Raw genomic sequence first — 48,075 nt, 5'->3', positions numbered from 1 at the left:
TGCCATTCACTGTGACTTGGTGGACCAGATTGTCCCCTTCTGTCGCGCTCGCATTGCCAACGGTTAGGGTCGGTTTGTCACCGTCGGTATTGGCAGCTGGATTCTGTGGATCATCTGATTCATCTAAGATGGTGCCGGTGGCGCTATTTATACTAATAGTAGCAGGAGTGGGACTGTTCGTATTAATGACAACATCAAGCACTATACTTTCTGATTGCTCGTAAATAGTATCGTTGGCCACTGTGACATTGATGGCTGGTGCCGAACTCTGTCCTGCTGGTATTTTGACACTTGCTCCATTGGTTAGAAAATCTTGGATATCATTTGCATTACTCAGAAATACAGTAACACCATCGATGCCAACATAACTAATAGAAGTAATATCTGCTACTTCAATACTACTAGTATCGCTAAGTTTTACATCAACTAACGTGTCGAAGTTACTAATTTGATTTTGTGATATGGTAAAGACTAGTCCGTTGTCCACTCCTTCTATCGCTTGCTCATCAGTGGCGATAATCTTAACCACTGGTATATCACTACCTGTCGCTGGATCATTATCATAAATAACTGTATCTACTGTATCTTTACTAGAGTTAATATTAGCTCTACCAGCAGTCACACTCGTTATAGCAACTGTAAAACTCTCAACGCCTTCATAAACATCATCATTGACAATCGGCACACTAAAATCAATAGAGGTTTGCCCAGCCGGTATCGTGACTGTCTGTGTGATTGGCGCGCTATAGTCACCACCATCAGCAGATCCAGGTGTAATCGTGACTGTTACCGTGGTGTCCGTAGCACTCGCTCTATCAAGACTAACTGTATATACTGCAGTGTTCGCTTCGTTAGCAGCATTGGCCTCGCTCAAGCTCGTAACACCATTAAGACTGACAATAGGAGCAGGTTCAATAGGTTTATCGTCATCACCGCCTCCACTACTGAGACCCACTACCAAACCAGCCAAACCAAGACCGGCAGCTGCAGGTATCCACCAAGGTATCGCCGCTGCTATATATTCAGTTCCACCTAATGCCTGACCTTCAATATCTCCTGTCTCTAGCTGCGTGACATAATCGTAAGTCTCGCCAGTATCTGGAATATAATAATAGTATTCACCATCTTCAGCGATGCCAAGCAATGCGCTGTCTGCTTCGTCGTAGAAGCCTTCTATAATAAGATCACTCTCTTTGCCATCTTCTTCGAATGAGATGTGTAAATCATTTTTTAGACGTTTGGTAATAATATGATTGGGTGCACGACCGATTGCCGCATCATGAAACTCATAATTCACTTTATCCATAGCTTTAATAATGGTAGGTTTACCATCTTTGGTCACCACTTGTACTTGAGCTACAGTTTGAGTCGCATCGTTAGTTTTAACAATAATAGTATTCATATGCTTCTTTACCTTCGATTTTTTAATTCAAATAATATAGATTGATATATATTCATATTAGGCAGGTTTGGTTACCGCAGAGTAATACCATTATTAGTTACGTACGCGCTCTTCAACCACAGCCACAACGCGGCGATTAAGTTGACGACCGTCTACGGTATCATTGCTTGCTCGTGGTTGCGACTCTCCATAGCCAATAGCACTTATACGATCAGAAGCAATACCAAACTCAGTAATCAGTACTTCTTTCACTGCATTAACTCGGCGCTGCGATAAATCTTGGTTATAGTTATCTTTGCCTCGACTGTCGGTGTGTCCTTCAATGGTCACCACTGTATTTGGGTACTGTCTCATAAACTCTACTAATTCAGTGGCTTTTGAATAGTATTCTGGACGTACTACAGCTTTATCTGTTTCAAATAGTATCTCTAGATCAATTGTCATTTTTTCAGCAACAGGTGTACTTGAGGTTTCCGTAACGATAGGCAGGTTTACCACAGGTGCAACTACAGGTAGCGGACAGTTAGGAACAACACGACTAATTTGATGAGACTGATAGCGTTTTTTTGAGAGTAGCTGTGATGCACTATTAGCAGTTATCTGCTCTAAGGCACTTTGACCTTTTTCATTCATGTTTACGTGAAAAAAGTAGGTTTGACCACCTACTAAAGTATAATCTTCTGTATTTGCCAATAAATTATTGTCTTTGAAACCTGTTGCATGAGTACTCAACTTATTTATACCGACGCATGACTCAACAGCAGTATAATTGCCTTCATGCAGGCTAACTTGGAATCTATTATTTACTGAAATGTTGGCACTTGTTTGTTCAGAGTAACTATCATTTCCTCTAATAAAAACTAAACGCGTTTTATCCGATGCTACCTTATTACTTAATATGCTATTAATATCGGTATCAACTTGATTGTTCCATGCCACTTTACTGACATGACGACTATCTCCATCATTATCAATACTACTATTGCCAGTCATAGCGCAAGCCGTCATTCCAAACAAGAATATCGGTAAGGTAATAGTGCTAATAGTTTTTTTAAGTACACTTTCCATAGTTAGTTCCTAACTCATAGTTATCTAAATTATGTGACAATATTTACGTAAACTTTATGTTACCTATTTTTACGTATTTATACTAGGAAGAACAAACCATGTAATCGACCGTTCATCATATTATTTGATGTACATAAGTCAATTATTTACAAGACTATTATTTGATTTTTGAGCCCGAACTGTGATAAAAGTAGAAGAGTCACATTATTTAAATAAACAATAGTTTCTTATAAACCATTAGAAATTCCGGACTATTGGTATTCAAAAATTACAAAAATACATTTTATCTTATTATTATTTTTAATAAGTCTTATAGATTTTACTACTAGCATAAAGTTAAATGATTGACCAAAGCAAACGATAGTTATTGGGTAGACTCATGTCAGCTTTTATCAATCTGATTGATTAAACCATTCTAATTAGATGTAATATTTCAACATGACATACTCAGCCATTAAGCTTTTAAGATATAACATGCGCTATTTTAACGATGCCAAATGCTCGTTGCTTAAGAGATAAAACACTATGATAGGAGATTTTAAGTACGCTTAGGCGGCACTGAATACGTGCCAACTACGTGAGCCACGATATCATCAGAGCCTTCTGAATAAAGAGAGACCTCGCCTACTATCAATGTGCGTCCTACTTTCATCAAAGTACATTCGGCGATAATACGCGCATTTGCTGATGGCTTACGCAAGAAGTTGATGGTCAAACTCGTCGTCACCGTTAATGGGACAATACCGATTCTTCCGAGTATCGCCACATAGATAGCGACATCAGCAACGGCCATCATGACAGGTCCCGAAACTGTGCCACCGGGACGCAGCTCATTTACACCGATCTCATGCGATAAGGTCGCGCCATTTTCGTTGACCGCCTCGACGACACATTTGGTTTGGGGAAACTCCAATGCCATAAAGGCGCTGATTTCTTCTTTGGTTGCAGACATAACTCTTCCTTGAATTGAACTGTCCATGTTGATTCGTTTAATACATGTATACGATCATTGCTAGTTAGCAAAGTAGAAACTATTTTCGCCTATGCTACAGTGCTCTTTTAATACTCTAAACTACGTAACGACAATACATATATCAATGTATCACGGGCGTGCCTTCTGTACTAAAGGCAAATCCTTTATTGCTAAAGTTACCGATCATGACTGCTTCGATAACTGGTTTAACCGTTTCATCTATGCCTTCGACTTCGATAATAAAGTTGGCACCTGAGCCACCTTTGTTCTCTTCTTTTTCGACAATATAGTTGAGCGTGGCCATCGCTGGTAGCTCGATAGGCTTATCTAGATATGATTTAACCAATGCCCCATCTGTATCGTAATAATCAATTTTATTGATATACAGTGACTTTTTGAGCGTGGTATTACGTACACTCAGCGTGGCCGATAGCAGCACTTTGCGAGCGTCTCTATCGGTATAGATATCAGAATAAATCGGCACATAAAAGGTTTGCTTGTAACCAAACTGACTGTGATCCACGTCTGAGGTAATCACCAACTCTTTAATCGGGTCTTTTTGATGCTCGGACAGAAGAACGTTCGGGTCTTGTGCTGACTGATCACAACCTGACAGTACTGCCATTATAGCGATCAGTAGGACAGACATATTACGTATATTCATAATCATTTCCCTATACCTTCTGGCATTACTGCGATGACAAGCTGCTATTTTATTTTCACACCTTTATTTTTACACCCACACTACGTAAGAACTGGTTGATGTGTTTATTGGCACCATAAATAACCAATACATCTCGCTCTTGCAATACTTGCTCAGGCGTTGCCAAACCTTGAATGCTAGGCTTGCTCTGCGTACGGCCAAAGCTGTCTTCATAATACTCATAGCGCAACGTACTAAGCAATCGGATATTGAACTTTTGCTCTAACTGTAAGTCGTCGACAGTCTTACCAATCAGCACATTTGGAATCTTAATCTCTACCATGCTGAAGTTATCGCTCAATTCAAACGAATCAACAAAATAGCGTAGTGACAGACGCTTAGCCCAGCGATTGGCTGCTTCTTTTTCAGGGTGAATCAAATCATCCACGCCGATAGCTTGCAGGACTTTTTCATGTAGCGGATTGATACTACGGCTAATCAAACGTTTTGCTTTTAACGTTTTAAATAGCGCTGTTGCCATAACATTGGCACCTTGATCTTCGCCAATCGCCACAATAACAATATCGGTATCAACGATTGGTAATCCGCTAACCGTATACTCGTCCGTGGCATCCATACACAGCGTATGCGAAATCACTTCTTTATACGCTTCAACCCGTTGCATACTACTATCAATAGCAATCACTTCATGCCCTTGACTGGTCAATGCCGAGCCCAATGATGCACCAAAATTTCCTAGCCCTACGATGATGTACTTCATAACTTATACAACCTTTTTTAATATTTTTTGCTATTTATTAAGAACGACACAGTCTGTTTACGACGGTTTAATTAACTGTTTGCGACGAATTAGTTAATCGTAATCTCTTCCGTAGGATAGCGATAATTGCGTTGGCGCATATTTTTAAGCAGTGCAATAAAGATTGTCAGCATACTAACGCGGCCAACGAACATAATGACCGAAACCACTATTTTACTAAAATCTGATAAGTCTGCTGTCAGGTTTAAACTTAAGCCCACCGTGCTATACGCTGAGAAGCACTCAAACACCACTTTAATCAAATCAAGCTCTGGCTGATCATAGCTGATGAGCGTCACGCCCGTACCGATGACCAGTAGTGACAACCACATAATAGAAAATGCGCGGCGAACTGAAATCTCAGCAATCTCTCGTTTAAATACCTCTATCTTGGTCTGCCCACGAGCTAGGCTTAATGTATTCAATAGCGCAATCGCAAAGGTGCTGGTCTTGATACCCCCACCTGTCGAGTTTGGTGACGCACCAATCCACATCAAAAATATCGTCAGCATAACAGTCGGAAATGTAAGATCACCCATATCAATAACATTAAACCCCGCCGTACGCGGGGTAGCCGCCGTAAAGAACCCTGTCACTAGCTTACCGAGGAAGCTCGTGTGGTCAGCGAGCACATTATTGTATTCAAATATCATCACTCCAATCAGACCGACTAGCAGTAATGCACCTGTAGTAATCAAAGTAATGCGGCTATTGATATTAAGTAACCAAGGCTGATAAATATAGCGTTGGTCATGGCGATTTATCAGCCGCTGAGCACGATAACGTAAATACCTAAGCACATTGACCACGATGGTAAAACCCATACCACCAAAAATAAATGTCATCGCCAGAATCAGCTGTAGCGAATAATTAAAACGTAGCGAATCATCGTACAAGCCAGCACTAAAGGTAGAGAACCCAGCATTACAAAAAGCAGAAATCGCATGAAAGACTGAAAAGAATAGCTGCTCAGACCAGTCCATATTGGGTATGTCATAAATACTGATATAGATCAGCGCAGCCGCTACCGCCTCGACAGCAAACGTGACGTATAAGATAGACTTGAGTGTCGACACCACATCCCCCATACCGCGCATATAAGACATCTCGCTGATACTTGCTTGCGTCTCATAGCTGACACCGCCCTTAAAGAAATAACTAAAATAGGTCACAAAGGTCAAAATACCCAAGCCACCAATTTGTATCAGCCCCATGATGATGACTTGGCCAAAAGTCGTAAAATAGGTGGCAGTATCCACTACGATAAGCCCTGTTACGCAAACTGCACTGGTCGCCGTAAAGAGTGCATCAACAAAGGACAACGGTTGCGTCGTCGCATTGGGCATCATCAATAGCAATGCACCAACCAGCACTACGACTAAAAAGCTTAGAATAAAAAACTGCGCAGGATGTAGAAAGGTACGATTGAGATTGAAATTGTGATCGGAGAGTTCGCGGACAAAGGTGACGAACACAGCTATCTTTATCGCAACAAAACCATCAACGGCGGCGGACAATCCCGAGCGCACTAGGTCTGTGAAATGTGCGGTCAATAGAATGATAATCGCGATGCTGGTCAGTGTGTCAAAGACGGCGACTTTATTAAGCGTTAATGGCTTTTTGGTATAGATGTAACGCCCAGCGGTCACCATAAAACTGAGAAAAATAATGACCAAATAGAAAATATGGAATACTTGCTGGAGCCACGTTGGTAGTGTAAAACCACTATCTAACAAGGCAATCGCTACCCCGATGACACTAATGAGAATCGTAAAATTGTTTAATAATCGATAACGCGTGGCTGCATTCATAGCCTGAGTCCATGACAACAATAACCACGATACTTATACTCCTTTTTTGTCGTCTCCACAAAAAAGGAGTATAAGTTAATCGTAACCAATTATTGAGTCATAGCAGCTATTGATAAGCTAGATACTGATAACCAGAGCCAGATAAGAAGCGCCCATTAGGCAGTAACGGTTTTAATAACTCTATAGTTTAATGCTATCGTCTATACACATTTATGAAACTTCTTCTTTCACTCTTGCTATTTTTACGCCGCCCCATGTCACCAATGCTACGCCAATAGCAATTAAAGTCGCACCTGAAAATAAACCTTCTGGTGGACTCTCCCCTTGCAAAAAAATAGCGACGGGCACGCCGACAATGGCCCCTACCGCACCTAACAAACTTAATAGCACTGGCCCGCCTGTTTTTTGCAGCAGAAATAATAGTAAAAACTGACCAGCAAATACACAAGATTGAACAGCGATTAAACCTAATGGCAACAGCCCTTCTCGTGGTATATCGATAGAAAAACCAGACATCATACTGAATAAGCCTAGCAGGAGAGCCGCCGCGATCAGCATACCTGGAGCGAGTGCGCTAGGAGATGCCTTATCAGGCCAACGTAGTGTGCGATATATATTGCCAATGGCGAGTAAGACAGGGCCGCAAAGCGCTATTAATATCCAAAAAATACTGGCATCTGGTGCAGAGAATTTATGCACAGCCAATACCCCAGCCCCAACCAGTGCAGTAGCCACCCCAGAAGCACGGATGACATTGAATGTCTCTATGCGTAGGGCCAGTGCCCCGAGATAGGTAAGAAGTGGTGGTAGCGAGATAGTCAGCGCAACGAAACCTGCCCCGACATGAGGGATAGCAGAAAACAGCAGTAAATTGGACCCTGCAACGCTGACCAGTGCAGCGATAAAATAGTACTCAAAGCTACGCGTGCTAAACGGCAGTGACTCATGCCTTACTAGTACAACAATTGATAAAATAAAGGCCGCACCAGTGATGGACCAAAACAGAAAGGATAATGGCGTCAGACCTATGTCGCCTGCATATTTCGCCAAATTGGTTGAGATACCAGTGAGTGCACCGCCAGTCAACAAGCAAGCGAAAGGAATTAGCCATGTGTTTCTGTAGCGAGATATTTGCTGTTCCGTAGGCTCACTCATCAACGATCCTATAAGCTTTGTACCGCCTTGCTTGCAGCGTCAATAGCACCAGCGACATACCCAGGGAACGCCTCTGACCACTCACTACCGCAACCTGTTAGACAGTCCTGCCACTCGCCTGTCTTTGGTTTTGATGGCGGTGCTACAGCATGCTGCCCTGCGCCACTCGCATCGGCAGCTGTCGCGGTAAATACATCTTGAGACCAGTCTTTGATATATTCAGCCTTTGGTTTGTCTGCTTGTACACCAAATAGACGTACCATCTGCGCGCGGCAATGTGCTTTTAGCGCCATCTCTGAAACGCTTTGGCGTACTTGGGCTGGAACACCAAAGAAACCAAACAATGCCCCATCGCCCTCTAGCGTAGAGGCATCATGTATCTCAGTGAGCGGTCCTATCGCACTGCGCGCGGCACCCGAGAGACCAGTATTACGCCAAAATGGTGATTCATAAACAGCGACATATTTAGCATGGGGAGCCATCCAAGTGGCTGTCTCGCGCCACTGTTCACTTAAATCTTGCGGTAGTACTGGCTGAAATACTATCCGACCTTCTACCAATCGGGGCGGTAACGCAAGTAGCACATGCTGCGCACGGAACGTCGTCACATGTCCAGAAGTATCTTCGCTCTGTACTTCAATATATTGAGACGTCTTGTTCAACTGCCTTACGGTTTGACTGGTCATAATACAACTAGCATCTAGGCGAGCATATAGCGCATCAATCAAAGCAGCCATACCACCGACTAGCCGCACAGAAGGTGGTGCGCTTTTGTAACCCTGCATACGCACAGGTGGCTGGTTGGCAGCGCGCTCAACCATCATATCGCCTGCTTCGAACTGCGTAAAACGTGATAAATTCAACGACTCAACAAGTGTGCTTAACTGCGTCTGATAATCAGGCCAAAACCAAGAGGGTCCTAAATCAAACGCCGCGCTTGATTCTGCTTGATCGATAGCAGTACTGTTATTAGTAGTATGTACATCTGAATATTTAGCAACTGCAATGCGACCACCCAAGGTATCACGCGCCTCTAGCAGTCTATACGCTATGCCCTTTTGCTCTAATAAAAAGGCGGCATATAATCCACTCAGCCCACCACCAACGATTACCACAGGTATGTCTTGCATATCGGATTACCCTATTTATAGTCGGTTCAATATAACTTGGATACAAGGAAGCCGAGTGAAAGTATTACAAGTAGTAAGCTAGGCGAGACTGACACCGTACCCAATTTATAGAGGATTGACTATAAACCAAACTACTCTGCCAATAGCTTCGTAAGCATCTCATCAATCTCAACCTTGAACTCTTTGTCTTCTATTTTATTGGCTGTAACTTTGGCATTTTGCAGACTTTGGATAGCGGCTTCTTTTTCACCTGTCTCAAGCTGTAGCACCGCCATAGAAAAAGCAATTGATGACATATGATCTTTTGAGTTAATGGCAGTAGCCTTGGCCAGTGCTTTGTCATAAATCACCAGTGCTGCGTCCAAGTCTTCTGTGAAGTCAGCGAGCGTTTCCCATTGTTCTGGGTGGTCTTTATCAGTGCCTTCATTATCGGTACAAATGGCGTTTAGTTCAGCATACAACGAATCAAATTTTGCTTGATTGCCTCTGCGATCCGCTTCTAATAATTCTTCGGCTAAGGTGTAAATGGCTTTATATATTTTGGTATTAATCATTGCTTACAACCTTTTATTGACTTGGGGTATAGATTATTTGGTTAGGATTATAACGTAATTCTAGGGCGTTTCCTCATTTTAAAAATGGTGATAAAAATGAGATAAATTGCAGTCAAACAAGGAAAATAGCGCAGATAATATCGGGATATTAACCAGCTATTTAACGATGTTTGGCAAAATTTAGCCATTTTTAGCCCGTTTAGATATGATCAATTGAATTGAGGACACGCCCTAGCGGCTCAGATGATTGCCTTAAAAGAAGACACGATATTTATGTGGCTGTTATTAAGATTAATATGAACCTTGATAAGGTTGCTATTCATACTATAGTCGATTCAATTTAAAAGTAGTACAAGACAACCGAGTGCAGAGGTATATTTGATACTTCAAGCGAGGTTAACGCCGTAATACTTTTATAGTGGAATGACTATATTAGTGTTACAACTCTCGCCAGTGTAACCACAATCGCGTATCCAGCTCAAATTGATGATACTCAGGCTCCATATGGCAGCATAATTGATAAAAAGCTTTGTTATGCTCATGCTCTTTGAAATGAGCAAGCTCGTGCACCACTATCATGCGCAAAAACTCTGGCGGCGCATCCTTAAATAGACTGGCTACCGTGATGCTATTGTGCGATTTGAGCTTACTGCCCTGTACGCGCGATTGCGTCGTATGGATACCCAGTGCATGTTTTAAAACTTTTAATTTACTGCTATAACTGACATTTGATAGCTGACCAATCTTACGCATGTATTGGGTTTTTATCTCATTGATATACTGATAGAGCGCTTTGTCGCTTTGGATTTGATGCTGAGTCGGGTACTTTTTTTCCAGATACTCGCCCAACCTACCATCAGTTATAAGCTGAGCAGCTTGAGTTTGAATCTGTTCTGAGTAATGCGCTATGTACTTTAATTTGGTCACAAATGTATCCTTTGCTAATACGTTGCAGCGTATCAGTCAATCAATTTAATCTTAGGGAATTTTACCTTATATTTGCGGTGCTTGTTTGCCACTTATTTGGGATATATCTTCAACTTAAATGACAGTTATTTATAAATAGTTAGTCATAAAAAAACCCATAAGCTGCGTGCAACTTATGGGGATAGTTTTACTTAAAAAGTGTGTCTGATTAACGCTCTAAATGCAGATACTGCAAATGGCGCTCGTACTGATTTAAGATATCAACCAATACCTGCTCTTTTGAGTAGCCAACCAAGTCATACTCTTGCGATCCTTCACTTAGGAACACTTCCGCACGGTAGTAGTACTCTGCATGCTTGGTAGATGTGCTCAATGTAAAGTTAGGACGATGAGCTTTAATCAGATTGACTTCATAAATAAAGTCATCTTCATCGCCATGACCGACACGCAGTTTTAGACCGTCTACCTGACCACTATCTTGATCCATGCCTGCATCGATACCTTCACCGATACTAGCAAGGTTTTTAGTATCCAAAGAGGTTTTGAGACCACCTGCTTTAAACTCTTTTTCGACCTCAGACATCGCTGGCATCACGACCGTATGCAGGAATTTTTCAACCTGTGCATGTCCTGGGAAGCTCACAATACGTTGCAAGCGCGCTTTCCAGCTCTTCCCGCTGTCCAATACATTTGCTGTGCCGATTGTACTGGCTTTACGCTTGTTGCCTTCTTCTTTTAGCGACTTCCACATAGACATCATGTAAAGCACAAGAATGATAGAGAATGGCAAACCTGCAATGACAGAGACAGATTGCAATGAGGCAAAACCACCTGCAAATAGCAGTCCTAACGTAATAAGACCAGTAGCTGCTGCCCAAAACAGACGTAACCAAACAGGAGCATCGGTATCATTGGTCATACCTCTTGAACTCAAGTTCGCTAGTACTAACGCGCCCGAGTCAGCAGAAGTCACAAAGAAAATAAGACCAATAACCACACCAGCAAATGACAATACTTCGCTGTAAGGGAAGTACTCAAACAGCGCAAACATGCCCATTGCCGCATCATTGACCGCGATTTCGCCCAGCTCTGTTGCGCCATTGGCAACCAAATCTATCGCTGAATTACCAAAGATAGAGAACCATGCGAAGATAAAACCAAGCGGAATAAACATCACGCCAAATACAAACTCGCGTAACGTACGGCCACGACTAATACGTGCAATAAATAGCCCTACAAATGGTGCCCAAGCAACCCACCATGCCCAGAAAAATATCGTCCACCAAGATTTCCACTCGGCACCAGCAGCACCGTCATAAGCATAAACGTCAAAGGTTTTATAAATGATGGTTTGGAAATATTGACCGATATTTTGAGTAAAGGTATTTAATAGATACACCGTATTGCCCATTACCAATATGGCAAGCAACAACAGTATTGACGACAACATGTTGAATTCAGATAGACGACGAACGCCTTTTTCGACACCTGTCATCGCAGAGACAGCGGCGGCAGCGACAACACCTACGATGATGAGAGCCTGAACCGTTTTGCTAGATTCGATACCGAACACATGGGTCAAGCCAGCATTTGCCTGTAATACTCCAATACCTAAACTGGTCGCAATACCCATCAACGTACAGACAACGCCAAAGGTATCAATGCCATCGCCCAACCAGCCCTTGATTAAGCGTTCACCAAATATCGGTGTCAGCGGCGAGCGTAGTGCGAGTGGCATATTTTTGCGATAAGCAAAATAAGCTAACGCCATACCGATCAGCGCATAAATACCCCAACCGTGTAGTCCCCAGTGCAAAAAAGTCTGAGCAAGCGCTTCACGCATGGCCTCAGCACTAGCAGGCTCTAGGCCTGTATGCGGGGTCAAATAATGCATTAAAGGCTCAGAGGCACCAAAGAACAACAGGTCAATACCAATACCCGCTGAGAACAGCATGGCCGCCCACGCTAAAAACGGAAATTGTGCTTTTTCGTGATCTTGACCAAGCTTTATATCACCGTACTTAGAAAAACCAACAAACAACGCAAAGATACTATAAGCGGCAACCACCAACATGTAATACCAGCCAAACTTGTCTGATACCCAAGTCATGCTCGCGCTCAACAAGGTCTCACTATAATCTGGAAAAGCGATGGTCCAGATTATCAATAAAATAGAAATAATAGCTGAGCCCATAAACACCGTTTTGTTTAGGGTCAGAGGTTTCGTCACATCTTGTGATGGCGAACTGTACATAAAAGACCTCAATAAGTAAATTAAACAGGGTCCGATATTGCTTTGTCCGGCATCGTCTAATAGTAGACTGATGATCTATAACCGTATTACGTGGAACCAACCGCATGACGGACAAAGCAGTACCAATAAATAAAAAGCTAATAAAATTATAAACAAATTCAACCTGAACGGTATTCATTATTCTAATACGTTAGCGCTGATAGAAAAGGCCTCTACTTGGAAAGGCCTTTTGGTTAAAATTTTCTCATATCGTTATTTATTCAGTATCCTGTATGCAGGCTTATATTACAGCCTACACCGTCGAGAGATAATCACGCATTGGCTCTGAGCGCAGCGGTGCACCATTGGCCACATAATAATCTGCCGTTGAACGTGGCAACTGTACGCCTCTCATCTTGTCGACGATTTTTTCGGCAAGCATAATAGTCGTAGCATTGAGATTACCACTAATAATGTTTGGCATGATAGACGCATCGACGACTCGCAAGCCATCAATACCATGTACCAGACCTTCGCCGTTTACCACTGAATCATTACCTTCACCCATCGCACAAGTACAAGATGGATGATAAGCCGTCTCACTATGATTACGTACGTACTCATCTAATTGAGCATCGGTAACCAAATCATCGGTCGGTGCAATCGCGCGACCACGATAAGGATCAAGCGCTGGCTGATGCATGATCTCACGTGTGATACGCATTGCAGCACGGAACTCTTGCCAGTCTTGATCATGTGACATATAGTTAAACAAGATACTTGGATGCGCTTTCGGATCACGTGATTTTAGCTTGACGCGGCCACGGCTTGGTGAGCGCAGTGAGCCAACGTGTGCTTGGAAGCTGTGTGATTTTACAGCACTACGGCCATCGTAGCGTACAGCTAGTGGCAAGAAGTGATACTGAATATTTGGATGGGTAAACTTCTCATCGGTACGGATAAAACCGCCACCTTCGAATTGGTTAGACGCACCAAGACCTGTGCCATTGAATAACCATTCTGCCCCAATCGCAGGCTTATTCCACCATTTGTTGGCAGGCGCGATTGACACTGGCAGTTTGCATTCATACTGCATATACAGCTCTAGGTGGTCTTGCAAGTTATTACCGACACCTGGCAGATCCAGTATTTCAGTCACGCCAGCATCTTTTAACCACTGACCAGGACCGATACCTGAACGCTGCAGTAGTTGCGGTGAGGCAATCGCACCAGATGAGACAATCACTTCACGAGCGGCATGGAAGTTTTTGGTCTGGCCTTCGTGTTCGACTTTGACACCGACAGCGCGCTTGCCGTCGAATAAAATTACGTCAGTCAATGCACCTGTCAAAATCGTGATATTGCTACGCGGTTTGGCACGATCAAGATAGCCGCGAGCCGTTGATGCACGGCGACCATTAGGCGTCACAAAGCGATCCATCGGACCAAAACCTTCTTGCTGATAACCGTTTAGATCTTCGGTACGTGGATAACCCGCTTGTACGCCCGCTTCAATCATAGCTTGGAACAGTGGATTGACCCCTGGCTTTGAGGTAGTCATTTCAACAGGACCGCCCACGCCATGATAATCATTTTCGCCAGCGTCACGGTTTTCTAGCTTTTTGAAGTACGGCAAGCAATCCGAATACGTCCAGTCTGATAGACCTTTTATCTTAGACCAATCATCAAAATCTAGCGCATTACCACGGATGTAGCACATACCGTTAATCAATGATGAGCCACCTAGCCCTTTGCCGCGGCCACAGTCCATGACACGGTTATTCATATATGGCTCAGGATCTGTCTTATAACCCCAATTATAAGTCGTCCCTTGTAGCGGCATGGCAAGTGCAGCTGGCATTTGGGTACGGAAGTCAAAACGATAATCGGGACGACCTGCTTCTAATAGCAGTACTCTAATACTGGCATCTTCGGTCAGACGCGTAGCCAGCACATTTCCTGCTGAGCCTGCTCCAACAATAATATAGTCATACTCAGGTGTGGTTGATGTCATAACATACTCCATAATATTGAAAAAACATAAATCGTTTAGGGTCAGTAAGGTGTCCTAAAAAAGCTAAATTAAAGCTAATAAGCAACCTTACTGGCTTCGTTTTTCTCAATAAGATTGATTAAAAGACAGATTCAAACGCACCCAGCTCTACTTGGATAGATTTGGTCTGAGTATAGTGTTCGAGCGCTTCGATTCCGTTTTCGCGGCCGATACCAGAATGCTTATAGCCGCCTACTGGCATTTGTGCTGCCGACTCGCCCCATGTATTTAACCAGCAGATGCCAGCTTCGATCTGAGCGATGACTCGATGCGCGCGTTTTAGATCTGCAGTCACAACCCCAGCTGCTAAGCCATAATCGGTATTATTGGCACGGCGAATAACTTCTTCTTCGGTCTCGTAAGTCAATATCGACATCACTGGTCCAAAGATTTCTTCGCGTACGATAGTCATATCATCCGTGCAATCAGTGAATACTGTCGGTGCGACAAATGCGCCGCTGGCAAGCTCGTTTGTTGTAACGCGCTCGCCACCTGTTAGCAGACGCGCGCCGCTTTTTTTACCTTGCTCGATATAGCCAAGCACGCGCTCCATATGCGGGAAGCTAACTAGCGGACCCATATTGATGTTCTCATCCATCGGATCGCCCAGTCTAATACGCTCAACACGGGTTAAGATAGCTTGCTCAAACTTAGCTTGTAACGCTTTAGGGACAAATACGCGCGTACCGTTGGTACATACCTGACCAGTACTGTAGAAGTTGGCCATCATAGCGATGTCAGCAGCGGTATCGATATCTGCGTCATCAAATATGATCAAAGGTGATTTACCACCAAGCTCTAAAGTTACGTCTTTTAGAGATGAGCTTGCCGCGCTCGACATGACTTTTTTACCAGTTGGTACGCCACCCGTGAACGATACTTTTGCGATATCTGGGTGTTCGGTCAGCGCTTGACCTACTTCATAATTACCTTGTACGACGTTAAATACACCATCTGGCAATCCAGCTTCGGTCAATATCTCTGCCAGTTTCAATGCCGTCAATGGTGTCACTTCTGATGGCTTAAAAATCATCGCATTACCGGCAGCCAATGCTGGTGCTGCTTTCCACATCGCGATTTGAATAGGATAGTTCCACGCGCCAATACCTGCGACCACGCCAAGTGGCTCGCGGCGAGTATAGACAAAGCTAGTATCACGCAATGGAATCTGACGACCCTCAATCATCGGTGCCAGACCTGCATAGTATTCAACGACATCAGCACCAGTGACGATATCGACATACTTCGTCTCAGAGTAGGCTTTACCTGTGTCTTTGGTCTCAAGTAGTGCCAACACATCATTGCGCGTACGCAATATCTCAACAGCCTTTGATAAAATTCGGCCACGCTCGACCGCTGTCATCGCCGCCCAGACTTTTTGACCTTTATGTGCGGCTTTTACGGCCTCGTCAATCTGCTCATTGCTGGTTTGCTGAATCGTTGCCAACACTTCACCAGTGGCTGGATTGATATCCTCAAAAGTCGTCAGCGATTCATCAACCGCTAGATAGCGACCGTTGATATAAGCTGTTTGTACTTGGTCTAAATCGATAATATCTGTCAAATTATTAATATCAGTCATAAATTCTCCTTAGGACGATTGGCAAAAGTAGCTATATAAAAGTACTCAGGCCGAATAATGTCGTCGTTAGTTAAGTTTCGAAATTTAGTCTTTAAATAGTGAAATAAAAGTTATTTTATAAATCAGCATCGTTTTACAAATCAAAGTCTTGTTGCGTCATTTTTATCAAGCGATCGCGCAATGATTGTTTGTCTGCGATATCGATACCTGAAAAGTCTGAGAGCCAAATACCGTCAGCGACAAGGCGAACCATACATAATGTCTCGGTATTATCCGTTGCTGCATGTTTTTTGAGTTGCTCGTTCGCCCACTTAGCCCACAACTCACGCAGCTCACTATCACCTAGCATTAGCACATATAGGGTCGCTTGGTTATCGTACTCTTCCTGCCCTTGCTCGCCGAGACTGATGGTGGCGTCTATGTAAGCGCGGGTAAATGAACCGTACTTAACAGGATCGTTAGCCATTGCTGCGTTTACTTCTGCCTCAAACTTAGCCATTGCATCATTGAAGACTTCTAGCACGAGTGCGTTTTTGGTAGAAAAATGATGCATCACACCACCCTTTGTCACCCCAACCGCATCAGCGACCGCCTGAAAAGTCACTTTAGATAAGCCCTGCTCCAATGTGATACGTGCTGCCTGATCTAACAACGCACGACGAATAACTTCTGGCTGTTTTTTACGCTTATAAGCATTTTCCATATCAATGCACCACAGAATTAGACAATAAGTTCATCACAACAACACCGCCGACGATCATCGCGATACCAACCACTGCTGCTGTATCAAGGCTTTGCTTAAAGAACACCAAGCCAACAAGCGATGTCAGTACGATTCCGAGTCCGCCCCACAGCGCGTAGGCAACACCAAGTGGTATGGTCTTAAGGGTCTGCGCCAACAAATAAAATGAGATGACATAAAGCAAACCCATAATGAGCGTCGGCACCAAACGGGTGAACTGCTCTGACTTCATCAAAAAAGTAGTGCCGATCACTTCACAAATGATGGCAATGGCTAAGTAACCATAAGCAATAGTAGTAGGACTCATCTTTAGAACACCCGCCTTTGTTCAACGCATGCTATGAAAAAACATAGCAAAGAAACCACATGGTCGGTATTTTATAGAACTCTATTGCTAATGTGAAGGGTTGTCTTGCAACTTTATTGTGTCAAACGGTATCGAATCACCTTTATATTCAAAAATACAAAGCATTAAATCTAGTTTTACTTTGCCGAATTGACATCTGGTTCCATATTCTTATCGTTTGTCCATGTGCCATATAAAATTCTCTGAAAATAATTTTTATTTCTAAAGCACATTTTATTTTTAAAACACATTTGTCGTCATTTTCTACTACGTTCTGTCTTGAAATAGCCTATCTAATAAGGGATTGGCGTTAATTTTCAATAATTGCGATAATATTTATAATTAAACGCATAATAAGGTTGACAGCCTGTAGTGACTTGGCTAAAATGTGCCCCACATAACGCAAACAAGCTAATTAATTGCTTTAATATAAAGCGTCAATAACTTGCTGTTATGACCAACTATTCTCCAATAGCTCAGTTGGTAGAGCAACGGACTGTTAATCCGTGTGTCCCTGGTTCGAGCCCAGGTTGGAGAGCCATATACTAAAAACCTTCATCATAATTTGATGGAGGTTTTTTTATTGCTGCGTCCTTTATATTTACTTCTAATAATATTAGCACGGCTGTGGTGTTCTTTTAGACATTTTTGTTGTATGGTAAGATTAGTTTTGATTGGGTTCGTTTTTGTTTGAGTGCTTCGCTCTTACTCACTAAAAGTAATGGTTTATTATGATACCTGTACGTATAAAAAATAAGTTTTCTGATCATCCGCAAAAAATCATGCGCCCGATTAGTATTCGTTTGTCTGAAGAAATGATTGGTCTATTAGAAACGACGTCATCAGACTTAGGCTTTAAGCGCATTCAAGGGCTTATTCGTCTTTATATTCGTCAGGGCTTGGATCGTGACCATCAGGATTATACGCTTGCCCATGATGAAGTATTCATCGAAACGCTACGTAAGCGCGGCGTTAGCCAGCATATTATTGATGAAGCGATTGTAGTGACACATAATAACAACATCACTCATCCGCTATCTGAGTTGCAAGACAACGATTAAACAATTAATAGTATCGTTACTAATTAATAGTAACGCTGCTAGATAGTATTAAAATAAAAAGACCGAGTTTGCTAACGCGAGCTTGGTCTTTTTTATGGCTATTATAAAAGTTAAAGCATTACTGATTCTTCTCTAACTCCATTCTTTTTACGCCCTGCTTCCAGCTCATCTACAGTACATATGTTTTTAAGTACTCTGCGATATTTGCGGTTTTAGTTAGCCATAAATAAACACAACAGATGTTTAAACAAGGTATATTAAGAATATAGTCGCGATTATTTATAAGGTTTCAACATAATAAAGATCTGCAAGGAGGGGTACGATGACGGGCTTACATCAGCGTTTCAACAAAACTTTGTTTTCAACCATGACGGTAGCAATGCTAGTGATTGCGACTGGCTGCTCATCGCCGCAGACTGATCCAAGTAAAACAACCATACCGACAGATTCTGACCAATGGCAAAAAAAATTAGGGCAAACTTTTGAGCAATTGTCTGAGGCCGATCAACAAGTACTCAGCCGATATATGCTACGCATGAAATTGAGCGACGCTTATGAATCAGGAGCCATGCCGCGCACCACTATCAAACAAGCGCTGATACAACAGCGTGAATATGAACGTCTGCATCCAAACAACCCAACGGGTAAGAAAAGCCCTATCATCAAAGGTCAGGCGGCGGACGCTACTGCACAGATGTATCCTGTCGCCCTACTACCTGTGAAAACCAGTGATAGCGATAGCTTAAATCAAGTCAAAATGCAGTTTATGCTATCCAATCATGGTAAAGGCGCGATAAAAAGTTTTAAAGGGACGCTAACCATGAAGGATGCCAATCTGACAAAAGGTAAAAACTTTAATGTGCCTTTGACAACGTTTGATCCACCTATCGCAACAGAACAGTCTGGCAAGATCATTATTGAAAGCAGTATTGAGGATATCAATGTCATGCGCGCTATCAAAAATGCTAGTGGCATCACTATTGAGATTAATAAAGGCACGCTTACCTTAATAGATGATCAGACAATCGAATTTGAAAACTCACTGGTGAAGTAGCTGTATAACCTACTATTGAGGATCTTATAGAAGGTACTAATTAATACTTTTATCAATACCATAAAAAAAAGCCCCAATCATTGCTGATAGGGGCTTTTTCGAATTTGGCGGAGACGGAGAGATTCGAACTCTCGAAGGGCTATTAACCCTTGTCGGTTTTCAAGACCGGTGCATTCAACCGCTCTGCCACGTCTCCATTGGTGCATCATTATATAGATATCATTTTATAATGCAAGCCCCTAAACTAAAAAAATCCAATTAATTTTCGAATACTTGTAAATTGATGCATTATCGCTTGCTTGAGGCCAGATGTAAGCACATATCAAGCAACCTATTAGCATAGCCCCATTCATTATCGTACCATGCAAAAACCTTATATTGACCGCCTACTTGCATAAGCTGTTGCCCATCAATGATAAGCGACTCAGTCTGATGGATAAAGTCACTAGATACCAGTGGCTCATCGGTATAAGCCATGATGTCATGCAAATGCGCCTGACTGGCAGATTTAAGTACTTCTCGCACTGTCTCAACATCGACATCTGGCGTATCAAATACAAAGGTGACATCAATCGCAGCTACGTCGATAGTGGGCACCCGTATCGAATGTCCATTTATCTTGCCGACCATGGCTGGTAGCACTCGTTCTGTCGCAGCGATACTACTGGATGTCGTTGGGATAATGTTATAGCCAGAAGCGCGCGCCCGTCTTGGATCTCGATGTGCTTGATCGAGCACTGTCTGATCAGCAGTAACTGCATGAATCTCTGTCATCATGGCGGACTGCACACCGAACGCCTTATCTAGCGTATCAATCAACGGTACCAATGCCTGCGTGGTACAAGAAACACTAGAGATAATCGGTAGCTCAAGCGTGAGCGCATCGGTATTCACGCCCATCACGATACAGGCATCCACATCGTCAAATGGCGCGGCACCGATGATCACTTGTTGCGCGCCAGCATCGATATGTAGCGTCGCTTGCTCATACGAGCGAAAATGCCCAGTACATTCTAAAACCACATCGACACCCAGCGCCTGCCAAGGTAAATTTTTGGGATCAGGCTCTGATAGCATATTGATGCAGTAAGTCAGATTGTTTTTGGTCAGACAGAGCTCAGTCTTGCTCGTATCACCTGACTCACTCTCTACAATCTCAGCATTTACCCCTAAACGACTGAGGCGGCCATGAGTGCTATCAAACTTGAGTAAATGTAACAAGATATCCGCTGGCGCTAAATCATTAATTGCCACTACATGAATCGCACGGCCCAACACTTCAAAGCGCTCTAGCAAAGCACGAAGTACATTGCGCCCTATACGACCAAAGCCATTGATAGCGACTCTCAGTGGCTGTGTGTGCTCACCAGTAGTACGGAACGTCGCCGCTATCGGGTCAGAGGTCAATTGATAAGTAGCGCTCGAAAAATCAGGCATAACATCGGACATAAAGGGTATCGCTATAAATGGGGGTAAAAACTGAGCGTTATCACGTTGAGTGCGCTAATGATTGCTAAATACTAAGAAATAGCAAAGATAAAGCCTATAAAAATAAAGGTAATAAAGTTATAGGCTATAAAATTATAGGCAGCAAAACTACGGCGTGATAAAAATCAATGCGAGGCGAATGGTATTGTAGTCAATACTTTGCTTGAGATGATCATATATCGGACGCAGCTTGATGCTACCGTCATCATTAAAGTCATTTGGATTGTTAGCGACTTTAATAGCGATATAGGCATTACCTACGGCTGTCATTACCTCATCATCTGGACGCAGATGATCGCAGGCAAGGCTTGGATCTTGTGATTTTAGGTCAGCAATATGACGCATGATGGTCGACTGTGACAATTGACGGGCTTGTGATATCTCCGCAATGGTCAAACTCTCCTCTAACAACACTCTGGTCGCAAGTAGCGTACTGTCTGACTTATCAGAGACCTGATTGCCTAACTTCTGTTTTTTATCGATTTTAGCTTGCTGTTGTTCGCGGCGTTTCTTTTGTAGGGTGGCGTAAGCATCGATTACCGACTTGCTTAATGTCCCACCTGACTTCAGCACGAATTTTTCATGTGCCTGCTGCATGCTTTCTTCATCTAGCATCGCATAGTTGGCATCCGCTTCTTCAGACAATACCAAAAACCGCTTATCTGCGCCGCGAGCCAATGGATCGAGTTGCAAGCTCATATCGTTCATACCCAACAGCTGTAGACCTGATAGCGACTTGAGGCGTGACAATGCCACATAGCCTTGTCCCAGCTCAAAAGTACGCGACAAATCGATTTCAGCCGCATCGAGGGTCATGCCCTGCGATTTATGAATGGTAATCGCCCATGCCAGACAAAGCGGCACTTGTAAGTAACTTGCTAGCACGTCACCCGTCTCATCTTCGATAATCCACTCTTCAGGCTCAGCGATAACTTCTCGTCCTGAATTAAGCCGCACGACAGGCATTTTTTGGGTCGTTGGTTTCTTTGACTTTGGTTTTTCTTTGTCTTTTTTAGCAACGGACTTTTTACCTTTTGTCGTTTTTTCGCCAGCAGCATCCTCATCAACGTCATCGTTGCTATCATCTTCGATTAACGCGTCACTACTTTCCTTATCGTCTATTTTAACAGCGGCAAATCCTATCAACTCGCCCATCGTCCCGTTAGAGACACCAAGCTCAGCGTTGTTTTTGATAAACATGACCTTGGCGCCGACTTTAAGAATCAGCTCGTCCTGGGTACGCACGGTCTTTTTTAGCGTTTCAACCAGCTTACTATCGCCTGTCGCCGTCGCCTCAAAACGCATCATCTCGCCATCTAGAGACGCCAGTTCTTTGTCATTGATTTTATTGACGTTGAGGTTATGGGTATACAGACGGGTACGCTTGATATCGACGCTTTGGTCATACGTCGCTTCTAAAGCGGCAATCGCCTCAAAGGTTACTTCCTGACGGCGGATTTGGTTAAGAATATCGTCTAAGTCCAGACCACCATTGGCTGCATCGCTGACTTGACGATGCTGCTCAGACAAGTAGCAAATATGGAACTTGGCATCGAGCCACGCATCAGACATAAACGCAAATTTTTCACGATTCGTCTCACCTTTACTGCCAATCGGTGGTAACTGAAAAAAGTCTCCTGCGACTACGACCTGAATACCACCAAACGCTTTGTCATTTTTGCGAATATGCTTGAGCACTTGGCTAACCAAGTTAAGCTGTTTGGCATGTAGCATTGATATCTCGTCAATGACCAATACCGCAGTATCTTTCAATCTGTCTGCTAAAAACTGCTTGCGTGACAAGGTAGACAGATCTCGATCAGTGAGCTCATCTTTGATACCGATGCCTGACCAACTATGAATCGTCGTTCCGTTCATGTGCGTGGCAGCAATACCCGTACTGGCTGTCACCGCAACAGGGACGCGGCGAGCGCGTAAATAATCGATGTATTGATTGAGAGTATAAGTCTTACCTGAACCTGCTGAGCCGGTCAAAAAGACGTTTTGACCTGTTTTTAGGATATCAAGAGCAGAAGATTGACGCATAGATCCAAACCAACCAATATTATGAAGAAGAAATAATACAAAAAGAAAGCCGCCATGATTAACTTAATAACCATAGCAAGCCAAAGTAGATGCTCACAATTATAACAGCTGCATACCATTTGCGAACCATTTTAACCGACTCATATCACATAACTTAAAGTTATACGATACAAAATATATCATTATAAAAAGTCATTATCGTTCTGCTAAAAAGCTCAGTACGATAGGATAATAACTTGGTTAGGAAGACCAAGAATGTATTTTTAAATGGTCATACGTAAGTAACCATATTTTAAATAACCATAATACACAACAAGGAGTGGTTAATGTTATACGCTTATCCCAATACTGAAAACAGTCCCGTCCAATTCCGCGAAAAATATGATAACTTTATTAATGGTGAGTGGACCCCTCCTGTCGATGGCGAGTACTTTGACAACCCAAGTCCTATCGATGGTAAAACCATTTGCCAAGTCGCCCGTTCAAAAGAAGCAGATATCGAAAAAGCCCTAGATGCCGCGCATGCTGCCAAAGACGCTTGGGGCAAAACCAGCGTTGCTGAACGTGCCAACTTACTATTAAAAATCGCAGATAGCATGGAAGCTAACTTAGAAGCGATCGCTATTGCTGAATGCTACGAAAATGGTAAGCCTGTGCGCGAAACCTTAATGGCAGATATTCCACTAGCTATCGATCAATTCCGTTATTTCGCCAGTGCCATCCGCGCGCAAGAAGGCGGCATCAGCCAAATTGATGAAGACACCGTTGCTTACCATTTCCATGAGCCGCTAGGTGTTGTCGGGCAGATTATCCCATGGAACTTCCCTATTCTAATGGCAGTATGGAAAATCGCCCCTGCACTGGCTGCTGGTAACTGTATCGTTATGAAGCCTGCTGAGCAAACGCCTGCCTCTATACTATATATGTTAGAAGCGATCGGTATCGCTGACATCCTGCCTAAAGGCGTGTTAAACATCGTCAATGGCTTTGGTGTCGAAGCTGGTAAACCACTTGCCTCAAACCCTCGTATCAATAAAGTTGCCTTCACTGGTGAGACCACAACGGGTCGCCTCATCATGCAGTACGCCAGCGAAAACATCATTCCAGTCACACTAGAGCTTGGCGGCAAAAGCCCAAATATCTTCTTTGCTGATGTCATGGACGAAGATGATGACTTCTTGGACAAAGCGGTCGAAGGCCTAGTCATGTTTGCCCTAAACCAAGGTGAGGTCTGTACTTGCCCATCACGTGCACTCGTACACGAAAGCATCTATGACGAATTTATCAAACGCTGTATCGCTCGTGTTGAAGCCATCAAGATGGGCAATCCACTAGATACTGAGACCATGATTGGCGCGCAAGCCAGCTCAGATCAGTTAGAGAAGATTTTATCTTATCTTGATATTGGTAAAAAAGAAGGCGCAAAAGTCCTAGTCGGTGGCGATCAAGCCAAACACGATGGCGACTTAGCAGACGGCTATTATGTTAAGCCAACTATCTTTGAAGGCACCAACGATATGCGCGTGTTCCAAGAAGAAATCTTTGGACCTGTGCTCGCTGTTACTACCTTTAAAGACGACGAAGAAGCCATGCAAATTGCCAACGATACGCTATATGGTCTAGGCGCTGGCGTTTGGACTCGTAGTGTACATAAGGCCTATCGTTTCGGACGTGGTATTCAAGCTGGCCGCGTATGGACCAATTGCTACCACCTATATCCATCACATGCTGCATTCGGTGGCTATAAACAATCAGGTATCGGCCGCGAAAACCATCTGATGATGCTCGATCATTATCAGCAAACCAAAAACATGCTGGTTTCGTACAGCCCTAAAAAAATGGGTTTCTTCTAATCTAACCTGTGAACGCATGACAGTACTTAGAAAACAAATGCAATCTGTCGCAAGATAGGTTGCATTTTCACTTTAAGAAGTCGTAAAAAGCCATGTTTTGAATAATAGCTTTTCAGAACGATATGGTTTTTAGACACTGATAGCATAGGAGTTGAGTATGAAAATTACGGCAACAGAGTCTTGTAAAGAGCTAATTGAGCTATTGAAATCCAAGCACGGTGAGCTAATGTTTCATCAATCAGGCGGCTGCTGTGATGGTAGCTCGCCCATGTGCTATCCATTAGGAGAGTTCAAAGTGGGTGGTCAGGATGTGTTGGTTGGTGAACTTGCTGGCTGTCCATTTTATATGGGTAAGGCACAGTACAATTTATGGCAGCATACTGATCTCACTATTGATGTCGTCAATGGTCGCGGTGCGAGTTTTTCGTTAGAAATTCCTGAAGGCAAACGCTTTATCGTACGCTCAGAAATCTGTGCGATATAAGAACGTTTGACGCAAAACTAGGTAGCATCAATCTTAAATAATGTACCGAATATAACAGTCTTAGCGTGTCCTATAATATTGACGCAAACAGATACCGCAGAGTCATTTTTATTTTATTATTTCAGCAGAATAATAGTTACTGTAAAGCGTACCCTATTTTAATTAGCATGGATGCTATAAGGAATATAAAATGGAATTTGACACAACCTTTGACTATGTCATCGTCGGAGGAGGTTCGGCGGGTTGCGTGCTCGCTAGCCGTCTCACTGAAAACCCAGATATCAGTGTCTGTTTATTAGAGTACGGCGGTGATGGCAAAGATCTAGCAGTACGCGTACCTGCTGGACTAATTCTGATGGTTCCTGGCAAACCGCTTAAACTAAATAATTGGTGCTTTCACACCACCCCGCAAGAGCACCTTAATAACCGTAAAGGTTTTCAGCCGCGTGGACAATGTCTGGGCGGCTCATCAGCAATCAATGCCATGATCTATACGCGTGGTAGTAAGCTAGATTATGAGCGCTGGGTAGAGCAAGGCTGTACTGGCTGGGGATTTGACGATGTACTTCCCTACTTTATCAAAGCTGAAAATAACGTTCGTGGTAGCGATGAGCTACATGGTGATAGCGGGCCGCTGCATGTTAGCGACCTACTCAGTCCACGAGACATCTCCAAAGCATTCGTAGAAGCTGCGATTGCCAATGGCCTAGATCATAACACCGACTTTAATAGCGAAAAGCAAGACGGTACAGGGTTGTATCAAGTCACTCATTTCCATGGTGAAAAACAAGGCCAACGCTGCTCTGCCGCGGCTGCCTATCTGCATCCTGTACAAAACCGCTCCAACCTGACGGTTATCACTCATGCGCAGGCTAACCGCGTCATTATCGAAGACAATCAAGCGACAGGCGTCGTCTACGAAAAAGACGGTGTCGAACATACTGTCACGGCGCGTCATGAAGTCCTGTTATCAGGTGGCGCATTTGGTTCACCCAAAGTTCTGATGCTCTCAGGTATTGGTCCTGCAGAGCATTTGCAGTCTCATGGTATCGATGTGGTGGTAGATGCACCTGAAGTCGGTGGTAATTTGCAGGATCATTTAGACGTCGTCTTTGATTATGAGGTCAATACTACTGATGTCATCGGTATTGGCATGGCATCAATTTCGACATTGACCAAAAGCATTCGGCAGTGGAGAAAAGACGGTACAGGGCTGCTGTCTACCAACTATGCAGAGGCAGGTGCGTTCTTTAGCGTCGGTGACGATCCAAAGGAGTGGCCAAATACCCAGCTGCACTTTGTCATCTCGCGCGTGATAGAGCATGGCCGTGATCTCAGACGCGGATTTGCTGTCTCTTGTCACAGTTGCTACTTACGACCTGAAAGTCGAGGTACTGTTAGATTGGACTCAGCCGAACCTTCTGATGCTGTCTTGATCGATCCAAACTATCTGTCGCATCCAAAAGACATAGAGTATATGGTTGCCGGTGCCGAGCGTACTCGAGCCATCATGCAAGAGTCCACACTCGCTAAATACATTACTGAAGACTACCCTGCCCCTTACCTCGAAAAAGACGGCATGCTCGGCTATATCCGTAATAAGTCAGATACCATCTATCACCCAGTAGGCACTTGCCGCATGGGCTCAGATGACAGCTCTGTGGTTGATTTGGAATTAAAGGTACGAGGTGTGAGCGGATTGCGAGTCATCGACGCATCAGTGATGCCAACGCTTATTAGCGCCAATACCAATGCGCCAACTATTATGATTGCCGAAAAAATAGCCGATCTCATTAAAACAAATCATAGCCCTGTTTAGTGCTGCAATGGACAAACGGATTACAGCTGATTGCTTTAAAGAGACATAACTTTATTATTTCTAATTGTTTACACTTAGTAAAATTGTAAACAATTAGCAACTTAAGATCGTGTCTTTTTGCTATTTAAAACTAATGAACATAAGGCCATAGAATTTAGTATCTAATATCTTATTGATGCTAAATACGGTAAAACTGTGCATTTTTTATCAAAATTAGTCTATTTATTGCTTGCATTACCACAGATTAAGAGAGTATATTCGAACGACTTGTTTATATTTTTAGTTTCCATCTATATAATTTAAAGTTATGACAACCTTTAATATGTTTTATTTTGTATATAAGAAATATTACATAGATAGACACTTTAGAGGTCACTAAACGCTTTCTCATCGTATTCATGATCGAGTACGAACATATGGATACATGAGTACCTACCTACCATTACATAGGATGTAATAATGCAAAAATCACTCTTCAAACTTACAATGTTGGCGACGTTTGTCTTAGGTATCAGCGCCTGTAGTGGAGACAACAAAACTACGGATGATTCTGCTGCTAGCTCAGATGCCAAAGCCGCCAAAACATTGCTCTATTGCTCAGAAGGTAGCCCTGCTGGATTCGATCCAGCGCAATATACCTCAGGTACGGATTTTGATGCGAGTGCCTTCCCTATTTACAATGGCTTGGTAGAATTCAAAAGAGCAGAGACTGAGATTCAGCCAGGACTTGCTGAAAGCTGGGATATTAGCGAAGACGGCAAGACTTATACCTTTAATCTACGCAAAGGGGTTAAATTCGGTACAACTGATTACTTTACTCCGACTCGCGATTTCAACGCGGATGACATTGTCTTTACGCTAGAACGTATCACTGACCCAGACTTTGAATTTAACAAAGCTTATCCTGCTGAATTCCCATATTCAGTCGGTATGGGGCTACCTGATATTATCTCTAGTATCGAAAAGGTTGACGACTATACGGTAAAGATTACCCTTAGCGAAACCAATGCGCCGTTCCTACAGAACCTAGCGATGCCTTTTGCTTATATTGGTTCTGCTGAGTACGCAGATCAATTGCTAGCCTCTGGCAATGCTGCTGATATCAATACTAAGCCCGTCGGTACTGGACCTTTCGTCTTTACTTCTTATCAAAAAGACGCGCAAATTCGTTATACCAAAAACCCAGACTATTGGAATAAAGACGACATCTATATCGACAACCTAGTGTTTGTTATCACTAAAGACTCGGCAGTTCGTGCACAGAAAGTGCAAGCTGGCGAATGTCACGTGTCCGCTTATCCAAAACCTGCCGAAATCGAATCTGTCAAAAAGTCAGGTAAAGCCACCGTTCTCGATCAGCCTGGCTTCAACGTCGGCTATGTCGGTTATAACGTAGAAAAACCTCAACTGAGCGATCTTAAAGTGCGTCAAGCATTAGATATGGCGATCAATAAAGACGCTATTATCAACGCGGTTTATCAGAGCGAAGGCCTCAAAGCGACCAACCCAATGCCGCCAACGCAGTGGGGCTATGATGAGTCACTTAAAGACGCGCCTTACGATGTCGAAAAAGCAAAATCACTGATCAAAGAAGCTGGCGCGGATAACCTTTCTATCAATCTATGGTATATGCCAGTTCAGCGTCCATACAACCCAAATGCCAAGCTAATGGCTGAAATGCTACAAGCAGATTGGGCGAAGATTGGCGTCGATACCAAGCTTGTGACTTATGAGTGGGGCGAGTACCTAAAACGCGCTGCTAAAGGCGAGCCTGATGTCATTCTAGCCGGCTGGACTGGCGACAATGGTGATCCAGACAACTGGCTTGGTTCGTTACTGTCTTGTGACGCAGTCGGTGGTAACAACTACTCGCGCTGGTGTAATAAAGACTTCGACAATTTGGTGACCAATGCCCGTCAGATTAACAATCAAGATGAGCGTGTCAGTGAATATGAGCAAGCTCAGCAGATATTCAAAGAGCAGCTTCCTTGGACAACAATGGCACACTCGGTAGTGACCGTATTCACCGCACCAAACGTTGTCGATTATAAAATCAGCCCACTTGGCTCAATACGCTTTGATGGTGTAAAAGTTGAATAACCTTGACTGATTAACTCCGTTACAACATAAGCAATTTATTCATTTTATTCATTCATATAAGTGCGGCTGGGTCAGATACTCTGCTCCAGCCGCACTTATATGAACAATATGAACTAAGCGCTTTGTCACGGATCTCTTCATCATCGCTAATACTCTAATCATTGAACCACAACTATTGAGCAGCCCATGCTACTTTATATTCTGCGTCGTATTGCCATTTTAATACCCGTCTATCTTGGCCTAACGCTATCGACCTTTACTCTGATTCGTCTCGTACCTGGAGATGCGGTCGAGATTATGATGGGCGAGCGTATGGTCGATCCCGAACTACATGCCCGTGCCCTAGAAAGGCTAGGCTTAGACAAACCGCTCGTTGCCCAGTATTGGGATTATTTGACTGGCATCCTAACGGGTGATTTCGGTCAGTCCTTTCGTACTCGTACGCCCGTACTACAAGATTTTTTTGCCCACTTTGTTCCTACTTTAGAATTGGCGTTATGCGCTATTGTCATCGCTAGTGTCATTGGTGTCAGCTTAGGCATCTTTGCTGCCCTACGCCGTGGTACATGGATTGATTACACCCTCATGTCAGGCGCGTTGGCAGGATACTCTATGCCCATCTATTTATTGGGCCCCATCCTAACTGGTATCTTCGCTCACTATTTAGGTCTCTTGCCTGTTGCTGGAGTCATATCTGTCGCGCAGTTTCTAGATGTGCAACCGCTGTATGGCTCATGGTTACTCGGCTCACTAAGCTCGGGAGAGCCTGGCGCGTTTTGGAACGTGGTCAAACACTTTATCCTACCTTCTATTGCCTTATCGACCATTCCGTTAGCGATGATTGCGCGGATGACACGCTCTGCGATGCTAGAGGTATTGGATGAGGACTATGTGCGTACAGCGCGAGCCAAAGGCTTATCTCCGCGCCGAGTGATACTGGTTCATGTCATGCGTAACGCCTTGATTACTGTGGTTACAGTCGTTGGCTTGCAGATGGCAACATTGCTTGCAGGTGCCATTATTACCGAGACTATCTTTAGTTGGCCAGGCGTTGGTAATTGGCTACTCGATGGGTTTTTCACTCGTGACTACCCTATTGTACAAAACGGTATTTTATTGGTCGCCACCGCTCTGATTTTGGTTAGTTTATTTATTGATATTTTGTATGGTCTGATCAATCCACGTATTCGCCATACTTCTTAATTCAACATTGATAAATACTCACATTATAAATAGTGATGATTAGCGCTTACATGGTTATAAAGGTTTTTGGCAAATTTCTAATAATTGTTAGGAAATGAAGCCCAAACGAACCCAATGCGCTAGCCACTATAGGAAATGCTCATGAAGCCTTCTGTTCTCCCCTCTGATGTCAATCTGATGGCAGCCACACCGCCGTCATCTTGGCAGCTATTTTTATCGACGTTCTGCCGAAACAAAGGCGCCGTGATTGGTTTTATCGTACTGGCATTAATGGTACTTGTTGCCATACTTGCGCCTGCTATCGCGCCTCACGATCCTTACGAGCTGTTCACCGGTCAAGAGCAATTGCCGCCTGCCTTTTTAGATGGTGGCAATGCGATGTTTTGGCTAGGCACTGATGATGCAGGCCGAGATACGCTATCTCGGGTGATGTATGGTGCGCGTTATTCACTATTTATCGGTCTAAGCGCCACGACGCTGGCGATGTTGGTTGGTATTTCGTTAGGGCTGAGTGCTGCGTTTTGGCCAAAAGTCTGGGGCAAGGCCGTCATGCTGGTCAATGACATCTTGATGTCCTATCCGAGCTTGCTATTGGCCATCATCATTGCTGCTATCTTAGGGCCTTCTATGACCAATACGATTATTACCATCGCTTTGGTCTGTACGCCGCCCTTTATTCGTTTGACTCGTGCCACTGCAATGGTAGAGCTACAACGTGAGTACTTTATCGCTTCACAAGTGATGGGTGCTGGCGTGCTCAGATTGTTGTTTATCACCATTTTGCCCAACTGTATGGCACCGCTTATCGTACAGGCAACGATGATTTTCTCGTCTGCTATTTTAGAAGCAGGTGCGATTGGTTTCTTGGGCTTTGGCGTACAGCCACCAGATGCCGAATGGGGTGCGATGCTAGGTACGGCGCGTCAATATATTCAAAGTAATGTTTGGCTAGCAATCTGGCCGGGTGTCGCTATTTTCTTGGCTGCACTATCGATCAACCTGACTGGTGATGGCTTACGCGATGCGCTAGATCCTAAATTAAAGCAGGTGACCTAAGATGACTGAACCATTAATTAATACGCCTATCACTCATACGTCTATGAATGGCGCATCAACAAAAGACTCTCCGTTATTGCTAGATATCGAAAACCTGTCGGTTACTTTTGGACAAGGGGTGCGTGCCTTTCGCGCAGTCGACGATGTGTCTTTAAAGATAACCCAAGGTGAAGTCATCGCTGTCGTCGGCGAATCTGGCTCAGGTAAATCGGTCACTATGATGGCGCTGATGGGTCTATTACCACCTTCTGCGACCGTTCGTGCACAGCGAGTGGTATTTGATAATAAAGATATGCTCAGTATGTCAGCCAAAGAGAAACGCGGCATCATTGGCAAAGACATCTCTATGATTTTTCAGAATGCGATGTCTTGCCTAAATCCAAGCTTCACCGTTGAGATGCAGCTAGGTGAAGTACTACGCAAACACCTTGGTTTACGAGGTGCAGCGGTACAAACACGCATCTTAGAACTGCTAGAGTTGGTTGAGATGCCCGATGCCAAAAACAGACTTAAGGTATATCCGCATCAGCTATCAGGCGGTATGAGTCAACGGGTTATGATTGCGATGGCGATTGCTTGTGAGCCAAAACTACTGATCGCTGATGAACCGACTACGGCTCTGGATGTCACAGTACAAGCGCAGATCATGGATTTACTCAGCCGATTACAACGCGAAAAACAAATGGCCATGGTATTAATTACCCACGATTTGGGTCTGGTTGCGCAAAACTCGCGCGATGTCGCGGTCATGTATGCTGGACAAGTGGTCGAAACCAGTACCGTGCCAGAGATTTTCCAAAAGCCTGCTCACCCTTATACTGAAGCATTGCTACAAGCCATCCCTGAATTGGCTATCGGTCAAGATAGGCTAAACAGTTTACCAGGGGTCGTGCCAAGTCAATATGACCGGCCAGCTGGTTGCTTATTGTCTCCGCGTTGTCCGTATAAAGAGCCTGCTTGCGAAATACCACCACCTATTTTAGATACGCCCAATGGCAAGGTGCGCTGTATTGATTCTGATATTACCTCTCGCCCCTCTCACGCTGATACTTTGGAGTCACAAGTATGAGTAATAAAGTGGTCCTAAAAGCAGACAATCTACACAAGCACTACCCAGTATCACAAGGTCTGGGCAAAGCAAAAGCGTACGTGAAAGCGCTCAATGGCGTCTCATTCGAGCTTGAAGCTGGCAAGACACTGGCAGTCGTTGGTGAGTCAGGCTGCGGTAAATCCACCCTTGCCCGCCAGTTGACACTGATCGAAGCGCCTACACATGGTGAGCTATTTATCAATGATGAAGGCACCACTGGCTATAGTAGAAAAGCGCTAAAAGAGTTGCGTACCGAAATTCAAATGGTCTTTCAAAATCCTTATGGTAGCTTAAATCCGCGTCATACCATTGGCTATCAATTGACAGAACCGTTGGATATCCATACCAAACTGTCTAAAGAAGAAAAGCGCGACAAAATTAACGAGATGATGAAACATGTCGGTCTACGTCCCGAACACGCTGGTCGTTATCCACATATGTTTTCGGGTGGACAGCGCCAACGTATTGCCCTCGCCCGCGCGATGATGCTCAACCCTAAAATTGTCGTCGCTGATGAACCGACTTCTGCACTCGATGTATCAATCCAAGCGCAAGTCTTAAATCTATTTATGGATTTGCAGGATGAATATCGTACTGCTTACGTTTTTATCTCGCACAATCTATCGGTCGTACGCCACGTCGCTGATGATGTGATGGTCATGTATTTAGGTCAAGCTGTTGAGCACGGGCCGAAAGAAGCGATTTATAATGCGCCAAAACATCCGTATACCATCGCACTATTGGCTGCTGCCCCAACGGTAAATGGCCATAAAAACGATTTGACCCTACAAGGTGAGCTACCAAGCCCGCTTAATCCACCAAGCGGCTGCGCCCTGCACAAACGCTGTCCCTATGCAAAACCACAATGCAGCGAAGTAGAGCCGCAACTGCGAGAGTGGGACGGTCGATTGGTTGCTTGTTTACGTTTAGAAGAGATATATGGTTAAGGTGACTAAGGTTAAAATGATTAAGGTTAAGATGATTAACGACTAATCAATATTCACTACACCGCGACACTTAGGAGATTTGCTACAACCAAAAAAGGTCTGACCTTGATTTATGCCTTTTTTTGCCACGCGCTTGATCATCTCGCCATGAAATTTTAGACAGGTAGATATTTTATCTCTTTTATCTTATTAAATTGATAAGTGATTTTATCCTTAAACCTGACACCAATAATAATAAAATTATTGTTCCAAAAATATTATGTATTTTTCCGATAATTTATCTAAGAGTATTTGCTATGTCGTTTAAATTAAATATCAACCAACTTAGCGAAAAACTAGAAATTGAACCTTCGAAAATTTTTCGTAACTTAAAACGTAGTTCTACTTACGCCTATCCTCGGGACGTACAAGATCAAGTTTGGTCAGACTGGTTTACTAAAAAAGATAAAAAAAACCTAGTTATCAAAATGAATACAGGCTCTGGTAAGACTGTAGTTGGATTAATGATTCTTCAGAGTAGTCTGAATGAACTAAAAGGTCCTGCACTGTACGTATGCCCTAACAATCAATTAGCCTCTCAAGTGATGGAAACTGCTAGTGAATTAAATTTAAGTGTTACAGATGATGTGAAGTCTTTTGAATTTCAAAACTCGAAGTCAATCGGTGTTATTACGATACAAAAGTTAGTTAATGGAATGTCAGTCTTTGGTATCAATACACAAAAAATTAGTATTGGTTCATTAATAGTTGATGATGCACATGCTTGTTTAGATATCATTGAAGATCAATTTACTCTTGAGATTCCAAGAGATTCTGATTGTGGACAAGAGCTTTGGGAACTATTTTCAGAGGATTTAAAGAGACAGTATGAAACAAAATATATTGAACTAGAGGCATTTGATCCTCACGAGTTTGCTTTAATTCCATATTGGGATTGGCAAAGTAGGCTAGAAAAAACTTATAGCTTGTTGAGAGACAGCAAAGATGAGAGTTTTTTAAAATTTAAATGGGGACTAGTAAAGCAATACCTCAAATACTGTAGCTGTGTTTGTACACATAAATCATTCGAGATATCGCCATTTCAAATACCTATCGACGTGATAAATACATTAAGGAATACAGATAGAATAATTTTTATGACTGCCACCATGGCTGATGACTCAATACTTTTTAGCCACTTCAATGTAGAAGATTATTCAAAAGACAATGTAATACAGCCTAAGAACTGTAATGATATAGGCGAAAGACTGATTTTGATACCTAAAGCCATCGATCCTAACGTTGATGAAGACAGTATAAGAAAGTTTTGCAAAGAAAAGTCAGAGTCAATTAATGTTGTTGTTATTGTACCCTCCTATGAAAAAGCTAAACTATGGGCCGATTATTCTGATTTAATCCTAGACAGTGAGAATATAGATGACGGCGTTGAAAGCTTAAAGAACGGGCATATTGGACTTGCTATTTTAGTTAATCGTTATGACGGAATAGACCTGCCCGATGAAGCTTGTAGATTATTAGTAATTGATGGTGTACCACCAATTACTAGATATATTGATAAAGTCGAAAATGACTATCTAGGTGCATATTCTTCATCTAGATTAATTCAGAAAATAGAGCAAGGTATGGGAAGAGGAGTACGTTCTAATCTTGATTATTGCGCTGTAATCCTAATGGACTCTAGCCTTACGGACATAATATACAATAGTAATGCTACCGAGAGCTTCTCTCCAGCTACAAAAGCACAATACGAACTATCTGCTAACGTTACAGAACAAATTAAAGAACAAAATTCTAGCTATGAAGATGCAATTGGTATGTGCTTAAATCGTGAAGATAACTGGGTAGAGATAAGTAAGTCCATATTAAATGACATTACAAGCTTAAATAAAGAACCATCTAGTAAAGCTAAAGCTTTACGTAATATTTATAATAGAAGTATTAGTGGGACTAATATCGAGCTTGCTGTGTCTGAGTTTCAAGCTCTTATTAATAAAACAGAAAGCATAAAAGAGAGAGGTTATCTTAAACAAATTTTATCTACATACCTTAACGTTTTGAACCCTACCGAATCACAAGAAATTCAATTGTCTGCAAAGAACTCAAACAATTTGCTACTACGTCCATTACAAGGTATCAGCTACTCCAAAGTACAGTTGAAAGACACTAACCAGTCTAAAAGATGTATTGAATATCTTAGAAAATATATGGAAGATACTAATGGGCTTGTTTTTTTCTATGACAGCTTAGTAAAAAACCTTGAACTTAACCCAAAAACTTCAGCAAAATCGTTTGAAAAAGCATTAGCTGAAATTGTATTACTCATCGGTTTCAGTAGCGATCGCCCTGATGCAACTACAAACAAGGGGCCAGATGTATTATTCAATATATATCCAAATGTCTATTTGATAATAGAATGTAAAAACCAAGCAGAGAATGAGAAAGTCACTAAAAACTACTGTGGCCAATTACTAAACTCTACTCAGTGGTTTATCGATACTTACAAGCCTACTGAAAATGAGATCTCTTACACACCTATCATTATTCATCCGAGTAAGATTTTTGACTATCATGCCTCTCCAATGAGCATTTTCAGAGTAATAACGGATATTGAACTCAACAAGCTGAAAAATAACATTTATATGTTTATTCAAGAGATAATATCTAGCCCTGAGATACTTACAAGTTTTGAAAAAGTAAATCGAAGCTTGAAAAACTTCAAGCTACTTCATTCTGATTTTGTCACGGAATATACATGTAGCTATACTACCAGTGAGAAGAGTTCATCATCTAGCTCTTAACTTAGGGCTATATTACTTTTCTAGACTTTACAATTCAAACCGTTATTAATAGCAGCAAAAATATAATGTTGCCGCTAAGCTCTAACAATAGGTTTATCCTGCTGACGATAATGGTGATACAAGTACAAACGAACGGTAGAGTTAGCTCCAAATTGACCTAGAGCTAAAAATTAAACCATAAAAAAAAGCCACTAGATTTCTCTAGTGGCTCTTTTTTTAAACACTAACTCAGTCAGGTTAATTACACCAGACTATTTACCGCTTCAACCACAGCGTCAGTCGTGATACCAAACTCTTTGTATAACTGATCTGCAGGCGCAGATTCGCCATAAGTGGTCATACCGATGACTTTGCCATCTAGACCAACGAACTTATACCAGTAATCTACATGCGCCGCTTCTACTGCGACGCGAGCACGGATATTGGCAGGCAATACGGCTTCACGATAGATAGCATCTTGCTCAACGAAAATTTCAGCACATGGCATAGATACCACACGGACGCCAACACCATTTGCGCTCAACGCCTCATACGCTTCCATCGCTAGGCCAACTTCTGAACCAGTGGCGATGATGATGGCTTGTAGCTCGCCTTGTTCTTTTGCCAGTACATAGCCGCCTTTGGTAATGTTGTCTACTTGCTCGCTATCACGCGCTTGATGTGGCAAGCTCTGACGGCTAAAGATCAATGCTGATGGGTTATTTTCTGATTTGATTGCTTCTACCCACGCGCTGGCAGATTCAGTCGCATCACACGGGCGCCATGTACGTAGGTTTGGCGTGGTACGTAGGCTAGTCAATTGCTCAACTGGCTGATGCGTAGGGCCATCTTCACCCAGACCGATAGAGTCATGCGTATACACATGGATGACGCGCTGCTTCATCAATGCGCCCATGCGTACTGCATTACGTGCGTATTCCATAAACATTAGGAACGTCGCTACGTAAGGAATAAAGCCGCCATGCAATGCGATACCATTGGCAATCGCAGTCATACCAAACTCACGTACGCCGTAATAGATGTAGTTGCCGTCAGCATCTTTTTCGATGCCTTTAGCGCCTTTAAATAGCGTGAGGTTTGAGCCTGCTAGGTCGGCTGAACCACCCAATAGTTCTGGCAATAATGGCTGCAAGCTGTTGATAGCATTTTGGCTGGCTTTACGACTAGCGACATCCCCACCCGCTTCTTGAGTTTGCTGAATATAGGCTTGCGCTTGGCTAGCAAAGTCAGCAGGCAACTCGCCATTTAGACGACGTGATAGTTCTGCTGCAAGCTCTGGATAGGCTTTTTTGTATGCTTCAAAGTCCGCATCCCAGTTCTTTTGCTGGACGTCGCCTTTGGCTTTAGCATCCCATGCTTCATAGATTTCGTCGTCTAATTCAAATGGGGCATGCTTCCAAGACAGCGCATCACGAGTCAAGGCGATTTCATCATCACCTAACGGGGCACCATGACTGGCAGCTAGACCTTGCTTGTTCGGGCTACCAGCACCGATCGTGGTTTTGCAGATGATTAGACTTGGCTTAGTAGTCTCTGCAATCGCTTGCTCCGTTGCTCGCGTGATTGCGTCAGTATCATGACCGTCAACTTTGATCACTTGCCAGCCGTATGACTCAAAGCGCGCTTCGGTATCGTCAGTGAACCAACCTTCGACATTACCGTCGATAGAGATACCGTTATCATCATAGAAGAATACCAATTTGCCAAGCGCCAACGTGCCAGCCAATGAGCAAACTTCATGACTAATACCTTCCATCAAGCAGCCATCGCCCAAGAACGCATAGGTATGATGATCGACGACGTTATGACCGTCACGGTTGAACTGTGCGGCTAGCGTCTTTTCTGCAATAGCAAAACCAACGGCATTAGCAATGCCTTGTCCTAGTGGACCAGTCGTCGTTTCTACACCAGGCGTATAACCAAGTTCAGGATGTCCTGGGGTTTTTGAATGCAGCTGACGGAAACCTTTAAGGTCATCAACGCTCACATCGTAACCTGATAAATGTAGCAATGAATAAATAAGCATCGAGCCATGACCGTTTGACAGTACAAAGCGATCACGGTTGTGCCAATTAGGATCAGCTGGATTGTGCTTCAAAAATTTGCGCCACAAAACTTCGGCAATATCAGCCATACCCATTGGCGCACCCGGATGTCCAGAGTTGGCTTTTTGAACCGCGTCAAACGACAGTACACGGATGGCATTGGCTAGTTTACGTTCGTTAATTGGGGTGGGCATAGCGTGTCCTAAGATTGAAGGAAAGTTTATTGGATTAAAAAAGGTTGTTGAACTGAATTTGCTTAGATATCTAAATAGGTGGCTCATTATAAACTAAGTAGCAACAATTTTCCCTGTTACTCCTAGTCCATAACTTGATCGGGTCACATAATAAAAAATCAATTGATCATTAACGACTTCAATATAATGCTTCTCAAATTCTTGATAGCAAACATGCTCAAGCCATTTTTCCTCTAAATAATCTGCCATTTGCTGATAGCTTACGTTATTTGCAAATTTGCAGCGTAACGTAAGCATGCAATTCGTCTCATCATGGCGTTCTTGATAAAGAAAATCACAACCAACATTATTTTCCATACAACAGAAAGATACATTGGCATCTATTTCAAATCCTAACAAATCGTCGCCTATACTTTGGCCATAGATGAGAAATTGTGAGTAATTTAGCTCATCAATTATAGACAAAGTATTTATGATGTCATTACTCTCAGATTTCAATGCGCTCAGCACCGCCCATAAACGGACGTAATACTTCTGGAATCGTGATGCTGCCATCAGCGTTTTGGTGATTTTCCATCACTGCTAATAGCGTACGACCAACCGCTAGACCTGAACCGTTTAAAGTATGAGCCAAGCTGGTTTGCTTGCCATCTTTGACACGCGTACCCATACGGCGCGCTTGGAAATCACCACAGTTAGAGCAGCTAGAGATTTCACGATAGGTATCTTGGCTTGGCAACCATACTTCGATGTCATAGGTTTTTTGTGCGGCAAAACCCATATCGCCAGTACATAGCTGCACTGTACGGTATGGCAACTCAAGCTGCTGCAAGATATATTCAGCCTGCCCTGTCATTGCCTCAAGCAAGTCATCAGATTGCTCAGCGGTGCCAACATTGACCATTTCCACTTTCTCAAACTGATGCTGACGAATCAAGCCGCGAGTATCACGACCGTGTGAGCCTGCCTCACTGCGGAAACATGGCGTATGCGCCGTGAATTTTAGCGGTAGCTCTTTAATATCCAAACGCTCGCCGCGTACCAAGTTGGTCATTGGTACTTCAGCGGTTGGGATCAAATAAAAATCCATCTCATCGTTATTAGTGTGATTGCTCAATTTAAACAAATCATCTTCAAACTTAGGCAACTGACCCGTACCTTTTAAGCTATCGCTATTAACGATATAAGGCACATAGGTCTCAAGATAGCCGTACTTCATAGTATGTGTATTCAACATAAATTGAATCAACGCGCGATGCAGTTGCGCCAATTGCCCTTTGAGCACGTTAAAACGGCTACCAGTCAATTTGGTCGCTGCCTCAAAGTCCAGCATACCAAGCGTCTCACCGATATGTGTATGATCTTGAATTTCAAAGTCAAACGTACGCGGCGTGCCCCATTTGCGCACTTCTACGTTATCGTCCTCTGACGTACCGACTGGTACATCTGCCGCTGGAATATTCGGAATTTGCAAGGCTGCTTGAGTGATACGCTCTTGTAGCGTACGTAGCTCGTCTTCCGCAGCTTTAATTTCACCGCTAACGCTTTGCATCTCAGCCAATAGCTCACTGGCATCTTCGCCTGATTTTTTTAGGGCACCTACTTGCTTTGCACCAGCATTACGGCGCGATTGCAACTCTTCGGTTTTGACTTGTAGAGACTTACGCTCGTTTTCAATCGTTTGCCAGAACTCCATATCAAGCTCATAACCACGGGTGGCTAGCTGCTGTTGTAGGTCGCTTAAATCGCCGCGTAAGAGTTTCGGATCAATCATAGTAGTTGCCTGTAACACTAAAGGTGAGTAAAAGGTTTAAAAGTATTATTAATAAGGTAATTGCCTAGCGTATCGCTATCACGGTCTTTGTGATAACTGGCTATGACGTTATGTTTTATATCAACATATCTTGTAGTCGCTATAATACCAAGACACGGCAGATTTGACCATGTTTTGGATATCTTTGGCTACTTTTCCCTGTTTTTGGCTGACTCTCACTAGGTTTTGTTCATTATGCTAATCGCTTATCACAAGTTATTCTGATTCTAATTTTCACTTTTGCTGTCGTCTAGTCTAAATAAGCTGAGTATAGAGCGTGAACTACGTCATTAATATGGCATCTATCCGTGAACAGTCTTGCTTATATGTTTCATTTAGGAGTACTTTTCGGTAAGATAAGCGCATACCTTTATTCACTTCTAGCCAAGTACAGCATCGCTGCTTCGCTTTGGCAGTTTTAATCCAACGCTTTTAATATAAGTATTTGAGAAACCTTTATGGCCCTGTACCCCTACACGCTCCAACCTGTCGCCTTAAACCTAACTGAGGCTGAATTTCACCAAGCACAGTATGAACTGTTTGCCAGTGCCAGCCCTTCTTTTGGTTTATCAAGCTTTAAGACCAAAGAGTGGATCATCATGGCCGTGATTGTGGTACTCGCTATTGCAGGGCTTATCTTTGTAACAGGCTATTCAACCATTATATTTTGGTTAATGCTGGTTGGTGTGGTGATTTATCTATTGGCACGTACTTTAGGTTTTAAATGGTACGTAAAGAGAGAGTTTGACAAACAAGTGGCCGACCAAGAGATGCCAGATGAAATGCGCCAGATGAAGTTAGGTGTGCAAAAGCATGGTCTAGTCATGGCGATGCCAAGCAACCAGCCTGATATGATGAAAAACTCGCAAATGCGCGGTATGCAAATGCGTGCAGGCGCGACTCAGCAAGCAGTTATTCCTTGGACCTCTATCAAGAGCTGGGATGAGACTGACGACTATATCTTTATGATGTTTGAGCTAAAAGGTCAGCAAGGTAGCCAAATCGTACCAAAACGCTTGCAAGCACAGAAGTTTCCTATCGATACGATACGTCAACATTTACAAGAAGTGGTTCCCGTTAAAGGCTTAAACCCTGAAAACTTGCAGCCACCAGCGTAAATGTAATGAGGTCTCTCTATTGTTTAGAAAAACAGTAGAGAGACTTAGCTTTATTTTTATAAAACCAATCGTAAAATTGTATTTATTAAATTTAACTTATTAATAATAGTTTGCTATTATTATAAGCATCAAAGGGAGCAATAGAGTCTATATTGATAGGTATAGATGAAATCCAAAGTATTTTTCGCTGTATTTTAATTTATTAGAGTCTTTATTCTTCTTTATTTATTATCATATAACTACACTCACACTATAAGGACAATACTATGAGTAATTCTAATAATGCTACTAACCAGATCGGTCTAGAAAAAGCAGACATGAGCGAAGTCATCGCCAAATTAAACAATCTACTATCAACATATCACGTGTTTTATTTAAACGTACGTGGCTATCATTGGAACGTAAAAGGTGAGCATTTCTTTACTTTGCATCCGCAATTTGAAGAACTGTATACGTCACTACAACTCCAAATTGATGAAATCGCTGAGCGCATTTTAACGTTGGGTGGTACACCACTTCACGCTTACAGCGATTTTACGCAGCATACTAGCATCAGTGAAGACAAAAACGTAAAAGATGGCACAAGCTGTGTCAAGGGTGTGGTCACTGGCTTACAAGCGTTAATTGCAGAACAACGTCAAGTATCAGCCCTAGCAGAAGAGAGCGAAGACCAAGGTTCAGCTGACTTAGTAGATGCTTACGTACAAGAGCAAGAAAAACTGGTATGGATGTATAACGCGTTTTTGGGTTAATAGGCGTTAGTTTCTACTCGGCTTAACCTTACTAACTCTAATGATTATCAAACTCCAAATAATAAAAAAGCACCTAATTAGGTGCTTTTTTATTGTCCATCTTTTATAGAATATTGATTTATTTTTCGATCCATTGACGCATTTTTTCGCGTTCAGCAGGTGTGGCTTGTAGCCATACTTGCATAAACGTATCTAACGTACTAGTAGAAGTGTTTACGCTAGTAGTTTGCTTAACAGTAGTCGTGCCAGTGTTGACGTTGCTAGTAGAATTTACTACTGGTTGATCTAAAGAGGCAATAGCACGTTGATTCTGTAGTTCTGCATCACCTGCACCGCCGAATACGCCGCCTAGCGCTTTACCAAGGCCTGAAAATAGACCACCTTGGTTACCGGCCATACTTTGCTGGCTAGCAATGACCGTATTGTTTTGTTGCACAGCGAGCGTAGGCTGCTTGGCATATTCTCTAGCAGCTTCATAATCTTCTGGTTGATTAGGCATAGTCAAACGATATGTTTGATTGTCGGCCAATTGTGCCGTCACACTGACATTACCTGAACGCAAATAATCATGCTCATCACGACGCAAGTTATATAAACGGTCATACTTAGCAGTAATAGCATGTTGTCCAGGCTGTAACGTAAATGTTTTCTGCAGCGGCTGAAAAGCGCTCTGCTGAATTTCCTGTCCATTAATAGCGGTTACTTTGATATGGTCATCAACCTGTAGGGTCACTGCTGCCTGTGACAACATAGAGACCGAGGCAGCCCCTGCCAACAACGTACCTATCGTTAATTTTTTTAGCAAAGAAGCATTCGGTTTCATAAGTTATTCCATTAATAGTAAAAGCGAGTTGGACAAAATATTTGTATTCTTACGGTTATTCATTTTTTGCTGCTAAAAGTCTTACTGCTAAGAGTCTTGCTGCTAAAAATCAAGTGGCATCGTATGTTGGTCTTGATCAGGCGTGTCGTTATCCACTTGCGTCTCTTGAGCGATATCCGCCAGCTCCGCGGCTAGCGTCTGCTCATCGATGGTACGCAGAGCATCACTTATGACTGCTTTTGAGATATTACTGCGACCAAGGTTAGAAAACATTGGTTGAATATAATTAAGTACTTCCATCATCGCACCGATACGATGCGGTCCATCAGTTAGTAAGTGATCAATAATTCGATCGTCAAACTGCCATCCGCGCCGACGCAAAATAGACTGTAATAATGCTTGTCTGTCTGCCAAATCATGACCAGTAGGCACTTTAAAGGTCGGTGCCTGTGCCAGACGCGTCATTAAATCTCTTAACTGGAATGGTAAGTCATCGGCTGGTTTATTAGCGGCAAACAATAACTGGCGTTGCCCTTCTCGGCTACGATTGATCAGGTGAAATAAAGCTTCTTGCCACTGGCTGCTCTGCTCAAGCACTTCCAAATCATCAATAGCGATAAGATCAAAGTTTTCTAACGATGATAGTACGTGAACATCTGTATGAATCAACTCATTAAGGGACAAACAGATAGCCGATTTATCCATTTCGATAAATGACTCGCAAATAGCAGACAGCAAATGGGACTTACCTGTAGCAGGGCTACCAAACAGATATAGTTGACCGATCAGGCCGACATGTAACTGCCGTACTGCATCAATAATCGACATCCAACCGGGACCGGCAAAGTCGCTGAGACTTGCATCATGCTTAATGTCCAGATTGAGACTTAGCTGTGCTTCTGCCATGAATCATCAACTCGTGTTGCGTAGTGCAATGAAAAAATATAATAAAAAAGATAGGTTGCTTTGAGCTGTATTCATTACTATTAATACTAGTCGATACAGCTGTAAGTAATGGCCCTATAGCCTTTGCAAAAATCGGTCAGTCACTTTGTCGAAAACAACGTTAGCAAAACTGGTACCAAAACGGTTGATACTATCAACACTGCGCCTATATATAACATATTTACAAAATGACTGACAAGTCTTTTACCCATTAAGCCTTATCAATCATTGCGTTCCTATCCTAATATTACATATCAATCTTTATCTAGCATGTTCAATAATAAGATAATTATCTTTTTTCAAACAATGCCAGTTGTTTACGACCTTTATAAAAGTCAGTGGTTCGATAATAGCTGTATACATGGCGGAACAGGACGTTTAAGACAGCGGATACTGGTAAGGCGATCAACATACCAACAAAACCTAATAGACTGGCACCTGCCAATACAGCAAATATGACCCACAATGGCGATAGACCAATCTTATCACCTAACAGCAATGGTTGTAGAATATAACCTTCTGCAGCTTGTCCAATCAAGAACGCACCTACGACCAATGACAAATACGTCCAGTCCAATCCGAATTGAAATAGGCAGGCGATAATAGCCGCGATAAAACCAATACCAAATCCTAAATACGGCACAAAACTGGCAATGCCTGCTACCATACCAATGATAAGCCCAAGCTCTAATCCAATGAGCTGTAACTGTACAGCATAAATAGCGCCTAGCAATACCATCACTAGTAATTGCCCTTTGATAAATGCCATCAATGCCAGATCACACTCTTTAGCTATTTCAGTCACTTTTTGGCAGTAAGCACCTGGTATCGCCATTTTCCAGTTATGCAAACGCTGGTCCCAATTAAATAGAAAATAAAAGGTCAAAATAGGCACCAATACAATGAGACCTGCATTATTGATGAAGTTCATACTTGAGGTCAGTATTTGGCTCATCATGGTGCTAGCATCAGCGAACTTATAATTCGTTTGCATATAATCGACGAGAGTATCGGAAAACTCTTTGGACTCTAATTGGGGCAATTTGATACGAGTATTACTATTGAACCACTCTCGTACGACTTGATTGTACCAATTAAATATCTTTGGCAAATAATCCCACGCCGCTTGCAGCTGATGCCACAATGTCGGTACCAACCACCACAATAATAACGCCATCCCCAGTGTAATCGTCGAGTAGACGATAATAATCGCGACCCAGCGCTTGATGTATTTTGATAAGCGCTTGACTAGAGGATTAAATAGGTAAGCCAACATAAAGGCAAAAACGAAGGGTACGATGACGGGCATCATCAAATACAAGAGAAATACAGCCACAACTAATGCCACGACAATAAATAAACGCCGAAAAAAAGGATCTATTGGTTGGTTCATCATGGCAAATAATCCTATAGTTGGACAGGTTTAAAAAAGTGACAGGTTTGAAAAAGTGACAGAGAGTCAGTCAGTGATAGCGATTTCTAAATGATATAACTATAGCCATCACGATGTGTCACTAGGCGAATTGCTTTTTTCTCATTAGTTTTAGCTAGCTAAACTGAGACGTATCAAAGTCCCTAAAAAGCCTGATTCTTAATAAATTTATGTTTCTTAGTTTTTATTCTATCAATCACATTTGAACTTGTATTAAGGCCATTATTGACAATAAATTTAGCGTTCTATTATCGCAGAGTACAACAAAAAATCAGTCATTTTTTGTTTCTTAACGGCTTATTTGCCACTTAATGCAAATCTTAGTCAAATATTGGCAAGTTGCTTTGCGAGTACGGTCTGTTTTTGGGTATAATGCGCGCACTGTCTTTAAACTTTACTTTTGAACTTTATAACGCTGATTTTTGCGTGCTCAATTACTTTACCTTCTAATCCCAATTATCTATCCCCAACTGTGAGATGACTATGAGTGACAAGCCTTCTTTAAGCTACAAAGATGCCGGTGTTGATATCGATGCAGGCGATGCTTTGGTTCAGCGAATCAAGTCCGTTGCAAAAGCCACTACTCGTCCTGAAGTCGTGGGTGGACTTGGCGGTTTTGGTGCGTTATGCCGTATCCCAACAGGTTATACTTCACCATTATTGGTTTCTGGCACTGATGGCGTCGGCACCAAACTAAAATTGGCGCTACAGCTGAACCGTCATGACACGATTGGTATTGATTTGGTCGCGATGTGCGTCAATGATCTATTGGTTTGCGGCGCAGAGCCATTATTCTTCTTAGACTATTATGCAACTGGTAAGCTGGATGTTGATGTAGCGGCGACTGTCGTGACTGGTATTGGTGATGGTTGTAAACTAGCTAACTGTGCGCTCATCGGTGGCGAAACTGCTGAAATGCCAGGCATGTATCAAGATGATGATTACGATCTAGCTGGATTCTGTGTAGGCGTGGTTGAAGAAGCAGAAGTCGTCACTGGTGAAAATGTTGCAGAAGGCGATGTACTGATTGCACTTGCCTCAAGTGGCGCGCACTCAAACGGCTACTCACTGGTTCGTAAAGTCATCGAAGTGAGCGGTGTGGATGTTACAAGTAGCGACGAGCAACTAGACGGTCAGCCTATTCAAGACGCTCTAATGGCTCCTACCCGTATCTATGTAAAAGCAATCAAAGCATTACAAGATACACTTGGTAGCTCAGCCTTACATGCGATGTCACACATCACAGGTGGTGGTCTAACGGATAACTTGCCACGTGTACTACCTGATAATCTAGCGGCTAGCATCGATACCAATAGCTGGCAGTTCTCAGAGCTATTCACTTGGCTACAGACCCAAGGTAATATCGCGCAGAGTGAAATGTACCGTACCTTTAACTGCGGCGTTGGTTTTGTCATCGTTATGCCAAAAGACAAAGCAGATGCTGCTATCCAGACCTTGACTGATGCAGGCGAGACAGCTTGGCAAATAGGTGAAATGATCAAACGCAGCACTGATGACCAGGCGGATGCAGTGGTGTACCGTTAATGTCGATTGATAACGCAAGCCAGCCTATCAAACCATTGCGTATTGCTGTTCTAGTCTCAGGAAGTGGTAGCAACCTGCAAGTGTTAATCAATGCAATGCAAGCAGGTGCGCTACCAATTGAAATCGTTGGTGTCATTAGTAACCGTGAAGATGCTTATGCATTGACACGTGCTAAAGATGCCAATATTCCAGTTGCGGTATTGTCACACGTTGCTAATGGTAAACGTATGGGTATCAAGACGTTTGAAACCCACGCCAACGAGCAGCTAATAGCATGGCAACCTGACTTAATCGTCTTGGCTGGGTTTATGCGTGTATTAAGTGGCTCATTTATCGATAATGTACCAGCGCCTATGATTAACCTTCACCCTTCTCTACTTCCGGTTTATAAGGGTTTAGATACTCATAAACGCGTCATACAAGCGGGTGAACGTCGTCACGGTTGTAGTATTCATAAAGTCACAGCGGAGCTTGATGCAGGTCAGGTATTGACTCAAGCCGTATTGAATGTCGATATCAACGACACTGCAGAGAGCTTACAGTCACGGATTCAGAAGCTTGAACATCAGCTGCTACCTTGGACGATTTTACTACTAGCACAAAATGTATTATCACTTGAAGTAAATAATACATCATCGCAAATGGAAACTTATTTACCTAAGTTGCCTTTGCAATTGCTGATAGACGGATAAAAATCTCAGCTTATTAAGCTGATTTTAATACCACTTTATATAGCGCAATAAAAAGCCCAGCTACTCATTACGAGCAACTGGGCTTTTTTATTTGATAACTATTTGTTATTTACTATCATTTAAAGTCGTAAATAGTTATCTATTTAGCTAATTTGTCTAATTAGTTCATTTTTAGAATACATGAACCGCTTTGATGTTGACAAACTCTTTGATACCAAAACCGCCATGCTCACGGCCATAGCCTGAGTTTTTCACGCCACCAAATGGCAGTGCAGGAT

Annotated in this window: 39 protein-coding genes and 2 tRNA genes (1 of these 41 cut by a window edge); 16 read left to right on the top strand and 25 right to left on the bottom strand. The window is 42.9% G+C overall.

Going from position 1 to position 48,075, the window contains the following annotated elements:
• From JMX96_RS10210 to JMX96_RS10140, 15 genes are all read right to left on the bottom strand, one after another.
• On the bottom strand, positions 1–1,402 hold a 1,402-nt coding region (locus tag JMX96_RS10210), incomplete at its 3' end, for a Calx-beta domain-containing protein (RefSeq protein ID WP_201568897.1).
• 93 nt (positions 1,403–1,495) lie between these two features.
• Positions 1,496–2,470: an OmpA family protein gene (locus JMX96_RS10205; RefSeq protein ID WP_201568896.1), complete on the bottom strand. Its 975-nt coding sequence runs from the start codon at positions 2,468–2,470 to the stop codon at positions 1,496–1,498.
• A 538-nt stretch (positions 2,471–3,008) separates the two neighbouring features.
• On the bottom strand, positions 3,009–3,422 hold the full coding sequence (locus JMX96_RS10200; RefSeq protein ID WP_201568895.1) for a PaaI family thioesterase: 414 nt from the start codon (positions 3,420–3,422) through the stop codon (positions 3,009–3,011).
• 142 nt (positions 3,423–3,564) lie between these two features.
• Positions 3,565–4,107 carry a DUF3124 domain-containing protein gene (locus JMX96_RS10195; protein ID WP_201568894.1) on the bottom strand — a complete coding sequence of 181 codons (543 nt, stop codon included), beginning with the start codon at positions 4,105–4,107 and terminating at the stop codon, positions 3,565–3,567.
• A gap of 55 nt (positions 4,108–4,162) precedes the next feature.
• Positions 4,163–4,867 carry a potassium channel family protein gene (locus JMX96_RS10190; RefSeq protein WP_201568893.1) on the bottom strand — a complete coding sequence of 235 codons (705 nt, stop codon included), beginning with the start codon at positions 4,865–4,867 and terminating at the stop codon, positions 4,163–4,165.
• An 89-nt stretch (positions 4,868–4,956) separates the two neighbouring features.
• Entirely contained in the window at positions 4,957–6,717 is a 1,761-nt protein-coding gene (locus tag JMX96_RS10185; protein WP_201568892.1) for a TrkH family potassium uptake protein, read from the bottom strand.
• A 210-nt stretch (positions 6,718–6,927) separates the two neighbouring features.
• Complete coding sequence (locus JMX96_RS10180; RefSeq protein ID WP_201568891.1) at positions 6,928–7,872, bottom strand: DMT family transporter; 945 nt, start codon at positions 7,870–7,872, stop codon at positions 6,928–6,930.
• Positions 7,873–7,880: 8 nt separating this feature from the next.
• On the bottom strand, positions 7,881–9,002 hold the full coding sequence (locus JMX96_RS10175) for a flavin monoamine oxidase family protein (protein WP_201568890.1): 1,122 nt from the start codon (positions 9,000–9,002) through the stop codon (positions 7,881–7,883).
• A gap of 131 nt (positions 9,003–9,133) precedes the next feature.
• Positions 9,134–9,556 (bottom strand): tetratricopeptide repeat protein, encoded by a 423-nt coding sequence (locus JMX96_RS10170; protein WP_201568889.1) that lies wholly within the window; start codon positions 9,554–9,556, stop codon positions 9,134–9,136.
• 438 nt (positions 9,557–9,994) lie between these two features.
• Positions 9,995–10,483: a M48 family metallopeptidase gene (locus tag JMX96_RS10165; protein ID WP_201568888.1), complete on the bottom strand. Its 489-nt coding sequence runs from the start codon at positions 10,481–10,483 to the stop codon at positions 9,995–9,997.
• 208 nt (positions 10,484–10,691) lie between these two features.
• Positions 10,692–12,737, bottom strand: a complete 2,046-nt coding sequence (betT, locus tag JMX96_RS10160) for a choline BCCT transporter BetT (RefSeq protein WP_201568887.1) — start codon at positions 12,735–12,737, stop codon at positions 10,692–10,694.
• 292 nt (positions 12,738–13,029) lie between these two features.
• On the bottom strand, positions 13,030–14,730 hold the full coding sequence (gene betA, locus JMX96_RS10155; RefSeq protein ID WP_201568886.1) for a choline dehydrogenase: 1,701 nt from the start codon (positions 14,728–14,730) through the stop codon (positions 13,030–13,032).
• A gap of 118 nt (positions 14,731–14,848) precedes the next feature.
• Positions 14,849–16,351 carry a betaine-aldehyde dehydrogenase gene (gene betB, locus JMX96_RS10150; protein ID WP_201568885.1) on the bottom strand — a complete coding sequence of 501 codons (1,503 nt, stop codon included), beginning with the start codon at positions 16,349–16,351 and terminating at the stop codon, positions 14,849–14,851.
• Positions 16,352–16,484: 133 nt separating this feature from the next.
• Positions 16,485–17,054 (bottom strand): TetR/AcrR family transcriptional regulator, encoded by a 570-nt coding sequence (locus JMX96_RS10145; protein WP_227677014.1) that lies wholly within the window; start codon positions 17,052–17,054, stop codon positions 16,485–16,487.
• 1 nt (position 17,055) lies between these two features.
• Positions 17,056–17,400: a DMT family transporter gene (locus tag JMX96_RS10140; RefSeq protein WP_201568884.1), complete on the bottom strand. Its 345-nt coding sequence runs from the start codon at positions 17,398–17,400 to the stop codon at positions 17,056–17,058.
• 504 nt (positions 17,401–17,904) lie between these two features.
• On the opposite strand from JMX96_RS10140, the gene JMX96_RS10135 reads away from it, so the two are divergent.
• The 3 genes from JMX96_RS10135 to JMX96_RS10125 all read left to right on the top strand — a co-directional run bounded on the left by JMX96_RS10135 (position 17,905) and on the right by JMX96_RS10125 (position 19,554).
• Positions 17,905–17,980 (top strand) — tRNA-Asn (locus tag JMX96_RS10135).
• A 190-nt stretch (positions 17,981–18,170) separates the two neighbouring features.
• A complete protein-coding gene (locus JMX96_RS10130; RefSeq protein WP_057761113.1) occupies positions 18,171–18,500 on the top strand; it encodes a hypothetical protein in 330 nt (109 codons plus the stop codon).
• A gap of 322 nt (positions 18,501–18,822) precedes the next feature.
• Complete coding sequence (locus JMX96_RS10125; RefSeq protein ID WP_201568883.1) at positions 18,823–19,554, top strand: hypothetical protein; 732 nt, start codon at positions 18,823–18,825, stop codon at positions 19,552–19,554.
• A 105-nt stretch (positions 19,555–19,659) separates the two neighbouring features.
• Here JMX96_RS10125 and JMX96_RS10120 read toward each other — a convergent pair.
• From JMX96_RS10120 to JMX96_RS10110, 3 genes are all read right to left on the bottom strand, one after another.
• Positions 19,660–19,750: transfer RNA gene (locus tag JMX96_RS10120), tRNA-Ser, on the bottom strand.
• A gap of 92 nt (positions 19,751–19,842) precedes the next feature.
• The gene (locus tag JMX96_RS10115; protein WP_101206329.1) at positions 19,843–20,991 is read right to left on the bottom strand and encodes a type I glyceraldehyde-3-phosphate dehydrogenase; all 1,149 of its coding nucleotides are present in this window, start codon (positions 20,989–20,991) and stop codon (positions 19,843–19,845) included.
• Between the two features lie 159 nt (positions 20,992–21,150).
• Complete coding sequence (locus JMX96_RS10110) at positions 21,151–23,088, bottom strand: AAA family ATPase (RefSeq protein ID WP_201568882.1); 1,938 nt, start codon at positions 23,086–23,088, stop codon at positions 21,151–21,153.
• Positions 23,089–23,414: 326 nt separating this feature from the next.
• On the opposite strand from JMX96_RS10110, the gene JMX96_RS10105 reads away from it, so the two are divergent.
• From JMX96_RS10105 to JMX96_RS10065, 9 genes are all read left to right on the top strand, one after another.
• Complete coding sequence (locus tag JMX96_RS10105; RefSeq protein ID WP_114700459.1) at positions 23,415–24,941, top strand: aldehyde dehydrogenase family protein; 1,527 nt, start codon at positions 23,415–23,417, stop codon at positions 24,939–24,941.
• 157 nt (positions 24,942–25,098) lie between these two features.
• Entirely contained in the window at positions 25,099–25,425 is a 327-nt protein-coding gene (locus tag JMX96_RS10100; RefSeq protein WP_201568881.1) for a DUF779 domain-containing protein, read from the top strand.
• Positions 25,426–25,615: 190 nt separating this feature from the next.
• A complete protein-coding gene (locus tag JMX96_RS10095) occupies positions 25,616–27,244 on the top strand; it encodes a GMC family oxidoreductase (protein WP_201568880.1) in 1,629 nt (542 codons plus the stop codon).
• A gap of 459 nt (positions 27,245–27,703) precedes the next feature.
• Positions 27,704–29,344, top strand: coding sequence for an ABC transporter substrate-binding protein (locus tag JMX96_RS10090; protein ID WP_201568879.1), 1,641 nt, complete (start codon positions 27,704–27,706; stop codon positions 29,342–29,344).
• Between the two features lie 186 nt (positions 29,345–29,530).
• The gene (locus tag JMX96_RS10085) at positions 29,531–30,547 is read left to right on the top strand and encodes an ABC transporter permease (RefSeq protein ID WP_057761126.1); all 1,017 of its coding nucleotides are present in this window, start codon (positions 29,531–29,533) and stop codon (positions 30,545–30,547) included.
• 141 nt (positions 30,548–30,688) lie between these two features.
• Complete coding sequence (locus tag JMX96_RS10080; protein ID WP_057761128.1) at positions 30,689–31,603, top strand: ABC transporter permease; 915 nt, start codon at positions 30,689–30,691, stop codon at positions 31,601–31,603.
• 1 nt (position 31,604) lies between these two features.
• Complete coding sequence (locus JMX96_RS10075; protein WP_201568878.1) at positions 31,605–32,672, top strand: ABC transporter ATP-binding protein; 1,068 nt, start codon at positions 31,605–31,607, stop codon at positions 32,670–32,672.
• Complete coding sequence (locus JMX96_RS10070) at positions 32,669–33,640, top strand: peptide ABC transporter ATP-binding protein (protein WP_201568877.1); 972 nt, start codon at positions 32,669–32,671, stop codon at positions 33,638–33,640. Before JMX96_RS10075 ends, JMX96_RS10070 begins: the two co-directional genes overlap by 4 nt.
• Positions 33,641–33,936: 296 nt before the next feature.
• Positions 33,937–36,438: a DEAD/DEAH box helicase family protein gene (locus JMX96_RS10065; protein WP_201568876.1), complete on the top strand. Its 2,502-nt coding sequence runs from the start codon at positions 33,937–33,939 to the stop codon at positions 36,436–36,438.
• 241 nt (positions 36,439–36,679) lie between these two features.
• Here JMX96_RS10065 and tkt read toward each other — a convergent pair whose 3' ends face one another.
• From tkt to serS, 3 genes are all read right to left on the bottom strand, one after another.
• The gene (gene tkt / locus JMX96_RS10060; protein ID WP_201568875.1) at positions 36,680–38,677 is read right to left on the bottom strand and encodes a transketolase; all 1,998 of its coding nucleotides are present in this window, start codon (positions 38,675–38,677) and stop codon (positions 36,680–36,682) included.
• 93 nt (positions 38,678–38,770) lie between these two features.
• The gene (locus JMX96_RS10055) at positions 38,771–39,076 is read right to left on the bottom strand and encodes a hypothetical protein (RefSeq protein WP_201568874.1); all 306 of its coding nucleotides are present in this window, start codon (positions 39,074–39,076) and stop codon (positions 38,771–38,773) included.
• A gap of 88 nt (positions 39,077–39,164) precedes the next feature.
• Positions 39,165–40,451, bottom strand: coding sequence for a serine--tRNA ligase (gene serS, locus JMX96_RS10050; protein ID WP_201568873.1), 1,287 nt, complete (start codon positions 40,449–40,451; stop codon positions 39,165–39,167).
• 497 nt (positions 40,452–40,948) lie between these two features.
• Here serS and JMX96_RS10045 point away from each other — a divergent pair, with 497 nt between their 5' ends.
• Both JMX96_RS10045 and JMX96_RS10040 read left to right on the top strand, forming a co-directional pair.
• Positions 40,949–41,608, top strand: coding sequence for a YcxB family protein (locus tag JMX96_RS10045; protein WP_201568872.1), 660 nt, complete (start codon positions 40,949–40,951; stop codon positions 41,606–41,608).
• Positions 41,609–41,874: 266 nt separating this feature from the next.
• Positions 41,875–42,360, top strand: coding sequence for a Dps family protein (locus JMX96_RS10040; RefSeq protein ID WP_160022561.1), 486 nt, complete (start codon positions 41,875–41,877; stop codon positions 42,358–42,360).
• A 118-nt stretch (positions 42,361–42,478) separates the two neighbouring features.
• Here the strand turns inward: JMX96_RS10040 and JMX96_RS10035 are convergent, their stop codons facing one another.
• The 3 genes from JMX96_RS10035 to JMX96_RS10025 all read right to left on the bottom strand — a co-directional run bounded on the left by JMX96_RS10035 (position 42,479) and on the right by JMX96_RS10025 (position 45,524).
• Positions 42,479–43,183, bottom strand: coding sequence for a DUF2057 family protein (locus JMX96_RS10035; RefSeq protein WP_201568871.1), 705 nt, complete (start codon positions 43,181–43,183; stop codon positions 42,479–42,481).
• Positions 43,184–43,285: 102 nt separating this feature from the next.
• Complete coding sequence (gene hda / locus JMX96_RS10030) at positions 43,286–44,089, bottom strand: DnaA regulatory inactivator Hda (protein WP_102093670.1); 804 nt, start codon at positions 44,087–44,089, stop codon at positions 43,286–43,288.
• Positions 44,090–44,417: 328 nt separating this feature from the next.
• A complete protein-coding gene (locus tag JMX96_RS10025) occupies positions 44,418–45,524 on the bottom strand; it encodes an AI-2E family transporter (RefSeq protein ID WP_201568870.1) in 1,107 nt (368 codons plus the stop codon).
• Positions 45,525–46,043: 519 nt separating this feature from the next.
• Here JMX96_RS10025 and purM point away from each other — a divergent pair.
• Together purM and purN are read left to right on the top strand one after the other, a co-directional pair.
• Positions 46,044–47,105, top strand: coding sequence for a phosphoribosylformylglycinamidine cyclo-ligase (purM, locus tag JMX96_RS10020; protein WP_201568869.1), 1,062 nt, complete (start codon positions 46,044–46,046; stop codon positions 47,103–47,105).
• Positions 47,105–47,797 (top strand): phosphoribosylglycinamide formyltransferase, encoded by a 693-nt coding sequence (gene purN, locus JMX96_RS10015; RefSeq protein WP_201568868.1) that lies wholly within the window; start codon positions 47,105–47,107, stop codon positions 47,795–47,797. Before purM ends, purN begins: the two co-directional genes overlap by 1 nt.
• Positions 47,798–47,968: 171 nt before the next feature.
• On the opposite strand, the gene JMX96_RS10010 is transcribed toward purN, so the two are convergent.
• Positions 47,969–48,075, bottom strand: partial view of an NAD-dependent succinate-semialdehyde dehydrogenase gene (locus JMX96_RS10010; RefSeq protein WP_201568867.1) — the end only. It continues 1,267 nt past the right edge of the window; 107 of the gene's 1,374 nt are visible here — the last part of the coding sequence; the start codon falls outside the window, past its right edge — the gene reads right to left on this strand; its stop codon occupies positions 47,969–47,971.

Source organism: Psychrobacter sp. JCM 18900 (assembly GCF_904846625.1).
Taxonomy (GTDB): Bacteria; Pseudomonadota; Gammaproteobacteria; order Pseudomonadales; family Moraxellaceae; genus Psychrobacter.
The sequence above is the reverse complement of the archived record's forward strand: the minus strand, read 5'-3'. Positions and strand labels throughout refer to the sequence as shown.

Excerpts from the sequence above, each read along its gene's own strand:
- JMX96_RS10205 (WP_201568896.1), bottom strand. The coding sequence starts at position 2,470 with ATGGAAAGTGTACTTAAAAAAACTATTAGCACTATTACCTTACCGATA.
- JMX96_RS10200 (WP_201568895.1), bottom strand. The coding sequence starts at position 3,422 with ATGTCTGCAACCAAAGAAGAAATCAGCGCCTTTATGGCATTGGAGTTT.
- JMX96_RS10195 (WP_201568894.1), bottom strand. The coding sequence starts at position 4,107 with ATGAATATACGTAATATGTCTGTCCTACTGATCGCTATAATGGCAGTA.
- JMX96_RS10190 (WP_201568893.1), bottom strand. The coding sequence starts at position 4,867 with ATGAAGTACATCATCGTAGGGCTAGGAAATTTTGGTGCATCATTGGGC.
- JMX96_RS10185 (WP_201568892.1), bottom strand. The coding sequence starts at position 6,717 with ATGAATGCAGCCACGCGTTATCGATTATTAAACAATTTTACGATTCTC.
- JMX96_RS10180 (WP_201568891.1), bottom strand. The coding sequence starts at position 7,872 with ATGAGTGAGCCTACGGAACAGCAAATATCTCGCTACAGAAACACATGG.
- JMX96_RS10175 (WP_201568890.1), bottom strand. The coding sequence starts at position 9,002 with ATGCAAGACATACCTGTGGTAATCGTTGGTGGTGGGCTGAGTGGATTA.
- JMX96_RS10170 (WP_201568889.1), bottom strand. The coding sequence starts at position 9,556 with ATGATTAATACCAAAATATATAAAGCCATTTACACCTTAGCCGAAGAA.
- betT (WP_201568887.1), bottom strand. The coding sequence starts at position 12,737 with ATGTACAGTTCGCCATCACAAGATGTGACGAAACCTCTGACCCTAAAC.
- betA (WP_201568886.1), bottom strand. The coding sequence starts at position 14,730 with ATGACATCAACCACACCTGAGTATGACTATATTATTGTTGGAGCAGGC.
- betB (WP_201568885.1), bottom strand. The coding sequence starts at position 16,351 with ATGACTGATATTAATAATTTGACAGATATTATCGATTTAGACCAAGTA.
- JMX96_RS10145 (WP_227677014.1), bottom strand. The coding sequence starts at position 17,054 with ATGGAAAATGCTTATAAGCGTAAAAAACAGCCAGAAGTTATTCGTCGT.
- JMX96_RS10140 (WP_201568884.1), bottom strand. The coding sequence starts at position 17,400 with ATGAGTCCTACTACTATTGCTTATGGTTACTTAGCCATTGCCATCATT.
- JMX96_RS10130 (WP_057761113.1), top strand. The coding sequence starts at position 18,171 with ATGATACCTGTACGTATAAAAAATAAGTTTTCTGATCATCCGCAAAAA.
- JMX96_RS10125 (WP_201568883.1), top strand. The coding sequence starts at position 18,823 with ATGACGGGCTTACATCAGCGTTTCAACAAAACTTTGTTTTCAACCATG.
- JMX96_RS10115 (WP_101206329.1), bottom strand. The coding sequence starts at position 20,991 with ATGCCTGATTTTTCGAGCGCTACTTATCAATTGACCTCTGACCCGATA.
- JMX96_RS10110 (WP_201568882.1), bottom strand. The coding sequence starts at position 23,088 with ATGCGTCAATCTTCTGCTCTTGATATCCTAAAAACAGGTCAAAACGTC.
- JMX96_RS10105 (WP_114700459.1), top strand. The coding sequence starts at position 23,415 with ATGTTATACGCTTATCCCAATACTGAAAACAGTCCCGTCCAATTCCGC.
- JMX96_RS10100 (WP_201568881.1), top strand. The coding sequence starts at position 25,099 with ATGAAAATTACGGCAACAGAGTCTTGTAAAGAGCTAATTGAGCTATTG.
- JMX96_RS10095 (WP_201568880.1), top strand. The coding sequence starts at position 25,616 with ATGGAATTTGACACAACCTTTGACTATGTCATCGTCGGAGGAGGTTCG.
- JMX96_RS10090 (WP_201568879.1), top strand. The coding sequence starts at position 27,704 with ATGCAAAAATCACTCTTCAAACTTACAATGTTGGCGACGTTTGTCTTA.
- JMX96_RS10085 (WP_057761126.1), top strand. The coding sequence starts at position 29,531 with ATGCTACTTTATATTCTGCGTCGTATTGCCATTTTAATACCCGTCTAT.
- JMX96_RS10080 (WP_057761128.1), top strand. The coding sequence starts at position 30,689 with ATGAAGCCTTCTGTTCTCCCCTCTGATGTCAATCTGATGGCAGCCACA.
- JMX96_RS10075 (WP_201568878.1), top strand. The coding sequence starts at position 31,605 with ATGACTGAACCATTAATTAATACGCCTATCACTCATACGTCTATGAAT.
- JMX96_RS10070 (WP_201568877.1), top strand. The coding sequence starts at position 32,669 with ATGAGTAATAAAGTGGTCCTAAAAGCAGACAATCTACACAAGCACTAC.
- JMX96_RS10065 (WP_201568876.1), top strand. The coding sequence starts at position 33,937 with ATGTCGTTTAAATTAAATATCAACCAACTTAGCGAAAAACTAGAAATT.
- tkt (WP_201568875.1), bottom strand. The coding sequence starts at position 38,677 with ATGCCCACCCCAATTAACGAACGTAAACTAGCCAATGCCATCCGTGTA.
- serS (WP_201568873.1), bottom strand. The coding sequence starts at position 40,451 with ATGATTGATCCGAAACTCTTACGCGGCGATTTAAGCGACCTACAACAG.
- JMX96_RS10045 (WP_201568872.1), top strand. The coding sequence starts at position 40,949 with ATGGCCCTGTACCCCTACACGCTCCAACCTGTCGCCTTAAACCTAACT.
- JMX96_RS10040 (WP_160022561.1), top strand. The coding sequence starts at position 41,875 with ATGAGTAATTCTAATAATGCTACTAACCAGATCGGTCTAGAAAAAGCA.
- JMX96_RS10035 (WP_201568871.1), bottom strand. The coding sequence starts at position 43,183 with ATGAAACCGAATGCTTCTTTGCTAAAAAAATTAACGATAGGTACGTTG.
- hda (WP_102093670.1), bottom strand. The coding sequence starts at position 44,089 with ATGGCAGAAGCACAGCTAAGTCTCAATCTGGACATTAAGCATGATGCA.
- JMX96_RS10025 (WP_201568870.1), bottom strand. The coding sequence starts at position 45,524 with ATGATGAACCAACCAATAGATCCTTTTTTTCGGCGTTTATTTATTGTC.
- purM (WP_201568869.1), top strand. The coding sequence starts at position 46,044 with ATGAGTGACAAGCCTTCTTTAAGCTACAAAGATGCCGGTGTTGATATC.
- purN (WP_201568868.1), top strand. The coding sequence starts at position 47,105 with ATGTCGATTGATAACGCAAGCCAGCCTATCAAACCATTGCGTATTGCT.